We start from the raw sequence: 57,516 nt of genomic DNA on the forward strand, positions 1-57,516 counted from the left end.
CCCCCCAGCTGTAACGGCTGTCCATCTGCGCGAACGAGGCCCAGTGGCGGATGCAGCGGGCCGCCCTGCCGGTCCCTTGCCACTCCCAGAAGAAACTCGCGCCGCCGGCCAGTTGCCGCTGGAGGATGACGTGGGCGTCGTCGTAGTCGTAGCGCTCGCTTTCGCCGGCAGCATTGGTCGCTTCGATCAGCCGCCAACGGGCGTCGTAGCGGTAGGACACCAGCGTCTGTTCGGTGCGCCAGGCTTCGTCCACCGTCAGCGCCGGGCGGAAGCTCTGGTAATCGATGGCAACCAGGTGGCGGTGTTCATAACGCAGGCGCAGGCAGCGGCCGGCACCGTTGTCCAGGCGGCTGATGTCGCCGTAGATGTTGCGCTGAATGCTGAGGCGGTTGTCGTGGCGGTCGCTGAGGGCGGTCAGACGGCCGTCGCGAAAGTGCAGGAAAGGTGCGTTCTCGCCGGGCTGGGCGATGATCAGTTCGTCCGGCTCGCCGCCCAGGTAGATCGCGGCGCGGGCCAGGCTGTTGTGGATTGCCGGGCGTTGGACGCTGGGCAGCGGAAAGGGTGTGCGCCGGTTTTCCTGGTCGATCCAGATGACCTGCCCGTCCTCAAGCTCCAGGCGATGGGCCAGGGCATGGCTCCAACCGCGTCCCAGGCCCACGTCCAGCTCCACTGCGCTGGTGCGGTACAAGCGGGTGAAGACAAACGGCAGCCGACCATCGAGGGTGCCGTCCTCCAGGGTCAGCAGCTCCTCGCCGGTGACCATGGACACCGGGCAGCCGTCGGTGCGGGTCAGGGCCGCGCTGTCGGCACTGTCGCCGTTGGGGTTCTTCGATTGGGCTGTGGCGTCGTCGTGGGGTTCGTCTTTTTTCAAGGTGGTATTGCGTTTGGCGTCCCAGCGCAGTTGCATCCGGCCTTTCTTCACGCCGGCCACGATCCCCCGCGCGGCCACGGTTTTGTAGCGGTCGACGTAGCCCATGAAACCGTTGATCACGGTGAAGATCGAGTCGATGAAGCGCTGCACGGTATTCATCAAACCCGCACCATGCTTGGCCAGCCGCATCGACAGATAAGCGATACCGGCGCCCGCTCCGGCGAAGGTCAGGACCAAACCGATCAGCAGGTCGAGCAACAGCTGCACCACCACCGTCGACAGGGCTTCGGCGGTTTCGCCCGCAAGTTCACTGGGCGGCAGCATCTCCAGCCAGAGGCTGGCGGTGCGCATCAGCAGGCACAGCGCCGCTTCGTCACTGACCAGCAGTTGCAGCCTGGCCATCATTTGCGGCGCATCCCGCGCCAGCTTTACCAACTGGCCGGCACTCTCACCCAATCGATCTGCAAACTCGCCGGGATCCTTGAGGATGTCCGAGAGCAAGCCGATGCTGTCCCACACCCCTTCGATGGCCGCCCAACTGCCGGCCAGCAACCCATTGCCCACCGCGGCCGCCGAAGTCGCCAGGGATTGCTGCGCCCATTGCGGCTTGAACCCCTGCCACTCGCCGCGCAACCACGCCGTCAGCTCACCGGTCAGGCCCTCGTAGGAAGAAAACAGATCCGCGATCTGCTCGGGCGCCACCTCGCCCTGGACATGCACCCGATAGAACCGGCCCGCCTCCCCCTTGAAGGTCCCCAGGCCCTGGGCATCCAGTGTTACAGGCGTGACCTTGCCGTCGTCCACCGCCACCACATCCACCACGATGTAGCCCAACGGGATCTCGTACACCGATTCGAATTTGCTCTCGAGGGTCATCACCCCACCCAGGGGGCATTGGACGACCGTGGAAAGAAAGTCATCATCGCCAGTACTGACGACGGTGGTGCTGTCACCGAAGCGAATCACCCGCTCCATGCCCAGCAGCGAAGGCAGGTCGGCGGCCTGGCTGGCCCGGTCCGCGACCCGGCTGTACCAGTCCTCGAGCTGCTCGCGATAGACGGACAGTGTGTCCTTGAAACTGTCGAGCTCCTGCTCGATGCGGCTTACCTGATCCATCAGGATCTGGCTCGATCAAGGATGCGCAGGAAAAACCGGTCGAACATGGGCAAAGGTCTCGCAACACTCAGGAAGGGCGAGACTTTGCCGGGGGTGGCTGGGGAAGTAAGTCAGGGAAAGAAGCGATGGATGTAGGGCAATTCTTTAAATGGCCCCAGAAGGAGCAAACGAGCAGCCGACCAGGGAAAAAACAGCTTCAATCCGACCTGTGGATAGACCTAGAGGTCATCGCCCTCAAGGCGCTTGAGCTTGTCCTCGGCCAACGGATGCCCGGCTTTTGCCGCCAGGGCCCACCAGCGTGCCGCTTCGACCGGGTCCGGTGCCTTGCCGACGGCCCCGGTCATGCTGAGCACGCCGACTTGATAAGCCGCCTTGCCATCACCCGCCAACGCCGCCAGTCGCAACAGACGAACACCTTCCGCTCGAGCGCCCAGCCCTTGGCCACGAAACGTGAGGATATGGCCATAGAAACTTTGAGCACCGACATCGCCCAGGTTGGCCATGCGGGAGAATTGTCCTTCGAGCCAGGCCCAGCCACGTGGCTGCCGAACGAACCATGGCCAATGAAACAGTCGACGCGCCAGCCAGTAGCCGGCTCGCGCCTTGATCCGCCAGAACATTCAGGCCTCCGCCGACTCGGGGTATTCGTATTCGAACACGCGGACGACTTCGGAAGCATGCCATGAGGCGGCGGCCACACCATCGGAAGGCCCCGAAAAGCGCCCAAGGCGCTCGACACATTCAAAGAAACCGGTGCGCGGCAACCGGCTGGCACCCTGGCTGATCACCAGCGAACTGCGCAGCGGCTGTTCGGCCCGGGCGTCCAGCGCCGCCAGATGCTCAAGTGCCGCGGTCAGTGTCTGCATGGCCGGACTGGGCAACTGCAAGCGCTCCAGCAAGGCACGATACGTCAATAAATGGCGCTGGCGGCGCGCCTGGTCCAGCTCACCCAACAACCCATCCCAATGCTGCCGACTGATACGTACACTCACGATTCATCCCTCCACCCCGGCACCGTCAGTTCCCAGGCCAGACTGCGCCGAATCGCGGCATCGGGCTGTCGCTCGCCGCTTTCGATCAAGGCCAGATAAGACGGGCTGATGCCTACCGTGCGGGCCAACGCCTCGATGGCGATGCCCTTCCCTTCGCGCAAACTGCGTAATTGATCCAGACCAGGAAGAACCTGGCCGGGTGCCGCCGCATGACGGACTGTGGCTTCGTGCGGCGGAGCTTGATGGATGCCTGCGGCTTTCAACAACGACTGGTACTGATCCCACGGTAAAACCGCGTATTCGGGCTCTCCGTCGCGTGTAATTATTTGGATATCCATGACCACCCCGTAGGACAACGACACTTAACTAGCCAGCCTTTTTCCTAGGAAGTGTAATCCTAAATGACGGCTAAGGTCGCGGGGCGATGAATCCCTGAAGGAAACAGGACGGGATCAGGACTTTTTCTGACCTTCGAGCTGGAGCTGTTCCGGCGTGTCGGGCAGCCTTTCGACTCGCACGAGCTTCTCGGGTGATTGTCGGTCACGCCAGGCACGGAAGGCGCTGAGCTCATCGTCGAGGGTCTTCATGATCCAGGCCAGCACGGCGATATCGTCGATCATGCCAAACATTGGCAACAGGTCTGGAATCGCGTCCAGTGGACTGAGGAAATACATCAGCCCCGCCACGATGGAAAGCAGGGATTTTGCGCTGACAGCCCGATAGTCGCCCCGCCAATACGCCAGGCACAGGGCCTGGAGCAAACGCAGGTCTTCCTTGAGCCTGCCCAACCGGCTACCCTCCCGCGCGCCCTTGCTGGCGACGGCAAACAACAGCGTCGGTAGCCGACCTCGGGCCAGCAACCGCCCCGCCAGAGGCAGAAATCGAGCAAAACTCCACGGTGCCTTCATTTCTTCTTCCCACTGAAATGTTATCCACACAAATTGTGGATAACCTTGTGAACAGAGCTGCATTTCACCGCTAGAGCCCCCGTTTCACAAGGCCTCGGCTCAGATCGGGCGTTTTTTACTCACATAAAAAAACCCAATATTTCATTGACTTGACGGGCTGGCTGGGTCTAGAGCAGCGCCCGTATTGCCTATGACTGCCGCCTGCGGCGTGCGTTCGGTTTTTTGCTGTTTTTCAAGGCCCGGATGCGGCAACGCCCCGCATAAGCGAGGCGTTGTCGTCATAGCAGACGCGATTACTTGGCGGCGTCTTCTTTTGCCGGATCCTTGATTGCCAGCAGTTCCAGGTCGAACACCAGGACCGAATTGGCAGGGATGGCAGGGCTCGGGCTCTGGGCGCCGTAGGCCAGGTCGCTCGGGATGTACAACTTGTACTTCTCGCCGACGTGCATCAGTTGCAGGCCTTCAACCCAACCCGGGATTACACCGCTGACCGGCAGGTCGATCGGGCTGCCACGCTCTACGGAGCTGTCGAACACCTTGCCATCGATCAGTTTGCCGGTGTAGTGAACTGTCACCACGTCGGTCGGCTTGGGCTGTGGGCCGTCGGCCTTCTTGACCACTTCATACTGCAGACCGGAAGCGGTGGTGGTGACACCCGACTTCTTGCCGTTTTCTTCGAGGAATTTCTTGCCAGCGGCTGCCGACTCTTCACTCATCTTGGCCATGCGCTCTTCGGCACGCTTCTGCAGCGCGGCGAAGGCTTCGACCAGTTCTTCGTCTTTCAGCTTCTGTTCTTTCTTGCCGACGGCATCTTCGATGCCCTGGGCTACGGCTTTGGAGTCCAGGTCATCCATACCTTCCTGAGCCAGGCTTTTGCCCATGTTCAGGCCGATACCGTAGGAAGCTTTCTGCGCCGGGGTTTTCAGCTCAACGCTGGTCTGCGAGTCGCAACCTGCGAGTACCAGACCAACCAGGGCAACCGCCGCCGCCAACCGATGCTGTTTCATGCTATTTCCTTGTTCATGCGCCTAAAGGGCAATCGAATAAAGCCGCGAGCTTATCAGGCGGCCACGACCAATGGCTACCGGCATGTGAGCCACAAACCCGTGATAAGTTCAGGTCTTAAAACGCAATTTAATCCTGGGCGGATTAAGGCTCTGTTATTCAGGACAGATGAAGACAAATTGCCGCGCCCCGCAATTCCACCATAATGGCCACTTGCCGGCCACGCAGCTCTGAGGCATAAGGGCTTATCAAAAAAACAAGGACGTTACCGTGCGCCTCTTCTCCCGCATTCTATTGTTGATCCTGGTGCTGCTTTTTGTCGCAGTGGCCGTGGTGCTCTACTACGTTGCCAACCCCCGCCTCCCCTTCTACACCCCGGTGGAACAGGTCCACTACCTGGATCAATGGAGCGCCGCCGAGCGCCAGACGTATTACTTCACGCCCCAAGGCACCCAGGTCAAAGGCCTGCGCTACGACTGGTTCACCGCCCTGGAGCTGCCATTTTCGCAGCAGCGCTTCGCCTCGCCCGAATACCTGGCGCGCTTCGGGTTTCTGGTCGACCCGGCGCAAAAGGCCACGCCGCAGAACCCCGGCAACCTGCCGGTGGGCTTCACCCGCCACCAGAACCCCGGCAGCACCGAGCAGTTCCTGGATATCACCTGCGCCGCGTGTCATACCGGTGAATTGCACTTCAAGGGCCAGGCGATACGGATCGACGGCGGCTCGGCCCAGCACGTACTGCCCTCCAGCGTTCCGACATTGCGCGGTGGCAGTTTCGGACAGGCTCTGGTCGCCAGTCTGGCGTCGACCTACTACAACCCCTGGAAATTTGAACGCTTCGCCCGCAAGGTACTGGGTGCGGACTATGACGCCCGCAAAGACGATCTGCGCGAGGCCTTCAAGGACTCCCTGGATACTTTCGTGCGCACGGCATGGAACGACACCCATCGTGGTCTCTACCCCACCGAAGAAGGTCCCGGCCGGACCGACGCCTTCGGCCGTATCGCCAACGCCAGCTTCGGCGATGCCATTTCGGCCAAGAACTACCGGGTCGCGGACGCCCCGGTGGATTACCCGCAACTGTGGGATATATGGACGTTCGACTGGGTCCAGTGGAACGGCTCGGCCCAGCAGCCGATGGCACGCAACGTCGGCGAAGCGCTGGGGGTAGGCGCCACGCTGAATTTCTTCGACGCCCAGGGCAAGCCGTTGCAGGGCGACGCGCGATACCCTTCCAGCGTGCGCGTGCGCGACTTGCACACCATCGAAGAAACCCTGCAACTGCTCAAGCCACCGGTCTGGCCCGAAGCCGTCCTCGGCCCGATCGATAAGCCCCTGGCGGCCAAAGGCCGGGCATTGTTCGCCGAAAACTGCGCCGGTTGCCATGTGCCCAAAGTGGTCCAAGGGCCCGACAGACCGGTCCAGCAACTGCACATGCTACCCGTTAAGGTGATCGGCACCGATCCGGGGACCGCCAACAACATCGCCGACCACCGTTTCGACCTGACCAGCCTGCAATGGGACCCGGCCGAACTGGCGAAACTGGAAGTGCAACTGCACCCGACCCCGACCCAACCCCTGGACATGAGCCAGATCTCGGTCGCCAAAGGCCTGGCTTATGTCACCGCGTTCGTCGAAAACCGAGCGTACCGCGACGCAGGCGTTACGCCCGAGGAACGTCCGGCGCTGGATGGCTTCGGCCTGCCCATCGGTGTGCGCGAGCTGCGCGCCTACAAGGCCCGCCCGCTGGCAGGCGTCTGGGCCACGCCACCGTTCCTGCATAACGGCTCGGTGCCGACGATCTACCAATTGCTCTCGCCTCAGGCCGAGCGGGAAACAACCTTCTATAAAGGCAGCTTCGAATACGATCCACGACACCTGGGTTATCGCACCGAGGCCTTTACCAATGGTTTTGTCTTCGACACCAGGATCACCGGCAACCACAACAGTGGCCATGAATTCCGCTCGGGTGAGCGAGGCAACGGCGTGATTGGCCGTTTGCTGCAACCGCAGGAGCGCTGGGCGTTGCTGGAATACCTCAAGGTGCTCGGCGGGCCGTTGGAGTCGCAACTGTGATGATGAATGTTTCAGGCAAAAGGATCGCCCCATGCTGATCACACTCTGGCTGCGCCTCGGCGCCTTTCTGGGCAAGACGCTCTTGTGGCTGGTGGGCATCGGCCTGCTCGGCTGGGCGCTGGCCACGGCCTGGTTCGCCTGGCAGCACCGTGGTCCGGTCCCGGACAAGGAGCAGATCCCGCCCGGCGAAAGCGCCATGACGCAGGACATCATCCAGACCGCCATTCGCATCGTCGATCAACATCGCGAAGGCACTCGCTATCTGCGCGACGCCCATGCCAAGGCCCACGGCTGCGTAATGGCCGAAGTCCGGGTGCCGACTGACTTGTCGGCGCCCTTGCGCCAGGGCGTCTTCGCCGAACCGGGGAAAGTCTGGCAAGCGACGATGCGCCTGTCCAACGGCAACGCCTACCCTCAGTTCGACAGTCTGCGGGATGCGCGGGGGATGGCCATCAAGCTGTTGAACGTACCGGGTAAACAACTGCTGGCAGAACGGCAGTCTCAGGGCGAACAGGATTTCGTGATGTTCAATCACCCGAACTTCTTCGTCAGTGACGTCGCCGAGTATCGTCAGAACGTCGCCGCCCAGGCCGATGGAAAAAAGGCGATGGCGTTCTTTCCGAGCCTGGATCCGCGCAGCTGGCAGATCCGCCATCTGTTCATCGCACTGGCGACCCTCTCGCCGCCGCCGGCCAGCCCGACCCAGACCACGTATTTTTCCGTATCGCCCTACAAGTTTGGCGAGACCAACGCCAAGTTTCGAGTCGCGCCGGATCCGGACAGTTGCCCCAATTACACCTTGCCGCCGCAGAACCAGGACCTGCCCAACTTTTTGCGCAGCGCGTTGAATCAGCAGTTATCCACAGACCGGGTGCCGGCGTGTTTCGTCTTGCAGGTCCAACGCCAGGACCCAAGCAAATACATGCCGATCGAAGACACCAGTATTGAATGGCAGGAGAGCGACGCACCGTTCGAGACGGTGGCGCGAATCAAAGTGCCAGCCCAGGACTTCGACACCCCCGAGCAGAACCTGGCCTGTGACAACCTGTCCTTCAACCCCTGGTTCGGCATCGAGGCCCACCGCCCCATCGGCGGCATCAACCGCTTGCGCAAAGCGGTGTATGAGGCGGTCAGCGACTACCGTCACAGCCGTAATGCCGAGCAGTAGTGCGCAGGCATTTCCAAACACCAGACAGCAAAAAGCCCGCTCAATGAGCGGGCTTTCCGTAGGTGACCTGGCGTTCAGTGTTCCAGATGACCGAATATGGCGCAGCGGACGGGACTCGAACCCGCGACCCCCGGCGTGACAGGCCGGTATTCTAACCGACTGAACTACCGCTGCGCGAAACATTGAAAGCGTGGTGGGTGATGACGGGATCGAACCGCCGACATTCTGCTTGTAAGGCAGACGCTCTCCCGGCTGAGCTAATCACCCTGCACTTTCGATGCGGGGCGCATTCTCTCACACTTTTTTGTAACGTGCTGATTTAATTAGCAAAATTAGAAAAAAATGTTCGATACACAGCGCAGGAACACCAGACAGCAAAAAGCCCGCGTCAGCGGGCTTTTCGGTAGCTATCTGGCGTTCAGTGTTCCAGATAACTGAATATGGCGCAGCGGACGGGACTCGAACCCGCGACCCCCGGCGTGACAGGCCGGTATTCTAACCGACTGAACTACCGCTGCGCGTAACACTTGGAGCGAAATGGTGGGTGATGACGGGATCGAACCGCCGACATTCTGCTTGTAAGGCAGACGCTCTCCCGGCTGAGCTAATCACCCTTCGCTTTCGGTGTGGCGCGCATTCTACGGAGCGACCTCGAAGCTGGCAAGCACTTTTTAAATTAATTTTCTCAGCCCTTCCAAAGGCTTAGCGGAGGGTTGGCCTACGCCGCCACGAAGAGAATAATGCCCCCCTTTGTATAAAGGAGAGACTCGCCCCATGTGGTTCAAAAACCTGCTTATCTATCGCCTGACCCAAGATCTGCCTTTTGATGCCGAGGCGTTGGAAACTGCACTGGCCAGCAAACTGGCGCGTCCCTGTGCAAGCCAGGAGTTGACCACTTACGGTTTCGTCGCGCCGTTCGGCAAAGGCGAAGACGCACCGCTGGTGCATGTCAGCCAGGACTTCCTGCTGATCGCCGCTCGCAAGGAAGAGCGTATCCTGCCGGGCAGCGTCGTACGCGATGCCTTGAAGGAAAAGGTCGAAGAGATCGAAGCCGAACAAATGCGCAAGGTCTACAAGAAGGAACGGGACCAGCTCAAGGATGAGATCATCCAGGCTTTCCTGCCCCGCGCCTTCATCCGTCGCTCGTCCACCTTCGCCGCCATCGCGCCGAAGCAGGGCCTGATCCTGGTGAACTCCGCCAGCCCGAAACGCGCCGAAGACCTGCTTTCCACCCTGCGTGAAGTCATCGGCTCGCTGCCGGTGCGTCCGCTGACCGTAAAAACGGCGCCGACGGCCATCATGACCGACTGGGTCAAGACCCAGAAAGCCGCGGACGACTTCTTCGTGCTGGACGAATGCGAACTGCGCGACACCCACGAAGATGGCGGCATCGTGCGCTGCAAGCGCCAGGACCTGACCAGCGACGAAATCCAGCTGCACCTGAACACCGGCAAAGTCGTGACCCAACTGTCGCTGGCCTGGCAGGACAAGCTGTCGTTCGTGCTCGACGACAAAATGGTGGTCAAGCGCCTGAAGTTCGAAGACCTGCTGCAGGATCAGGCAGAACAGGACGGCGGCGACGAAGCCCTCGGCCAATTGGATGCCAGCTTCACGCTGATGATGCTGACGTTCGGTGAATTCCTGCCGGCGCTGGTCGAGGCGTTGGGCGGGGAAGAGATTCCGCAGGGGATCTAAAGGCTGATGACTTCCAGTGTGGGAGCGGGCTTGCTCGCGAAAGCGGTGTGTCAGACAGCAATTTCTCAGCTGACACACCGCCTTCGCGAGCAAGCCCGCTCCCACAATGGTTTTGTGTAATCCACTAACAACAAGGATCTGGTCATGCGCGCACTGGCTGCACTGAGCCGCTTCGTCGGCAATACCTTCGCCTACTGGGTGCTGATTTTCGCCATCGTGGCGTTCGTGCAACCCACCTGGTTCATTGGCCTGAAAAGCGCCATCGTGCCGCTGCTTGGCCTGGTGATGTTCGGCATGGGCCTGACCCTCAAACTCGAAGACTTCGCCGAAGTCGCACGCCATCCGTGGCGTGTGGCCCTGGGTGTGGTCGCTCACTTCGTGATCATGCCCGGCGTGGCGTGGTTGCTTTGCCAGGTGTTTCATCTGCCGCCGGAAATAGCCGTGGGCGTCATCCTCGTGGGCTGCTGCCCGAGCGGCACCTCGTCGAATGTCATGACTTGGCTGGCCCGCGGCGACCTGGCGTTGTCGGTGGCAATCGCGGCCGTCACCACCCTCCTCGCTCCGCTGCTGACGCCCGCGTTGATCTGGCTGCTGGCCTCGGCCTGGCTGCCGGTGTCGTTCATGGAGCTGTTCTGGTCGATCCTGCAAGTGGTGCTGTTGCCGATCGTGCTGGGCGTGGTGGCGCAACGGCTACTGGGTGACAAGGTGCGCGTGGCGGTGGATGTGCTGCCGCTGGTGTCGGTGGTGAGCATCGTGATCATCGTCACGGCGGTCGTCGCCGCCAGCCAGGCGAAGATTGCCGAGTCCGGCCTGCTGATCATGGCCGTGGTGATGCTGCACAATGGCTTCGGCTTCTTGCTGGGTTACTTCACCGGGCATTTGTTCAAGCTGCCGCTGGCGCAGCGAAAGTCCCTGGCATTGGAAGTGGGCATGCAGAACTCCGGCCTGGGTGCCGCATTGGCGAGTGCGCACTTTTCACCTTTAGCGGCGGTACCCAGTGCGCTGTTCAGCGTCTGGCACAACATTTCCGGCGCACTGCTATCCACGTACTTCCGCCGCATGAGCGAAAAGCAGGACCGCGAAACCCTGATTCGCCAGCAGGCGACTGACTGAAGCCGACTTGATCGAGTGCCCGATCATGGGCACTCTATTGCCAGTGCGGGGACGACCCCGCAGCTTGGATCGACTGTCAATCCGGGGACGCCCCCATCCATTCATGGAGGTGTGTGATGTCCTGGATCATTCTGTTTTTTGCCGGCCTGTTCGAAGTCGGCTGGGCTGTCGGCCTGAAGTACACCGACGGCTTCAGCCGTCCTCTACCCACGGCCCTGACGATTGCCGCCATGGGCATCAGCCTTGGCCTGCTGGGCCTGGCCATGAAGGAATTGCCCCTGGGTACAGCCTATGCGATCTGGACCGGGGTCGGCGCCGTGGGTACGGTGATCGCCGGGATCATTCTGTTTGGTGAATCGATGGCATTGGTTCGGCTGGTCAGTGTGGCGTTGATCGTCACCGGATTGATCGGGCTCAAGGTCAGCGCCTAGGCCATTATCGCTATCGCGAGCAGGCTCCCACATTGGATTTGCGGTGCGTCGTGGTTCTATGGCCGACATAAAACCTGTGGGAGCGAGCCTGCTCGCGAAAAATCGAAAGGTCTTAGCCGACCTACCTGGCCGCTCCGCGCAACTCCCCCACCAACACTTGCAGCTTGGCCGGCTCCGCCATCTCGACTGCCACCGGCGGCCCGGCGACCAGCGTCACCCGCGACCAGAACCGGCGAAACAGCCCCTTGGCCGGATCGCGACTGAAGAAACTGCCCCACAACCCCTGCAATGCCAGGGGAATCACCGGCACGGGCGTTTCCTGCAAGATCCGCGTCAAACCGCTCTTGAACTCACTGATCTCACCGTCAGCGGTCAACTTTCCTTCAGGAAAGATGCAGACCAGCTCACCGTCGTTCAGGTACTGCGCAATTCGCTTGAAGGCCTTTTCGTAGATGTGAATGTCTTCCTGGCGCCCGGCAATCGGAATCGTCCCGGCGGTACGGAAGATGAAGTTCAGGACCGGCAGGTTGTAGATCTTGTAGTACATCACGAAGCGAATCGGCCGACGGACCGCGCCGCCAATCAGCAAGGCATCGACGAAGGACACATGGTTGCAGACCAACAGCGCTGCACCTTCATCAGGGATCGCATCAAGATTGCGATGCTCCACGCGGTACATGGAATGGCTCAGCAGCCAGATCATGAAACGCATGGTGAACTCGGGGACGATCTTGAAGATGTAGGCGTTGACGCCGATATTCAGCAGCGACACCACAAGAAACAGCTGTGGGATCGACAGTTTCGCCAGGCTCAGCAAGATGATGGAGACAATCGCCGACACCACCATGAACAGCGCGTTGAGAATGTTGTTGGCGGCGATAACCCGCGCCCGTTCATTCTCGACGGTACGCGACTGGATCAGCGCATACAGCGGCACGATGTAGAAACCACCGAAGATGCCAAGGCCGAGGATGTCCATCAGCACCAGCCAGGCGTGGCCGAAACCCAGCACCTGGAGCCAACCGTGGCCGTCGACGCTGTCGGGAATCGAACCGGAATGCCACCACAGCAACAGCCCGAACACCGTCAGGCCGAACGATCCGAACGGCACCAGGCCGATCTCGACTTTACGTCCCGACAGCTTCTCGCAAAGCATCGAGCCCAACGCGATCCCCACCGAGAACACCGTCAGGATCAAGGTCACCACGGTTTCGTCGCCATGCATCCACTCTTTGGCATAGGCGGGAATCTGCGTCAGGTAAATCGCCCCGACGAACCAGAACCAGGAGTTGCCGACAATGGAGCGGGACACCGCCGGGGTTTGTCCCAACCCCAGTTTCAGCGTGGCCCAGGACTGGCTGAAAATGTTCCAGTTCAGGCGCATCTGCGGCGAGGCCGCCGCTGCACGTGGGATACCACGGCTGGCCAGGTAACCCAGCACCGCGATACCGACAATCGCCGTGGACACCACCGGTGCGTAATGAACCGAAGACATCATGATCCCGGCGCCAATGGTGCCGGCGAGGATCGCCAGGAAGGTGCCCATCTCCACCAGGCCGTTGCCACCGACCAGCTCATCTTCGCGCAATGCCTGCGGCAGAATCGAATACTTCACCGGCCCGAACAGGGCCGAGTGGGTGCCCATGGCAAACAGCGCCAGCAGCATCAGCCACAAGTGATCGAACAGAAAACCCAGCGCGCCGACCGCCATGATGACGACCTCGCCGAGCTTGATCAGCCGTATCAACGCATCCTTGGCGAACTTCTCACCGAACTGGCCCGCCAGCGCCGAAAACAGAAAGAACGGCAAGATGAACAACAACGCGCAGAGGTTGACCCAGATCGAACGGTCACCCTCGATGGTGAGGCGGTAAAGAATCGCGAGGATCAACGACTGCTTGAACACGTTATCGTTGAATGCGCCAAGGGACTGCGTAATGAAGAACGGCAAGAACCGCCGCGTGCGAAGCAAGGTGAACTGCGAAGGGTGACTCATCTTCCATGTACCTGAGTGGCTTGGACACTTATTGGAATGAGGTTTTTCGATCCAGGCCACACATTACCTGTCTTTAGCGATTATTTCGCCAGCTCCGCAATGCACGGAGAAACAAACAACTCACCGTGCCAGGCGCCCAGGACAGTACGCCAGCCGACGATCAACCACATCACCACCAACATCGCCACCAACACGCTCCCGGCCACCTGGAAAAAAACCAGGCCCAGCAGGTCGGCCAATTTCAGCGTGGTCAAGGCATACACACCCAGCGGGAAGGTGAAGCCCCACCAACCGAGATTGAACGGAATACCGGCGCGCAGGTAGCGTACGGTGATCAGCAACGCCATCAACATCCACCAGAACCCGAGCCCCCACAGCGTAATGCCAGCCACCAGCCCTAACCCGGAGGCGATTTCGCCCACGCCGGGAATGCCATTGGCAGCGAAGATCGTCGGCGCATCGCCGCCCAACAGCAACATGCCCAGAGCGCCGGTGCCGATGGGCCCAAGGGCCAACCAGCTCGAAGCCGCCATGTTTTCATGGGGCAGTTTGTGCAGCGCCATGCGCAACAACAGAATCGTCAGAATGCTGAACGCCACCGGTAGGGAAAATGCCCAGAGCACGTAGCTGGTGACCAGCATGACCAACTGCGCATGAGCATCGGCCAGATGCGGCGCTAACAGCCCACCGCTGGCGGCCGCGACTTCGGCGGCCACCACGGGCAGCAGCCACACGGCGGTCATCTGATCGATTCGGTGCTCCTGGCGGGTGAACATCAGGAAGGGAATCAGTACGCCGCAGGCCAGCGACATCGCCACATTGATCCACCACAACACCTCGGCCAAGGGAACCACGCCCTCTCCCCAGCGTGGCAGGCCGAACACCAGAAGACCGTTGATGAGCGTCGCCAACCCCATGGGAATGGTGCCGAAGAACATCGAAACCGTGGAGTGCCCGAAAATCCGCCGTGCCTCGTCGAAGAACAACACCCAGCGGGCGGCGTACAGGCCGGTGAACAGCACGAACAGGAAACTATTGAACACCCATACGCCTTCACCCAGCAGACGAAGCCCGGGTACATTGGCCGGCCACTGCGCCAACGCCAGGGCCAGCACGCCGGTGCCCATGGTTACGGCGAACCAGTTAGGAGTGAATTGGCGGATGGCTTCCAATGGCCTGTGCAAGTGGCTCAATGGACGTAAGCGATTTTTTGCAGCGCAGCATGTCATGGCGAACTCCTGTCCCCTGAAGAGATGGGAGTCATGCTAGAGCCAGATCGAATATCGATATAACGGGTAATTTCTCTATGGTTAATCTGTTTTATAGATAAGCTCATGCATTATCCGGAGCGTTGGCCAATCCCCGGGATTTACGCCACAAGCTCCATAGCGCACCAACGGCCAGCGCCATCAGCACAGCGCCATAACCATCGGTGGTAGCCATCAATCCGAACACCCGGGTCAGATTTCCCGCCAACAAGGAGGGCAAACTGAACGCCAGGTAGCTGAGCACATAAAAAGCCGACATCAAGCCGGCCCGTTCATGGGGCAGCGCCAACGGCATAATGCTGCGCAACGCACCCAGGAAGCCGGCGCCAAAACCACTGCCGGTCACCAACGTACCGATAAAGAACAAAGGCAGGCTACCCGAATGTGCAGCGACCAAAACCAGCACAAGGCCCGTGATCAACAAGCTGGCGGCAAGACGCAGCATGTTTTCTGCGTGCTGGTTGCGTAGCGTGTAGATGGACAACGCCCCGGTGAGCGTCAGGGCGGCAACCAATGCGCCACCGATCAGGTTGGAAGTCGAGCCAGTGGCGGCCCGAACCAAGGATGGCGCCAATGACAGATAGAAGCCGCCCACTGCCCAGGCCGCCAGATTCAATGGCAGTACCAGCCACAAGGCTCTCCGCGCCTGGACCGGCACGTGCAAGGTCGGACGCAAGGATTGCCAGGCACCGGGCTTTGGGCTGACGCTTTCCCCCAGGCGCCAGAGATAAATCGCCTGGACCAGGAACAGCCCCAGCAGAAGCCAATACGTCAGTTGCAAAGGCAGCGGCGCGAATTCAGCCAACATGCCGCAGCCCAGCGCTCCACACGCCATGCCCAGCAGCGGCGCAACACTGGTGATCAGCGGCCCTTGCTGGCGATCGAAGTCCAGCAACGCGGCGCCAAGCACACTGGTGGCCATGCCTGTGGCGAATCCCTGGATCAGGCGCGCACCGATCAACCAGCCGATGCTGTCGGCATTGATAAACAGCATCATCGCCAGCATGTTGAGCAACAATGCCACGAAGATCACGGGCCTGCGGCCCAGGTAATCCGACAGCGATCCCACCGTCAACAAGGCTGCCAGCAGACTGAAGGCATATACCCCGAAGATCAGCGTAAGGATCGCCGAAGAAAATTGCATGTGTTCCTGATAGAGGTGATACAACGGCGTCGGCGCACTGGAGGCGGCGAGGAAACCGAGCAAAGTGATCGCCAGAAAAATCAGGCTGGCACGGGTCGAAGCTGGACGGGACATGGGCACGCTCCACAGGCATATTCACAAAAGCTAATTTTTTGCTTTTGCGGAGTGTGCTACCGGCGTGCGCTTAAAGCAAATTCTTTGTGTTAAGGTCTGACACATGGCTATTAAAGAAGGTTTACGCCCCGGCGGCAGAAGCGCCCGGGTCCAGGAATCGATTCACTCAGCGGTCCGCGCCCTGCTGCAAGAGCAGGACCGCGCGACCCTGACCGTGCCGCAAATCGCTGCACGCGCCGGCGTGACCCCGTCCACCATCTATCGACGCTGGGGCGACCTGCCAGCACTGCTGGCCGACGTCGCCATTGCCCGCATGCGCCCCGACAGCGAACCGGCCAACACCGGAAGCCTGCGCGGCGACCTGCTGGCCTGGGCCGAACAGTACCTGGATGAAATGAGCTCCGAGCCCGGTCGCAACATGATGCGCGACATCCAGGCCTGCGCGACGCCGGGGCATTGCGTTGGGATTATCAGCGCTCAGTTGCAGATCATCCTGGATCGCTACCCTGGGGAACCAAACCCTGGCGTCGAGCGACTGATCAATGTGGTGGTGGCGCCGACGGTGTTTCGCATTCTTTTTGCGACCGCACCGCTGGAGGTTGAGGAGTTGCATCGGTTGGTTGATATCGCGCTGGGTCGGTAAGGCCGCTATCGCGAGCAGGCTCGCTCCCACGATGGAGCTGAGGTGGACGCGGGATCTGTGAACACCCGGAAATTTGTGGGAGCGAGCTTGCTCGCGATGAGGCCACCCCAACACCTCAAAGCCATTGCCTGTCGCATCTTGCGACACCCCGCCACGCCCCGACCTTGGTCGACACTGACGAACCCGAGCGGGCATGCGAGACTGTCCTGCCGGGCCCTGGTCCCGGTGTTCTTCGTTCGGGAGTTTCCATGTCGCTGTCCAGCGGGCTGATTGCCGTTGTTGCCCTGGCCTATATGGCCATCATGTTCGCCATCGCCTTCTACGGCGACCGGCGCAGTACGCCGTTGCCTCCCCGGGTACGGGCCTGGGTCTACAGCCTGTCGCTGGCGGTGTATTGCACCAGCTGGACCTTCTTTGGCGCCGTGGGCCAGGCTGCCGAGCAACTCTGGTCGTTCCTGCCGATCTATCTCGGGCCGATTCTGTTGCTGGTGCTGGCGCCCTGGGTCTTGCAGAAGATGGTGATGATCAGCAAGCAGGAAAACATTACCTCCATCGCCGACTTCATCGCCGCCCGCTACGGCAAATCCCAATCCCTGGCCATCGTGATCGCCCTCATCTGCCTGGTGGGCGTGCTGCCCTACATTGCCTTGCAGCTCAAGGGCATCGTGCTGGGGGTGAACCTGTTGATCGGCGCCGGCGCCGACGCCATGGGCACGCGCGCCCAGGACACCGCGTTGATCGTCTCGCTGATCCTGGCGTTGTTCACCATCGTGTTCGGGACCCGCAACCTGGACGCCACCGAGCACCACCGCGGCATGGTGCTGGCGATTGCGTTCGAATCCCTGGTCAAGCTGCTCGCCTTCCTCGCGGTGGGCGCTTTCGTGACGTTTGGCCTTTACGACGGCTTCGACGACCTGTTCAACCAGGCGATGCTCGCACCGCGGCTGGAGGAGTACTGGAAGGAAACCATCAACTGGCCGTCCATGGTGGTGCAAACCGGCGTGGCGATGATGGCGATCATCTGTTTGCCACGGCAATTCCACGTAACCGTGGTCGAGAACATCGAACCCCAGGACCTGCGCCTGGCCAAGTGGGTGTTCCCCGCCTACCTGGCCTTGGCCGCCCTGTTCGTGGTGCCCATCGCCCTCGCCGGGCAAATGATGCTGCCCAGCTCGGTATTGCCGGACTCGTTCGTCATCAGCCTGCCCCTGGCCCAGGCCCATCCGTCGCTGGCCGTGCTGGCGTTCATCGGCGGCGCCTCGGCCGCCACCGGCATGGTGATCGTGGCAAGTGTCGCGCTCTCCACCATGGTGTCCAACGACATGCTGCTGCCCTGGCTGCTACGGCACAACAACGCCGAGCGGCCGTTCGAAGTTTTCCGCCAGTGGATGCTCTCGGTTCGCCGGGTCAGCATCGTGGTGATCCTGTTGCTGGCCTATGTCAGCTACCGGTTGCTGGGCTCGACAGCAAGCCTGGCGACCATCGGCCAGATCGCCTTCGCCGCCGTGACTCAACTGGCGCCCGCCATGCTGGGGGCGTTGTACTGGAAGCAGGCCAACCGCCGCGGGGTGTTCGCCGGCCTCGCCGCTGGGATCTTCCTGTGGTTCTACACGTTGGTGTTACCGATTGCGGCCCATAGCCTGGGCTGGTCGCTGAACAGTTTTCCTGGGCTGGCCTGGCTGCATGGCAATCCTCTGAGCCTGCCCATCAGCCCACTGACCCAAGGTGTTGTGCTGTCCCTGGCGGGCAACTTCAGTCTGTTCGCCTGGGTCTCCGTATTGTCACGCACGCGGGTGTCGGAGCACTGGCAGGCCGGACGCTTCATCGGCCAGGAGATCAGCGCTCGCCCCAACGCCCGTTCGATGCTGGCGGTGCAGATCGAAGACCTCTTGCAACTGGCCGCCCGCTTCGTCGGCGAAGAGCGGGCGCGTCAGAGTTTCATCCGCTTTGCTTATCGCCAGGGCAAGGGATTCAACCCGAACCAGAATGCCGACAGCGAATGGATCGCCCACACTGAACGCCTGCTGGCGGGTGTACTGGGGGCCTCGTCGACTCGGGCCGTGGTGAAGGCCGCGATCGAAGGCCGGGAGATGCAACTGGAAGATGTCGTGCGCATCGCGGACGAAGCGTCGGAGGTGTTGCAGTTCAATCGAGCACTGCTGCAAGGCGCCATCGAGAACATCACCCAGGGCATCAGCGTGGTGGACCAATCCCTGAGGCTGGTGGCCTGGAATCGCCGCTACCTGGAACTGTTCAACTATCCGGACGGCTTGATCAGCGTCGGCCGGCCGATTGCTGACATCATCCGCTATAACGCTGAACGTGGTCTCTGTGGACCGGGCGAGGCAGAGGTCCACGTCGCCCGGCGACTGCACTGGATGCGCCAGGGCCGGGCCCACACATCCGAACGCTTGTTCCCCAACGGTCGGGTGATCGAGCTGATCGGCAACCCGATGCCCGGTGGCGGTTTCGTCATGAGTTTCACTGACATCACCGCCTTCCGCGAAGCCGAGCACGCCCTGACCGCGGCCAACGAAGGACTGGAACAACGGGTGGCCGAACGCACCCGGGAGTTGTCGCAACTGAACCTGGCCCTGACCGAAGCCAAGAGCACGGCCGAAGCGGCCTATCAGTCCAAGACCCGCTTCCTGGCCGCCGTCAGTCATGACCTGATGCAACCCCTCAACGCCGCTCGCCTGTTTTCCGCCGCCCTGTCCCATCAGCACGAAAGCCTGCCGAGCGAAGCCCGGCAACTCGTACAGCACCTCGACAGTTCACTGCGCTCGGCCGAAGACCTGATCACCGACCTGCTGGACATTTCTCGCCTGGAAAACGGCAAGATCAATCCCGACCGCCAGCCGTTCGCACTGAACGAGCTGTTCGATATCCTCGGTGCCGAATTCACGGTATTGGCCCGGGAACAGGGCCTGAAGTTCCGGGTACGCGGCTCTCGACTGCGGGTCGACAGCGATATCAAACTGCTGCGTCGCGTGCTGCAGAACTTCCTGACCAACGCCTTCCGCTATGCCAAGGGACCGGTGCTGCTGGGAGTGCGTCGACGCAACGGTGAATTGTGCCTGGAGGTCTGGGATCGCGGCCCCGGCATCGCCGAAGACAAGCAACAAGTCATCTTCGAAGAATTCAAACGATTGGACAGCCATCAGACCCGGGCCGAAAAAGGCCTCGGCCTGGGCCTGGCGATTGCAGACGGGCTATGCCGGGTACTGGGTCATACCCTGCGCGTGCGCTCATGGCCCGGACGCGGCAGCGTGTTCAGCGTCAGCGTGCCGTTGGCCCGCACGCAGACCGCCGTGCCCAGCACCGTTGTCGAACCCAACGGTCTCTTGGCAAACGGAGCCCAGGTACTGTGTGTCGATAACGAAGACAGCATCCTGATCGGCATGAACAGCCTGCTGACGCGCTGGGGTTGTCAGGTGTGGACAGCGCGCAACCGTGAGGAATGCGAGCGCTGGCTGGCCCAGGGCGGGCGACCACAACTGGCCCTGGTGGATTTCCATCTGGACGATGGCGAGACCGGCACTGAGCTGATGGCCTGGCTGCGTACGCGTATGGGGGAGCCGGTGCCTGGGGTGGTGATCAGCGCCGATGGTCGACCGGAAACCGTGGCTCAGGTGCACGCCGCGGGCCTGGACTACCTGGCCAAACCGGTGAAGCCGGCGGCGCTGCGGGCCTTGTTGAGTCGACATTTGCCGCTGTAGGCGCAGGGGTTTTCCGGCCGGACACCGAGCCCTGTGGAGAGGGGATTTATCCCCGCTGGGTTGTCCTGGGCACCGCGATGCAGCAGACGAACCAGGCAAGCCGGTTTACGACTGCTGCGCAGCCGAGCGGGGATAAATCCCCTCGCCACAGGTTTTGCGCCAAGCCCAAGAGTTTCATCAATCCTGGGCTTTTGCGGTTTCTTCCGACAATTCACGCAATCCATCCCCATCGGTCATCGCCCGTTCAAGCAGTTCCGTGGGCAGACTCTTGCTGGCCCGGGCGCCGAGCAGTTTGAGCTGTTCGCTGCGACTGATCAGGTTGCCGCGCCCTTCCGTCAGTTTATTGCGCGCCGCGCTGTAGGCCTTGTCCAGCTGCTGCAGGCGGCTTCCGATTTCGTCCAGATCCTGGATGAACAGCACGAACTTGTCGTACAGCCACCCTGCCCGCTCGGCGATTTCCCGGGCGTTCTGACTCTGGCGCTCCTGCTTCCAAAGACTGTCGATCACTCGCAACGTCGCCAGCAGCGTAGTGGGACTGACGATCACGATGTTGCGGTCGAATGCCTCCTGGAACAGGTTCGGCTCGGCTTGCAAGGCAGCAGAAAATGCGGCTTCGATCGGCACGAACAGCAGGACGAAATCCAGGCTGTGCAAACCGTCCAGCCGCTTGTAATCCTTGCCGGCCAAGCCCTTGACGTGGGCCCGCAATGACGCGACGTGTTGCTTGAGCGCATGCAGGGCAATGGCATCGTCGTCGGTGCCCACATACTGTTGGTAAGCCGTGAGACTGACCTTGGAGTCGACCACCACCTGCTTGTCGCCGGGCAGATAAATCAGCACATCAGGCTGGAATCGTTCGCCGTCCGGCCCCTTCAGGCTGACCTGCGTCTGGTATTCACGACCCTTCTCCAGACCCGCGTGTTCGAGCACCCGCTCCAGGATCAACTCGCCCCAGTTCCCCTGGGTCTTCTGCCCCTTGAGCGCTCGGGTGAGGTTGGTGGCTTCCTCGCTCAGGCGCAGGTTCAATTGCTGCAGACGCTCCAGCTCCTTGCCCAGGGAAAACCGCTCCCGCGCCTCGGCCTGATAGCTTTCTTCAACGCGTTTCTCGAAGGACTGGATGCGCTCTTTCAGCGGATCGAGCAACTGCCCCAGGCGCTGATGACTGGTTTCGGCGAAGCGCTGCTCACGTTCGTCGAAGATTTTCCCGGCCAGCTCGGCGAATTGCGCGCGCAATTCGTCTCGCGAGCCTTGCAGGTCGTCCAGGCGCTGCTGGTGGCTTTCTTGTTGCTCGCGCAACTCGGCCTGCAGGGACGCCGCCTGGGCGTCAAGACGACGCAATTCCGCTTCCTTGCCGGCACGTTCCAGGTTCCAGGCGTGAGCCGCGTCCCGGGCGTTGTCGCGCTCGATTTGCAGCAACTCGACCTCGCGCCGAGCAGCAGCGAGTTCTGCTTGCCTCACGGCATTGGCCTGGCTCAGGTCGCTGATTTCATCACGGCAGGCGTCGAGCTGGGCGTTCAAGCCATCATGAGCCATATGGGCCGTGGCCAGGCGCTCTTCCAGCAACGCCAATTCCGTTTGCGCGGCACCGGTCTGGCGCTGCAGGTGCCAGGCCAGTGCGAGCAGCGGCACCGCTGCGCCTGCCAGGCCAAACAACAGGCTGGTCAAATCCATAGCCATGACAAATCCTGCCGGTCGAATAAAGCCCGAAGGTTAACCAAGCCGCTGTGGGTTGCCCAGCCGCGTCTACGATTTCACCCTTCTATTTCAGTCAGGGCCTGTTGAGCACGAGCGTCCCCGGCCCGGGCGGCCTGGCGCAACAAATCCTGGCCGATACGCCGGTCCCGAGCGTTACCGCACTCACGACACATCAATTGCCCCAGGCGACTTTGCGCTGCTACCACGCCATCACGGGCCGACTGCTTGAGCAAACGCCCGGCAAAGTGTTTGACGCTGGGGCTTGTGCCAAGCCGTGGACTGTCGAGCAACCACTCGGCGACTCGCATCGATATACGCTTGGGAGAGGTAACACCACAGGGTGTGGAGGTAACAGCAGGTGATACTGAGCGAAACTTCATAAAGCACTGTGGGACAGATCGGAAGGCGCGCCACTCTACTCCTTTTTTCGTGTGGGTAAAGTCGAAAAAAACCGGCACGCCCGTCCTAGAGCAAGTGCTTGGGACAATCCACAGAAGCTGTGGATAACTCAGTGGACAACCCCCCCTTAACGGGTCGTAAGCCCTGTAGGACGGGGCCTGCGCTCAAACTGACGATTTTTTCACCAGTAAAAAAAACCGATGTTTTTCATTGACTTAAATTTTGGATACAGGCAGCCACCCGGGATTGTTTCGACGTGACAGTTACATGACAACTGTCGCCACGAGTGTGCACAAGTAACATCGAAAAGGTTATATCGCTGCTTTTTTTTGGTGCGTTTGCATACGCGCCGCGGTCGCAAAGCGCTCGCCGTTCCATCGTGCGCTCCTGGCGCCTGCGTCCCAAAAAACCGGGTCAAGCGCACCAGGTACCGCTGGTTGGAGATTTTTTGATCAACAGCCTTCCTTTTTGCAGATCGATTCGTTAATATCCGCGCCGTTAGTACCAAGCTGAAATCAATTCCGGGTCAAACGCTTCGCATGACGGTCGCCAGCCCCACGGGCAGCCTACCGATGGAAGAGACCGGACCCCTCGATGGTTTCCAGGTAAGATTCGCAACCGCACGGCCTTTGAACAATGACAAAGGTGTCGCCAGGTTCCTTACTCTGACCGAACCAGCCTGTAAATTGATCAGGATCTTCACCCTGGGCCCAGAACCTCTGCCCTTGATGTGTCGCCTGCCCTCCTAAGTACCTACCTGCCGGCCCAAGCGCGCACCTTTTACAGCGCTCGAACTGGCTGCTTTGTTCCAGTCAGGTTCTTCGTACGACCAATGGTGGTCGACGTTACTGGAACGTTTTAACGCTGCACGGTTCTTAACCGTGTCATTTGTAGGAACACCCATAACATGTCGACTCAAATCCAGACACAGGATGCCATCCGCACCCTCACCAACGCCTTCGCTCCAATGAACTGCCTGATCCTGGCCGCTCGCAAAGGCTGTTTCAGCTTCACGCTGGTCAACGAACACGGCATCGCCCGTCACAGCGAGCGCCTTTATCCTGACCAATACTCCAGCGCAGAACCACTGCAGGCTGTGATCGAGCGTACTCGTCAGGCCTTGGTTGCCTGAGGCGCCAGCGAGCTGAAAGAAAACGCCCCGCCCTGAAAAAGCGGGGCTTTTTATTGCCTGAAAATGGCTCCATCAAGCGAAGCGGCCTAAGCACCAAGGGATATAAGGCTTATAACCCTTCGCCGAAGATGTTTTAAAAACAGTCCTTTACAGCGGGAATATCACACTACACTTCAAGTCAAGCGGCATGATCCGCTTCCGGCGGAGCCTGGACCGATCCACCGCTGCCAAGCCCACACCTTCAGGCTTCGCCCCTTTCACGTTTCGAGGGTTTTATGGGTATCGCTGCCAGCGAACTGTGTCGATATGTGATCCGCCCCACGCTCCTCTACCTGGGGAGCCACAGTACCACGGCGGAATCCCTGCTGCTGGGAATCGCCGCCAGCCAATCCGCCCTGGGTTCAGCCTTGCATGATCGTCGCGGGCATGGCCTGTACCGCATTCCCGAACCTCGCCACCGCGCCCTCTGGGACCATTACCTGGCGCGGGATCCGGAACGCGCCAGCCTGGTGCGCGGTCTCGCCAGCCAGCATGCTTTTCTCAGCGGCCCCCACCTCGAACTGACCGTCAACCTTCGCTACGCCACCGCCATCGCATGGCTATTGGTGGAAGAACAAAACACTCCGCTGCCAGAGGCCGACGATCTGCTGGGTATGGCGCGGATCTGGCGCCAGACCTTTCATCCCCAAGGGCGCCTGAGGGATTTCACGTGCGCCTGGCAAAAATGTGTATCACCCTTGAATGAGGTCGCTTGCTGAACGGGAATTGCAAAGTTCCTGTGTTGGTAGCGATTTTGGTCGGATTGTCCTACAAAACCGCTCTAAATCAAGCAATACAGGCTATAGCGCTTGATCGAAAATGTTGGTAGTTTTTGCCCCGGTGATCACCTGGAGTTCTAACAATGAAAAAAATGATGCTCAAAACCACCCTTGGCCTTGCCGTGACCTTGGCATCCACTCAGCTCTTCGCCAGTGGTTTTGCCTTGAACGAACAAAGCATCAGTGGCATGGGCACTGGCTTCGCAGGTCGTTCCTCTTCTGCCGATGATGCAAGTACCGTGTTCGGCAACCCTGCCGGCATGTCGCGCCTCAAGCGCCAGCAAGTGACTGGCGGTTTTGCCGCTATCGACGCTTCTACCGATATCAACGATGCCAGCGGTACCCAATCGGGCACCAACAAAGGGGACATGGTCCCGCTCACCGGCGTTCCGATGGGTTATTACGTCAAGCCTATCGATGACCAGTGGGCTTTCGGCCTGGGCGTGTACGCGCCGTTCGGCCTGATCACTGACTATGAAAGCAGTTTCCAGGGCCGTAATTTTGGCAGCAAGAGCGAAGTGAAGGTTGTCACCTTCCAGCCGACTGTCAGCTATGCCTTCAATGACAAGGTGTCGATCGGTTTCGGTCCCACCATCAACCGCATTTCGGGGTCCCTGGAATCGGCACTGACCTTGCCGGCACCTTTGCCGGGTACTGATGGCGACGTCAAGATCAAGGGCGATGACATTGGCTACGGCTACAATATCGGCCTGCTGGTCCAGGCGACCGACACCACTCGCCTTGGCCTGACCTATCACTCCAAAGTCAAGTACAAGCTCGAAGGTCATACCGAAGTGAGCCCGGGGGCTGGCGTTCCCGCCGGATTCCTGAGCGGCGCACGCTACGACGCTTCGCTGGACATTACCACGCCAGAGTCGGTGGACTTTTCGGTTACCCAGCAGATCAACGATGCCTGGACCGTCTATGCGGGTAGCACCTGGACTCGCTGGAGCCGCCTGAAAGATATCACCGTGGAAAACAAAGGGACCGAAACGGGCGGCGGCCTGCTGAACCCGGTTCTCGGCACCATCACCGAAGAACAGAACTGGCACGACACCTGGGCCTACGCCATCGGTACTTCCTACCAGTTGAACAAACAGTGGGTGCTGCGTACCGGCCTGACCTTCGACCAGTCGCCTGCCAACAATACCGACCGCTCGCCACGTATCCCTACCGGTGACCGGACCATCTTCAGCCTGGGTGCCGGCTGGAGCCCGACCGAAGACCTGACCATCGACGTGGCTTATTCCTACCTCAAGGAAGAAAAAGTCAGCGTCAACCGTACCAACGCGCTGGGCCAGGCCTATAGCGCCGAGTACGAAAACAGCGCAAACGGTTTTGGTGTTGGCGCAACCTACCGCTTCTGATGATCCACGGCGCGCCTGAACCGCTCGCCGGCTGAAGCGAAAAAGGCCCCGCGCTCTGCAAAGAGGCGGGGCTTTTTCGTGCCCGGACTCAGGGCTTGGATTGCTGAGGCCTGGAGGCGATAGCCGTCTCTACCGCCTTGATGAACTCTGGATCGTCAGGCTTGATCCGACTGGAGAAACTGCCGACCACCTTGCCCTGGCGATCCACGACATATTTATAGAAATTCCATTTCGGCGCCCCGGACTGTTCAGCCAAGTGCTTGAACAACGGGATGGCGTCAACACCGCGCACCGGTTGTGGCTCGGTCATGGTAAAGGTCACTCCGTAGTTGACGTAGCAGACCTTGGCCGTCTCGGCACCGTCCTTGGACTCCTGCTTGAAATCATTGGACGGCACGCCCAACACTTGCAGCCCTTCGCTCTTGTAGCGTTGGTTCAGCGCTTCGAGGCCTTTGAACTGCGGCGCGAACCCGCAAAAGCTGGCGGTGTTGACCACCACCAACGGCTTGCCAGCGAAGCGCTGGCACAAATCGATGGTTTCCTTGGCCCGCAGCTTGGGCAGCGAACCCTCCAGCAACGGCGGGCAATCGGCGGCCCAGACTTGCCCCGTTGCAGCCAGCAACAGGGCGGGAACAGCAAGCCAGCGCATCAGCATGTCGGATGTCCTTGAAGGCAAGTCAGGCCACGACGTTACTCCGCTGCGCCCGGTGCCGTCCATCGTTCAGCAGTTACCCATGCCCAGTTGCATCAAGGCCAGCCCGCCCTGATGCCAGCCCCACCAGGCGAACGCGAGCAGCAGGCCGACGCCCGCGGCAATCAGCCAAGGGCCGACGCGACTCACGCTGCACCCGCCTGTACTTGCAGGCGCGCGACCGGACGCTCGCTCACTGGCCAGTTCAGCGCCGCCGCCATCAGGCTGAGCAGGATCGACACCTGCCAGATCAGGTCGTAGCTGCCGGTGCGGTCATACACCACGCCACCCAGCCAACCGCCCAGGAACGACCCCAACTGGTGGAACAGAAATACGATCCCACCGAGCATGGAAAGATTTCGTACACCAAACAAGGTCGCCACCGTGCCGTTGGTCAACGGCACCGTAGACAGCCACAGCAAGCCCATCGCCATGCCGAACAGGTAGGCCGTGGTGGTGGTCACCGGCAGCCACAAGAACAAACCAATGACCACCGCCCGCAACAGGTACAAGCCGGTCAGCAGCCGTGGCTTGGACATACGACCGCCCAGCCAGCCTGCCGTGTAGGTACCGAAGATGTTGAACAGCCCGACCAGCGCCAGCACGGTGGTCCCGACGCTGGCTGGCAGGTGCTGGTCCACCAGGTACGCGGGCAAATGCACGCCAATGAAGACCACCTGGAAACCGCAGACAAAAAAGCCGATCGCCAGCAGCCAGAACCCGGAATGGCTGCATGCCTCGCGCAATGCTTCAGACAAGGTTTGCTCGTGACCGGCCAGCGGCGCGGGCGAGTCCTTGAGCATGCTCACCAGCGGCACGATCAACGCCACCAGCAAGCCCAGCGCCAACAGCGCGGCGGACCAGCCCAGCCAGCCGATCAACCCCAGCGTTCCCGGCAACATGGCGAACTGGCCGAAAGACCCGGCGGCGCTGGCGATACCCATGCCCATGCTGCGTTTTTCCGGCGGAACGGCACGGCCGACCACCCCCAGGATCACCGAAAACGACGTGCCGGACAGGCCGAGCCCGATTAGCAGCCCCGCGCTCAACGACAACGACCAGGCAGAATCCGACAACCCCATGAACAGCAGACCGAGGGCATAGAGTACGCCGCCGATCAGCACCACCTTGGCCGCGCCGAAGCGGTCAGCCAGGGCTCCGGTGAAGGGTTGAGCCAGGCCCCAGATCAGGTTTTGCAGGGCAATGGCGAAAGCGAACACTTCGCGACCCCAGCCGAACTCGGCGCTCATGGGCGCGAGGAACAGTCCGAAGCCATGCCTCACCCCCAGGGACAGCGCGAGGATCAGTGCGCTGCCCGCCAGGACCCAACCACAGGTTCGCCACATCGATGTCATTTTATTCTCCAATCGCGGGTATATACCCACTTATCATCGAACGAACCGGCATCACGCCAGTTCATCCAGCAAGGCCAGCAAGGTTTGGCGCTTCTCGGCGCCCAGCTTATCGATCAGTTTCTGTTGCGCCGCTTCCCAAGCCGGCTGCGCCGCCTCCAGCCTGGCATGCCCGGCTTCGGTCAATACAACGATGCGGTTGCGCAGGTCTTCGCCCTCGGCGAGGCTGACCAACCCCTCGCCTTCCAGCACCCGCAGATTGCGCCCCAGGGTACTGCGGTCCAGACCCATGGCCTCGGCCAGGGAGGAAATACTCGGCTGGTCCAGGCGCGCCAGGTTGTTCAGTAGCGAATACTGGGCAACATTGATCCCGAAGCCATCGAGGGCGCCGTCGTAGTACCTGCTGACGCCCCGGGCGGCACGACGCAGGTTAATGCACAAACATTGGGAAGGAAGCATGATGCGTGTATATACCCGCGACTCGATGAATGCAAATTTTAATGGATGATTCTGGTCCGGCCAAGCAAGGCTTGCAGTAAGGCTCAGATCAACGCCAACCCCACCAACACTGTCATTTCAAGCAACTCCAGCAAGGCCCCTGCCGTATCGCCGGTGCAGCCGCCCAAGCGACGCAGCATCATTTGCCGCAGGCCGACGAACACCACTGACGCGATAATCAGCGCCGACACCCCGTTCCAACCGCCCATCAGCACGCAGCCCAGCGCACCGACCAGCAACACCTGCCAGCCCGCGTGCCGTGGCAGGTGGTCGGCGAGCGCCTGTCCCAACCCACCGGCACGCACGTAAGGCGTGGTCAGGAACAGACCCAGCAGCGCGCAACGTCCCAACACCGGTACGATGATCAACGCAACGACCTGGCCTTGCTCGATCAACGCCAGCAGCGCCGCGAACTTGAGCAGCAGCACCAACACCAGCGTGATCACGGCGATGGGACCGCTGCGGGGATCTTTCATGATCAGCAGCGTGCGCTCACGATCACCAAAGCCGCCAAGCCAGGCGTCCGCGCTGTCAGCCAATCCATCGAGGTGCAGGCCGCCGCTGAGCAACACCCAGGCCGTCAACAACAGCGCCCCGTGAAGCAACGGCGGCGCGCCCGTCAGCATGGCGTTCAGGGTCCACAGCAAGGCCCCGAACAACAGCCCCACCAACGGATAAAACAGCAGCGAACGGCCAAGCTGCGCCGGCTCAGGCATGCCCGGCAGGCGAACCGGCAGGCTGCTGAGAAATTGCAGGGCGATCCAGAATGCCTGCATTGTCAGCCCACCTCCGCCAGGACCGCACCGGACGACACCCGGAGGGAAAACAACGCGCCGTGGGCGACTTCGACGTTGAGCAATTGCTCCCGAGGCAAACCCCGGGCTCGAGCCAGCAACAAGCGCATCACACCGCCATGGCTGACCAGCAGGACGCGTTGCCCGGCATAAGCCGCGTACAGGCGCTCGATCGCCGCCAGGACCCGCGTCGAAAACGCCAGCACCGGCTCGCCATCGGGCGGCGTGAACTGATAGGGATCGGCCCAGAACCGGCCCAGGGATTCAGCGTCGGTATCCATCAACGCCGCAGCACTGCAACCTTCCCAGGCGCCGAAATGCAGTTCTTGCAGGTCCTTATCCAAATGCACCGGCACACCCGCTTGTGCGCCAAGCTGCTCAGCGAAACGGGCGCATCGCTGCAACGGCGAACTCACCAATCGATCCCAAGGCCCACCCGTTGCCACGGCCGAACGCATCTGCTCCCAGCCCCTGGCGGTCAAGGCATCGTCGAGACTGCCACGCAGCCCGCCGCCCAGTTCGGTCTCGCCGTGGCGCAACAGGTCCAGGTGCAGGGTCATGCCGGACGATCCGCCACGGCCGCCTCGGCAAATGTCGCCATTTGTCCGTGCAGGTCACAGGCCAGACGCAACAGCGGCACCGCCAGCGCCGCCCCACTGCCCTCGCCCAGGCGCAGGCCCAGATCGAGCAACGGTTCGGCGCCAAGGGTTTCCAGTACGTGGCGATGCCCAGGCTCGGCGCCTCGATGGCCGAACAGCAGCCAGGGCCTGCATCCGGGATTGAGTCGCACCGCCACCAAAGCCGCGACGCTACAGATGAAACCATCCACCAATACCGCAACGCCTTGCTGGGCGCAGGCCAGGTAGGCGCCCACCAGCGCGGCGATTTCAAAACCGCCAACGTTGAACAGCGTCTGCAACGGATCATTACGCTGGTCGCCGTGCAGCGCCAGGGCACGTTCGATGACCTGCGCCTTGCGGCCGACACCCGCTGCATCCAGCCCCGTACCCGGCCCGACCAGATGGGCCACCGGACAGTCCAGCAAGGCGCAGGCCAGGGCACTGGCCGCCGTGGTGTTGCCGATGCCCATCTCACCACCGATGAACAACTGCGATCCGGCAGCAACGGCACGGGCAACGCTGTCACGTCCTGCCTGTAAGGCCTGTTCGCCCTGGGCCACGGTCATCGCCGGGCCCTGGGTGAAATTCGCGGTGCCCGGCCCGACACGCACGTGCCGCACATCGGGCAGATCGAGCGACGGCGTCACGGTGCCCAGGTCCACCACTTCCAACGCTGCACCCAGTTGCCGCGCCAGGACGCTGATGGCCGCGCCCCCACTGACGAAATTGAGCAGCATCTGCCCGGTCACTTCCTGGGGAAACGCCGACACACCTTCGGCCACTACGCCATGGTCGCCGGCAAAAATCGCGATCCAGAGTTCATCCAGGCGCGGTTTGAGCTGCCCTTGCAGGCCCGCCAGTTGCACCGCCACCGACTCGAGTCGCCCCAGGGAACCGGCCGGCTTGGTCAGTTGCTGCTGACGGGCCGCAGCCTGTTCCAGGGCCTGGGTGTCGACGGGTTTACAGGGTTCCAGCCACCAGCGGTGATTCATAACGCATTACCTTTGAGTGTCAGGGGCAGGCCGGCAACGGTCAGCACGACACGCTGACAACGCTCGGCCAGGGCTTGATGCAGCCAACCGGCTTCATCAACGTAACGGCGAGTCAACTCGCCCAGCGGCACGACACCCATCCCGGTCTCGTTGCTGACAAAAATGATTTCACCGGGTAGCGAAGCCACGCCGTCCAGCAACGCCTCGCGCTCCGTGTCCAGTTGCTGTGGATCATCGAGCATCAACAGGTTGGTCAGCCAGAGGGTCAGGCAATCCACCAGCAGGCATTGCCCGTGGCTGGCGTTCTCGCGCAGCACCCGCGCCAGGGCCAGCGGCTCTTCCACCAGTGACCAGTGCACCGGCCGCCGCTGGCGATGCCGGGCGACCCGTTCGTTCATCTCGCCATCCAGGGGTTGGCTGGTGGCGATGTAGGTCACCGGCAAGCCAGTGTCCGCCGCGAGTTTTTCCGCCAGGCGACTCTTGCCGGAACGGGCACCGCCGAGGATGAGTTGGAGCATGGGGTTCTGCCTTTAAATAGGTGGTGTGGCGGCTGGCCTCATCGCGAGCAGGCTCGCTCCCACAGGAAATTGTGAACATCGGTCCATCGTGGGAGCGAGCCTGCTCGCGATGAGGCCAGCCCATCCACCTCAAATCCCACAGAGCTCACGCAGCAGCCCGGTATCCAAATGTCGTTCCACCAGGTCCGCCAACCGCTCGATGTCCCGCTCGCGCAGCCCGTGGTAATCCACCGCTTGCACGTCCGCCAACCCGGCCCAACGCAACAAGGCGCTGCTGGCCGCTGGCGATTCGAACAGACCGTGCAGGTAAGTGCCGAAAATCTGTCCATCCAGACTGCGGGCACCGTCGCAGCGGCCGTCATCCAGTTGAACGGCGGGGGTTTCCAGGGCCGGGCCGACGGTGACGCCGGCATGAATTTCGTAGCCGCTGATCTCGGCATCTTCCAGCATCAGCCGCCCGCGCACGTTACGTAGCTGCTTCTCTTGCTCCAGGGTCGTTTCGAACGCCAACAACCCCAGCCCGGCGCTGGAGCCCGCTGCCCCTTCGAGCCCCAGCGGATCGTGGACCTGTTGGCCGAGCATCTGCAATCCGCCGCAAATCCCAAGCACCTTGCCGCCATAACGCAAGTGACGCTCAATAGCCGCTTCCCAGCCGTTGGCGCGTAAATAGGCCAGGTCGCTGCGCACACTTTTCGAGCCGGGCAGAATGATCAGGTCGGCTGGCGGGATGGCCTGGCCGGGACCGATGAATTTCAGGTCCACCTGCGGGTGCAGGCGCAGCGGATCGAAGTCGGTGTGGTTGCTGATGCGCGGCAGCACAGGCACCGCCACCTTGAGTACCTGTTCGGCCTTGTCGGCCTGGCGCTGGTCCAGCCCGTCTTCGGCTTCCAGGTGCAGATCCATCACGTAGGGCAGCACGCCGACCACCGGTTTGCCGGTGCGCGCTTGCAGCCAGTCCAGGCCCGGCTGCAGCAAGGCGATGTCGCCACGAAAGCGATTGATGACGAAACCCTTGACGCGCGCCTGCTCGCTGGGCGACAGCAGCTCCAGGGTGCCCACCAGATGCGCGAACACCCCGCCGCGATTGATATCGGCGATCAACAGCACCGGGCAATCCACCGCTTCGGCAAATCCCATGTTGGCGATGTCGCCGGCCCGCAGATTGATCTCCGCCGGCGATCCGGCGCCCTCTACCATCACCACCGGATAGGACGCGCTCAGTCGTTGGTGGGAGGCCAACACCGCTTGCATCGCGATGGCCTTGTAATCGTGATAAGCGACGGCATTCATGGTGGTGACGGCGCGCCCGTGGATGATGACTTGAGCGCCGGTATCGCTGTTGGGTTTGAGCAGAACCGGGTTCATGTCGGTATGGGGCTCGAGGCCGGCGGCCTGGGCCTGTACCGCCTGGGCGCGTCCGATTTCCCCGCCATCGGCGGTCACCGCACTGTTCAGGGCCATGTTCTGCGGCTTGAACGGCACAACGCTCACGCCCTGGCGACGGATCCAGCGGCACAACGCCGTCACCAGGGTACTTTTGCCGGCATCGGACGTGGTGCCCTGCACCATCAGGGTCGTCATGGAGTGTCCTTGGCGTAAGCCTCGAAAGCCTGTTCGAGGCGCGAAAATTGTGCGTCATCGGCAGGAAGGCCGAAACGCAGGCTGCTGTTGTTGGTAAACAGGCGCAGGAGAATGCCGCGATGGGCCATGAAGTCGTGAAGCGCCTGGGCTTCTCCGGTGATCAGCCACTGAAACAATCCACAACCGCCGTGGGGCTTGAAGCCATGACGCTCCAGCATCAGCGCCAGGCGCAGACTGGTGGCTTCGCAGCGCTGCCGCTGCCGGGTGTGGGCGGCAGTATCCAGCAGACACACCTGGCCCAGAACCCGGGTCGGCCCACTGACCGCCCATGGCCCGACCTGTTCGGCCAGCAACTTAAGCAAGTGTCGCTCGGCCAGGACGAACCCCAGGCGAACCCCGGCCAGACCGAAAAATTTGCCGAACGAGCGCAGCACGATCAGCCCGACCTGATGGGCATGGCCGGCCACGCTCAGTTGCGGCGTGACATCCATGAACGCTTCATCCACCACCAGCCAGCCCCCGCGCTGGGCCAACCGGGCATGCCAGTCGAGCAGACGCTCCGGGGTCAGGCTCAGGCCCGTCGGATTATTGGGGTTGACCACCACCAGCACATCGAGGCTGTCGAGGAAGAAATCCACTTCGGCTTCCAGCACTTCGCGCACGATATAGCCATTGCGGCGCCAGGCTTCGGCGTGCTCGGCGTAACAGGGCGACAGCACGCCGACCTTGCCGGCCCGGCGCAGCCGCGGCAAGAGCTGGATGGCCATCTGCGAACCGGCCACCGGCAGCACATGCTCCGCGCCGTAGTAATCGCGGGCGGCCTGCTCCAGGCCATCATCGGTTTCCGGCAGGCGCGCCCAGGCCCGCAGTGGAATCGCCGGGACCTCGAATGGCCAGGGGGCCAGGCCACTGGACAGATCGAGCCAGTGCGCCTCGGCGATGCCGTATTGCCGGGCCGCATTGCGCAGGCGCCCACCGTGTTCAAGCATAGAACTCAGCCCCCACGCAGAGAATCAGCAGCCACAACCATACCCCGCGCTGGACCAATTGCCAGCCGCGATCGATGGAATCGGCACTCGCCGGCACGCCCTCGCCCAGAGGTGGGCGCTGATGCAGTTCGCCGTGATAAACCGCCGCGCCACCCAGCTCCACCCCCAGCGCCCCCGCACCGGCCGCCATGACGGGACCGGCGTTGGGGCTGTCCCAGGTCGGCCCCTGGCGGCGCCAGCATTGCAGCGCCAGGCGGGTTTTCCCCAGCAGCGCGTAAGTCAATGCCACTAACCGCGCGGGAATGTAATTGAGCCCATCGTCGATCTTGGCCGCTGCCCAGCCGAACCGCTCGAAACGCTCGTTGCGATAGCCCCACATGGCATCGAGGGTGTTGCTCAGCCGATACAACACCACGCCGGGCGCCCCCGCCACGGCGAACCAGAACAGCGCGGCGAACACCGCATCGCTGCCGTTCTCCAGCACCGATTCGGTGGCGGCACGGGCGACGGCGGTCTCGTCCAGCTCACGAGTCTCGCGACTGACCAGATACCCCACCCGCCGACGCGCCTCATCCAGCTCACCACAGCGCAACGCCCGGGCCACCGGCTCGACATGCTCACCCAGGCTGCGCAGGCCAAGGGCGCAGTACAACGCCAGGATGTCCACCAGCCAACCCACCAGTGGCGCCCAGGACAAGGCTGTCGCCAACAACGTCAACGGCACCACGGCGATGATCCACGCCGTCACCCCATGGCTGCGCCAGCCGCGCCCACCGGAATTGAAACGTTGTTCGATACGATCGGCAAACCGACCGAACGCCACCAGCGGATGCCCGCGCCGGGGTTCACCCAGCAGCGCATCCAGCGCCACGGCAGCAGCACTGAGCAATGCCACGCTCATGGGCGAATTCCCCAACGATTTTCATAAAGCAGTTCATGCAGCGGACGCGGCTGTGCCCAGCCCTCCAGGGCGAGCATGGGAGCCGGGTAAAATCCCTCGACCGGACCCAGGCACAGGATCGCCAGCGGCTTCGCGCCGGCAGGCAGACCCAGTAGGTCAGCCAGGGCCAAGGGCTCGAACAGCGAAACCCAGCCCATCCCCAGCCCCTCGGCGCGGGCGGCCAGCCACAGGTTCTGGATGGCGCAGGAGAGCGAGGCCAGATCCATTTCCGGCAAGGTCCGGCGACCGAAGATATGCCGCTCGCGGTCGTCCATCAACGCCGCCACCAGCACTTCGGCACAGTCGTTGATGCCTTCGACCTTGAGCTTCATGAACTCATCGCTGCGCTCGCCCAGGGCCTCGGCCGTCCGGATGCGCTCCTGCTCCACCAGTTGCCCGATATCGCCGCGAAGGGCGCGGTCGCTGATGCGGATGAACCGCCACGGTTGCATCAGGCCTACGCTGGGAGCCTGGTGCGCGGCTTCCAGCAAGCGACGCAGCAAAGCCGGCTCGACCGTGCCACCGATGAAATGACGCATGTCGCGGCGTTCGGCGATGGCGCGGTAGACAGCCTCGCGTTCGGCTGGAGAGAAAGTACTGTCTGTCATGGCCTCTTCGCGAGCAAGCCCGCTCCCACAGGGGTCAGGTGATCAAATGTGGGAGCGGGCTTGCTCGCGAAGGCGGCCTCAAGGTCAGGCGCGAACAACGCGGCAATCGCCCTCGGATTGGACGGAAAGTAAAAATGCACGTAGGAAGCCGTCATCCGCCCCTGCCGGAAAACCGCCTCCGCCCCGCGCCCGCCATTGGGACTATGGCCGCGGGCAATCGGCGCGAGTTCAGTATTGGTCAATGAATGATGATAGGTATGCCCTCGCAGGACGCCTTCCGGCAGTTCCACCGATTGCAGGGCCAGGGCGGCCAGGCGTTTTTGCATCTGCGCATCCCCCGGCAGCAGGCCCAGCAGCTCGGCGCGGGTCCCGTCGACATCGGTCAGCGAATCCAGCAGGTAGAGCATGCCGCCACATTCGGCCAGCAAGGGTTTCCCCGCGTCGTGATGAGCACGGATCGCCGTCAGCATCGGAGTGTTTTGCGCCAAGGCGACGTGGTGCAATTCAGGGTAACCGCCAGGCAGATAAATACTGTCCGCCTCGGGCAGCGCCGTGTCATGAATTGGCGAGAAGAAGCTCAGTTGCGCGCCCATGGCCCGCAGCAGGTCGAGGCTCGCGCCATAGGTGAAAGCGAATGCTTCGTCCCGGGCCACGGCAATGCGCACGCCGTCGAGCCACGGTTGCGCAACGACCACCTCAGGAGCGGCGAACGTTACGGCGGGCGGCAGGGTCACTTCGCAACTGCTTGCCAAAGCCTCGGCGGCGGCGTCGAGGCGCAGGTCCAAATCGTTCAACTCACGGGCCTGGACCAACCCGAGGTGGCGACTGGGTAATTCGATACCGGTTTCCCGGGACAACGCGCCATACCAACGCAGACCTTCGGTCAGGCTGCCTTCGAGCAGTTGTGCATGGCGCAGAGTGCCGACCCGATTCGCCAGGACCCCGGCAAACGGCAAATCCGGCTGATACCGCGCCAGTCCCAGCGCCAACGCACCAAACGTCTGGGCCATCGCCGTCCCATCGATCACCGCCAGTACCGGCACGCCGAAATGCCGCGCCAGATCGGCGCTGGAGGGGGTGCCGTCGAACAAGCCCATCACGCCTTCGATCAGGATCAGGTCCGCTTCGGCGGCGGCTTCCCACAACAACCGCCGACTTTCCTGCTCGCCAACCATCCACATGTCCAGCTGATAGACCGGCGCACCGCTGGCACGCTCAAGGATCATCGGGTCGAGAAAATCCGGGCCGCACTTGAAGACGCGCACCTTGCGCCCCTGGTTGCGATGCAAGCGGGCCAGGGCTGCGGTGACGGTGGTCTTGCCCTGCCCCGAGGCCGGGGCGGCGATCAGGACCGCCGGGCACTGGCGACTGTTCATGCAAGGGTCGATCACAGTTCGACGCCTTTCTGCGCCTTGATACCGGCCTGGAAGGCGTGCTTGATCATGCCCATCTCGGTCACGGTGTCTGCCAGTTCGATCATTTGTGGCTTGGCGCCACGACCGGTCACCACCACGTGTTGCATGGGCGGACGGGCCTGTAAGTCGCTCAGCACCTGATCCAGACCCAGGTAACCGTGCTTGAGGGCGATGTTCAGTTCATCGAGCACCACCAGGCCAACGGACGGATCGCTCAGCAATTGACGCGATACCGCCCAGGCCGCCTCGGCGGCGGCGATGTCGCGTTGGCGATCCTGGGTTTCCCAGGTGAAGCCCTCACCCATGACATGGAAACGCACCTGTTCCGGGAATCGACGGAAGAACAACTCCTCACCGGTGCTGTTGCGGCCCTTGATGAACTGCACCACCCCGCACTGCATACCGTGCCCCATGGCCCTGGCCAACATGCCGAACGCCGAGCTGCTCTTGCCTTTGCCGTTGCCGGTCAGTACCAGCAGCAGGCCGCATTCGTTCGGTGAGTTGGCGATACGCTCGTCGATCACGGCTTTCTTGCGCAGCATGCGCGCCAGATGGCGCTCGTCGCGGTCGGACGCATCGGTGGTGGGGGAACCGGTCATGGGGAAGCCTCCGTTGGGGACAGGATAACGGCGGGCGGGCACGAAAACAGACGGCAACAAGCCTGGCATCGCCCACCGTGATGCCGTTGGATGTATCAGGCCGGTCTCCGGGCTCATGAGCGGCGTGATGCCGGGCTGCGCGCCTTCCCATGTCCGTGGACACAGTGGCCTAGGCGCAGCGTTGACTCATTTACCGTTGCGGGGGCAGCGCCGGGTTCGTCTGCACTCACCGGCTTCCCTGTTTCACTCTGTCGGCGGGGCAGCCACAGAGCACCTGAAACAAAGCGCGAAGGTTAGAGGGTTGGGGTAGGAGCGTCAATTAAAGCTGCCGCAGGCTCAACGCGACTTATTGGCCCGAATCAATAAAGTGACGCCAATCTTGTGCCACGCTACAGCAAGTGATATCAAATGGGCATCACGACCCGATATCAATAACAAGAGGGCAAAAGCATGCAAGGCATGATCATCAGCAATCCGAAACTGGAATTCCTGCGCCCGGTCCTGGAGCGCTGGTTCGACTGCATCGACCGGTATAACGCCGTGCGCGGCGATAACGACACCCCTTACTGGTTCGATGAAAAAGCCAATCTGGGATTGCTCTCGGCGGCCGCCTGGATGGCCGAGATGGTCACGCTGCAGCACACCCCGACCCGAAAGCAGAATGAAGAAGGCGAGCGCAATGTCAGCGCCGACCTGTTCATCGCCAGCACCGATGAGCGCGCCTTCATTCAGGCCACCCAGCGTTGGCCGAAGGTCAAGAGCCTCAACCTGACCCAGCCCCTGAGCGAGGCCGCCAGCGATGCCAAACGCATCAGCTATGCCAGCGACCTGAAGCTGGGTTGTTTGTTCGTGGCCCCGCAAAAAGCCCAGCAAAGCACCACGCCCGAAGAGTTGCAGGATATGGTCGATGAACTGCAGAAGGAAAACACCTGCGCCGTGGCCTGGTACTTCCCCTATGCCTATCGCAAATTGCGCAACGAAGCCGGCCACTACCACCCGGGCATCGCCGTGCTGTTCAAACAGGCCCACGGCTGACTCCACAAGGTCCTGGCATAACCACAGGTTGAACCATCCCCGGTCTACGCTTCTCTATGAATAACCACATGCATTCATAGGGAAGCCAGCATGCTCAAGCCACCTCATCTCCTGACCATCGCCCTCGCCGCAGGGCTTGTCGCTTGTGGCGAGTCTTCCACGCTGCAAGTCTCCGATGGCACCGGCCCAGCGCCAAAACTGCCCGAACCGAACAAGACCCTGATCCCCACCGTCAATATCGCCGAAGCCGTCGGCTGGCCGGAAGGCGCCAAGCCCACGCCGGCCCAGGGTCTGCAAGTGGCAGCATTCGCCGAAGGGCTGGACCATCCACGCTGGCTCTATGTGCTGCCCAACGGCGACGTGCTGGTGGCGGAAACCAACGCCCCACCCAAGCCGGATGATGCCAAGGGCATTCGCGGCTGGGTGATGAAGAAGGTCATGGGCCGCGCGGGCGCGGGCGTGCCGAGCCCCAATCGCATCACGTTATTGCGCGATGCCAATCACGATGGCGTCGCCGAAACCCGCACCGTGTTCCTGGAAAACCTCAATTCACCGTTCGGCATGACCCTGGTAGGCAGCGACTTGTATGTAGCCGACACCGATCGACTGATCCGCTTCCCCTATAAGGAAGGCGATACGCAAATCAAGGCGCAACCCACCAAGGTCGTCGACTTGCCGGGCGGCACCCTCAATCATCACTGGACCAAAAACGTCATCGCCAGCCGAGACGGCAGCAAGCTGTACGTCACCACGGGCTCGAACAGCAACGTCGCGGAGAACGGCATGGAGGCTGAAGAGGGCCGTGCGGCCATTTGGGAGGTGGACCGCGCCAACGGTAGTCACCGCATTTTCGCCTCGGGCCTGCGCAACCCCAACGGCCTGGCTTGGGAACCGCGCAGCGGAGCGTTATGGACGGCGGTAAACGAACGGGATGAGATCGGCAGCGACCTGGTGCCGGACTACATCACCTCGGTCAAGGACGGTGCCTTCTACGGCTGGCCGTACAGCTACTACGGGCAACACGTCGACGCACGGGTAGAGCCTCAAAACCCGGAAATGGTGGCCAAGGCCATCGCGCCGGACTATGCCGTCGGCCCACACACCGCGTCGCTGGGCCTGACCTTCGCCGAGGGCAGCAGCCTGCCCGCACCGTTTACCGAAGGAGCATTCGTCGGACAACACGGCTCATGGAACCGTAAGCCCCACAGTGGCTATAAAGTGATTTTCGTGCCGTTCAACGGTGGCAAGCCGACGGGTCAACCGGTCGATGTGCTGACCGGTTTCCTGGACGCAGACGAAAAAGCCCAGGGCCGCCCGGTGGGCGTGGTCATCGATAAGCAAGGTGGCTTGCTGGTAGCTGATGACGTGGGGAACAAGGTTTGGCGGGTGTCGGGGAAATAGCCCCTTGTGGCGCGGGGAGCAATCTCCCCTCGCCACCACTTATGTGTCAGGGATTACGCGCCAAGTGTTCCGGCTGCAGAACGCGCTTGGCACTGAGGTAGGCTTTTTGCCAATAGGCCTTGGACAAACTGTCGAGCTTGACCGTACCTCCGGTAGCCGGCGCATGGACGAAACGGCCTTCTCCGACATAAATGCCGGCGTGGCTCACCTGGGAGCCGCCGTTGGTGGCAAAGAAAATCAGGTCCCCGCTCTGCAATGCGTCCTTGCCGACGTCCGGGGCTCGCATGCCGATCATTTCACGGGTCGAGCGCGGCAGGGAAATACCGGCTGCGTCGCGGTAGACGTAACCGATCAAGCCACTGCAATCGAATCCCGAATCAGGCGTATTGCCGCCCCAGCGATAGGGTGTACCTACCAGGCCCAGCGCTCTGAAGAGCACATCTTCGGCAACTGGGGATATGGGTTGCGAAGGAGCAAATACGACCGGGGCCCGCATGGGTGCGGGGGCCGGAGCGCGACTTGAACACGCGCCAAGCAGCGTGACGAGGAGCAGGAGAGCGAAGCGGGCCGGCGTCGACATAGGCGAAACAATCCTGATCGGGATTCGGCATTTTCCACCGAAGGCATGAAAACAAGTCCGCCCGCGTAGTACGCAGGCGGATTGCCATCAATCAATGATCAAGGATTCTAGCGGCTATGAGGCAAACTTCAAGTAAGACTTTAAGTTTGCCTTACAAACTGTGCGCTTACTTGCGAGCAGTGACCACTGTCGGAGCCATGGCAAGGGCGCGCTTGGCTTCGATGAAGGTCTTGCTCCAGTAGCTGTCGCCGAGGCTGTCGATACGCACGCCACCGCTGCGACGACTGCTTGAATGGATGAACTGGTTGTCGCCCAGGTAAATGCCAGCATGGCTGACACGTCCACGACGCCCGTTGGTGCTGAAGAACAGCAGGTCACCCGGCTCCAGTTGATTGCGGGCTACCAGCGGGGCGTCGACGTTGATCATTTCACGCGTGGAGCGTGGCAGGTTCATGCCGGCTTCCTCGCGGAACAGATAACCGATGAAACCGCTGCAATCGAAGCCAGCCTCGGAGGTGCCGCCAAAACGGTAGCGCGTACCGATCAGGGACATGCCGCGCTCCAGAATGCTGTCGGCCAGCACGGGAAGCTGATAGGGCTTGTTGCTGGCGAAGGCCGCCAGCTCTTTGTCGGAAGCCACTTCTTCCTGGAACGCAACGGAGGAAGACTGGGCGGTAACGGAATTCTTGACCTGGGGTTGCTGCACTTGCTGGGTCACTGGAGAGTGGGCAGCGCAACCGAACAACAGGGTAACGAGTGCGAGAGGCACGAGGGGTGCGAAGCGATTTAGCATGGGCACGACCGTGGCTGTAGTTGTAAAGATGGCGAGACTATGCCCTCTATCGACATCATTTGCAAATTCAATCGATAAAAATGTGACTTCCAGGTTTTGCCGCCACATCTAAGCGCTTAAGCCCATTTTGAATGACGCGTGGCCTGCAACCCAGCAGCGCCGCGGATTTCGCCCTGCGCAAAGCAGGCCGAGAGCCACTAGTCGGACAGGTTCTACCAGCCCAGGGTTTCTTTCAAAAATGGAATGGTCAGCTTGCGCTGGGCCTGAAGAGAGGCCTGGTCGAGACGTTCGAGCAATTCGAACAATGCACTCATGCTGCGAGTGCCACGAGTGAGGATAAAGTGCCCGACCTCATCGGTCAGGTGCAGCCCGCGCCGGGAAGCGCGCAGTTGCAAGGCGCGGAGTTTGTCTTCGTCGGAAAGCGGCCGCATCTGGAAGATCAGCGCCAGGGTGAGACGGGACTTGAGGTCCGCCAGCTTCACGGGTAGCTCCCGTGGCGACGTCGATGCAGCAATCAGCAAGCGCCGACCGCTATCGCGCAACCGATTGAACAGATGGAACAGCGCTTCTTCCCAGTCAGCCTTGCCGGCCACGGCCTGGAGATCGTCCAGGCAGACCAGCTCGTATTGCTCCAGGTTGTCGAGGATCTCAACACCACGGTCCAGCAACTCGGCCAATGGCAAGTACACCGCCGGCTCACCCAATTGCTCGAACCTCAGGCAAGCGGCCTGCAACAGATGCGTACGCCCTACCCCATCCTTGCCCCAGAGGTAAATCAGACTCTCGGTCCAGCCGGCGTCGGCTTCGCATAGCCGCTCGACATAGCCGAGTGCAGCGGCATTGGCGCCTGGGTAGTAGTTGACGAAGGTGGCGTCATCACGCAGACGCACACCTAGGGGCAGCTGAATCGGTTTCATGCTGGCTGGACAGTTCCTGGGAACCGTTAGTGGCCTCTGTGTAAAGTTCGCAAAGTTTATACTCGTGAAGCGGACCGCACAATGCGTCGGTCCGCGAGCAAAATCAAAGGTTTGCAACAGCAACGAGGCGCAATGATGGTTTCGCTGACGCCGGGGCGAGCGCTCTCGTCGCTCATCCTGCCCTACAGCTCGGGGTCTTCGACGCCACTGTAGAGGTCCGAATCCTTGTACAGGTCACGCGCATGGCGCACCAGCACCATGATGACGGCCGCCACCGGCAGCGCCAGCAAAATCCCGGTAAAACCGAACAACTCGCCACCCGCCAAAATCGCGAAGATCACCGCCACGGGATGCAGGCCAATGCGATCCCCCACCAGCAACGGAGTCAACACCATGCCCTCGAGGGCCTGGCCGACCATGAATACCGCCACGATGCCGATCATGGGATAGAGATCCCCGCCGAACTGGAACAATCCGGCAATCAACGCCGCGCCAATACCGATCACGAACCCCATGTACGGCACGATGGCCGCCAACCCCGCGATCATGCCGATCAACAGGCCCAGCTCCAACCCCACCAACATCAGCCCCGCCGCGTAGATGAACCCCAGCGCCACCATCACCAGCAACTGCCCGCGCACGAACGCCCCCAGCACCTCGTGGCACTCGCCAGTGAGGGTCATGATCTGTTCCTCGCGATGACGCGGCAGCAGGTTGCGGATCTTGGCCATCATCAGATCCCAGTCACGCAGCAGATAAAAGCTCACCACGGGGATCAACACCAGATTCGCCAGCCAGCCGATCAGCGCCAGGCTGGAGGCGGTGGCCTGGCTCAGCACCACGCCGACGATGTCGGTGGTCTGGCCCATATGCTCGCTGATGGCCGCCTTGACCCTGTCGAATTTCCAGAAGCCGTCGGCCAGGCCCAGCTTGGACTGCACCCATGGCACCGCCGTGTGCTGCAGCCAGTCGAGCATCTGCGGCGCCAGTTCGTACAGGCGCAGCAGTTGCTTGGCCAGCATGGGTATCAATACCAGCAACAGCGCGCCAATGATCAGGGTGAACAAGGCAAACACCGCCACCACGCCCCAGGTTCGAGACAGGCCGAGTTTTTCCAGGCGATCCACCACTGGATCGAACAGGTAGGCCAGCAGCAGCGCGACCAGGAACGGCGTCAGGATCGGATGCAACAAATAGATAAACGCGAACAGCAGGGCGACCCCACCCAACCAGAACCAACGCCGCGTATCGCCCATGAACCACTCCTGGCTATATAGAAGAAAGAAATTTACCAGCGAAACCGCAGATTGGCCGTCGGCGCGGGGGCCGGCGTTGCGACCGGGACCGAACCGTCCGCGGCCGGTTGCGGCGCGGGTACAGGCGCTACAGCCTCACCGGCCGGGATTTCCTGGAGTTTTGCCAGGGCCAGTTGCGCCTTCAGTTGCTCTGCGCTGCCGTTGACCCGATAGACGATCCGGTCCCCTTCCACAAACTGCAACCGCCCGCCGAACGGCTCGAGCAAACGCCCGAGCGCAGCATAACGCTCGAAATTCATGCCCTGCACCTCCAGCAACTGTTCAGTGGCCACGCCTGGCTTGGCGACGAAACGCGGAGCCAGACGCTGACTCACCGCCAGCATCACCGCGTCGGCCAACGCAGCGGCATCGGCACCCTGGACGCTGCCCTGTTCGCGCTGTTCTCCCAGCCACAGGCGCCATGTCCCGCGCCATTGGCCGCCCTCCTCCTTGGCATGGACCGCCAGCAAGGCATCGGCGCCATAACGCTCCGACGCATCGCGCAGTGGTGCCGGATCAGTGCCTTCCAGATTCGGTGCAGTGGCAACGATCTGCTCGCTCAAGTCCGCCAACGGCAGCTGCAACGGCAAGCCGCGATGCTGGGCGGCGCGGCGCAGCGGCGTGGCGCTGGCCTGGCCATCACCCACCAGGCTGGACCCTTCCGTCGAATCGTTCAGCCACCAGCCAAGGATCGAAGGACGATTCGCTCCCCACAGCGACAGCCCCGCCGAACGCAAGGCGCGATCGGTACTCGCCGGATCGAAATCCACCTTGAGACTCTCGGGAGGGCCGGCGTCGTAGCCATATTGAAGAATGATCTGCTGCGGATCCTTGCGGATCGCCTCCAAGCCAGGATTCTGCACGGCCTTGGCGTCGCCGGTCAGGCGCAGCACCAGCGTGTCCAGGGCGCGTAGCGTCGCCTGGTTGCGCTCATCGGGCGACTGGCTACTGACAGGCTCGTACACTTGATAGAGGCCATTGAGGGTTTCGGCATGGCTCGCCAGGCTGATCAACGACAGGCAGCCCACAGACAAGAATTTGAACAGACGCATGGAAGATTCCCGAGCATGAACGGCTGGAACAGGCCGAGTGAAGAAAACGAGCATGGATGTGACCACCGCTTGCGGCAAAACACTCACGCACCGACGGAAGTTTTGCACGGTCGTCACAATAGCCGGTTACGACTACACCTTATACAGCCGCGCCGTGCAGCACCCATAGAAGAAATCTCGGTTTTTTCCACGGATATGGCCCTGCCCGTCGGCGCGAGGATGGCCGCTGCCCAACAAGCCTGATAAAATCGCGCGCCTTCGCAGACCGGCAACGGCTGGGCACCCGGAATCATCCGCACAACGGTTGTTCACGGCCCCGGCGACCGGTCGTTACCCAGAAATCCCCCTTTAAAAGGCCTGGATCATGAGCAAGCAACCCTCCCTGAGCTACAAGGACGCCGGTGTAGACATCGACGCCGGTGAAGCATTGGTCGAACGCATCAAGAGCGTCGCCAAGCGCACTGCGCGCCCTGAAGTCATGGGCGGCCTGGGCGGTTTCGGCGCCCTCTGCGAGATCCCGGCCGGCTACAAACAACCCGTGCTGGTTTCGGGTACCGACGGCGTGGGCACCAAGCTGCGCCTGGCCCTGAACCTGAACAAGCACGACAGCATCGGTATCGACCTGGTGGCCATGTGCGTGAACGACCTGGTCGTCTGCGGCGCCGAACCACTGTTCTTCCTCGATTACTATGCCACCGGCAAACTGAACGTCGACACTGCCGCCCAGGTCGTGACCGGCATCGGCGCCGGCTGCGAGCTGTCCGGCTGCTCCCTGGTCGGCGGTGAAACGGCCGAGATGCCAGGCATGTACGAAGGCGAAGACTACGACCTGGCCGGTTTCTGTGTCGGCGTCGTGGAAAAAGCCGAGATCATCGACGGTTCGAAAGTCGCCACTGGCGATGCCCTGCTGGCACTGCCCTCCTCCGGCCCGCACTCCAACGGCTACTCGCTGATCCGCAAGATCATCGAAGTGTCCGGTGCCGACATCGAAAACACCCAGCTCGACGGCAAGCCATTGACCGACCTGCTGATGGCCCCGACCCGCATCTACGTCAAGCCGCTGCTCAAGCTGATCAAGGAAACGGGCGCCGTCAAGGCCATGGCTCACATCACCGGCGGCGGCCTGCTGGACAACATTCCACGCGTGCTGCCAAAAGGCGCCCAGGCGGTAGTCGACGTGGCGAGCTGGACCCGTCCGGCGGTGTTCGACTGGCTGCAGGAGAAGGGCAACGTCAATGAAACCGAAATGCACCGCGTGCTGAACTGCGGCGTGGGCATGGTCATCTGCGTGGCCCAGGAGCATGTCGAGACCGCCTTGAACGTGTTGCGTGAAGCCGGCGAACAACCTTGGGTCATCGGCCAGATCGCTGCTGCGGCCGAAGGCGCTGCCCAGGTCGAGCTGAAAAACCTTAAGGCTCACTGATGCAAGAACGGATGTCTGCAACCTGTGACGTCGTGGTGCTGTTGTCCGGCACCGGCAGTAACTTGCAGGCCCTGATCGACAGCACGCGGACCGGGGACAGCCCGGTCCGTATCCGCGCGGTGATCTCCAACCGCGCCGATGCCTACGGCCTGCAACGTGCCAGGGATGCGGGTATCGACACCCGCGTCCTGGATCACAAGGCGTTCGAGGGCCGCGAGGCCTTTGACGCCGCGTTGATCGAACAGATCGACATCTTCAATCCGCAACTGGTAGTGCTGGCTGGCTTCATGCGCATCCTCAGCGCCGGCTTCGTGCGTCACTACCAGGGCCGCCTGTTCAATATCCATCCCTCGTTGCTGCCCAAATACAAAGGGTTACACACTCATCAGCGAGCGCTGGAGGCCGGCGATACGGAGCACGGCTGCTCCGTGCACTTTGTCACCGAGGAACTCGATGGCGGACCACTGGTCGTACAGGCAGTAATACCGGTAGAGTTGCACGACACGCCGCAAAGCCTGGCACAACGGGTCCACGCCCGGGAACACCAGATCTACCCGATGGCCGTGCGTTGGTTTGCCGAAGGAAGGCTGACCCTCGACGATCGTGGTGCCTCACTGGACGGCCAGTTACTGCCGGCCAGCGGCCATTTGATTCGATACTAGGAGATTTTATGCGTCGCGCCCTGCTCTTCGCCTGCGCCCTGCTTGCCCTGCCTCTGGCACAGGCTGCGGAGCTTCAACCCTTCTCCGCCAGCTACACCGCCGACTGGAAGCAGTTGCCCATGAGCGGCACTGCCGAACGCAGCCTGACCAAGGAGGCCAACGGCACCTGGAAGCTGAGCTTCAAGGCATCGATGATGATTGCCGGCCTGACGGAAGAAAGCACCCTGACCCTGGACAAGGACACCCTGTTGCCACAGTCCTACCACTTCGAGCGCAGCGGCCTGGGCAAGGCCAAGAAGGCCGACCTGGACTTCGACTGGAGCACGAAGATGGTCACTGGCACCGATCGCGGCGACGCGGTGAAGCTGCCGCTGAACCGTGGCATGGTGGATAAATCCACTTACCAGTTGGCCCTCCAGCACGATGTGGCCGCCGGCAAGAAGAGCATGAGTTACCAGGTGGTCGATGATGGCGAAGTCGACACCTATGATTTCCGTGTATTGGGCGCCGAGAAGGTCGAAACCAAGGCAGGCCAGATCGACGCGATCAAAGTCGAGCGCGTACGCGATCCGACCCAAAGCAAACGCATCACCGTGCTCTGGTTCGCCAAGGATTGGGACTACCTGCTGGTGCGCCTGCAGCAGGTCGAAACCGACGGCAAGGAGTACAACATCATGCTTCAGGACGGTACGGTCAACGGCAAGACAGTGAAAGGCAGCTGATCGACACGTAACACCAGGAAGCCCCGCCAATGCGGGGCTTCTTTTTGCCTGTGATTTCATGCCGACATCCACCCCTGTGGGAGCGAGCCTGCTCGCGATTGCGGTGTGTCAGGCAATATCTTGCTGACAGGTCTACCGCTATCGCGAGCAGGCTCGCTCCCACAGGGTTCTGCCTCTACCGGAGGACCGCTGTCACCCATGAAATTTTCTTCATGCAGCAGACCTGCGACCGAATGCCGCGCACCGTCGGGCCTGTAGCGCCGCTGCGCTTTCCATGAAAACTTCTTAACTGAGCGGAGCATTTACTTAGCAGGCTACGCAAACCTATAACGGAGTCCTGCACACGCCTTGCTGCAGATGACAGAGATTGGAGTTTGCAAGATGACTGTGAAAGTAAATGAACGCGATGATGCCCATATGTCCCACGAAGCCCTTGCTGCCGGCATTCGTATCTGGGATGTGATTCAACAGGACCTGCTGGTGGGAATGTTCCATTCCGAGACGGATGCGAACCGCTATAAGGCCGAGCTGGAGAGGCAGGAAAGACAGCGCTCGGGTGAGTCGGTAGAGTCCTGAACACAGAAATACCTGTGGGAGCGAGCCTGCTCACGATTGCAGTGTGTCAGACAACATTTTGCTGACAGATCTACCGCTATCGCGAGCAGGCTCGCTCCCACATCAGATTGCGTGTTTGTTCATTGGCATTACGCCAGGCTTACCACATCAAATCATCAGGAATCTGATACGCCGCGTACGGATCGTCGGCGTCCACTTCTTCGGTCTGGGTATTGAGCTGCACGATACGCTTGGGATCGCGCTCCTGGATCTTCAAGGCCGCTTCACGGGGAATTACTTCGTAACCGCCGGCATGATGAACGATCGCCAGCGAGCCGCTGCTCAGCTTGTTGCGCATCAGGGTGTTCACCGAGATGCGTTTGACCTTCTTGTCGTCGACGAAGTTGTAGTAATCGTCGGTGGTCAACTTCGGCAGCCGCGAGACTTCGATCAGTTGCTTGATCTGGGCCGCACGGGCCTTCTGTTCGGCTTTTTCCTGCTGCTGGCGGTTGAGCTCCTGGTCGCGCTTGACCTTCTCGGCCATGGCTTCCTGGGCGGCGCGTTGCTGGGAGTCGTCCAGCTCGATCTGACCTTTATGGGCCAGACGCTGTTGTTTCTGCTTCTCTTTGCCGACCTGCTTGACCTGCTTTTGGTTGACCAGCCCTGCTTTGAGCAACTGGTCGCGAAGGGAAAGGCTCATGATGCTTACTCACTTAGGCAACGGCCTCAGCCGCAGCTGGGCAAATTCTTTTCCTGACGTTTGGCTTCGCCCCACAAGGCGTCCAACTCTTCGAGGGTGCAATCTTCCATGGGACGGTGGGTGTCGCGCAATGCCTGTTCGATAAATCGGAAGCGTCGCTCGAACTTCCCGTTGGCGCCGCGCAGGGCGGTTTCCGGGTCGACCTTGAGGTGCCTGGCCAGATTGACGACCGAAAACAGCAGATCACCGATTTCTCCGGCCACCGCTGCCTGATCGTTTTCCGACATCGCTTCGAGCACTTCGTCCAGCTCTTCGCGAACCTTGTCAAAGACCGGCAACGGGCCCGGCCAATCGAAACCGACCTGGCCCGCACGCTTTTGCAACTTCGCCGAACGGGACAGCGCTGGCAGGGCCGCCGGCACATCATCAAGCAATGACAACTGCTCAGGGGCCGAAGCCTTCTCGGCCCGTTCCTCGGCCTTTATTTCTTCCCAGCGCTGCTTGACCTGTTCTTCGCTCAGGCGGGGCATATCCAGGGGGGCGTAAAGGTCCCCGGTGGGAAACACATGGGGATGGCGACGGATCAGCTTGCGGGTGATGCTGTCGACCACGCCGGCGAACTCGAAGCGGTTTTCTTCCCGGGCCAGTTGGCTGTAATACACCACCTGGAACAACAGATCGCCCAACTCCCCCTGCAAGTGATCGAGGTCGCCACGCTCGATGGCGTCGGCCACTTCGTAGGCTTCTTCAAGGGTATGGGGGACGATGGTTGCGTAGGTTTGCTTGATGTCCCACGGGCAGCCGTACTGCGGGTCGCGCAGACGGCTCATCAGGTGGAGCAGGTCTTCGAGGCTGTACATTCAATCCGTCTCATCATACAAAAACCCTGTGGGAGCGAGCCTGCTCGCGATGGCGTCGGTTCAGTCACATCAATATTGACTGATCCACCGCCATCGCGAGCAGGCTCGCTCCCACATTGAACCGTGCTTAACCGCGACTCATCAGCCCGGCGTCCGATTACGCCGGGTCTCGATGATGTTGGGCAACTGGGAAATCCGCCCCAGCAACCGCCCCAGCGCATCCAGCCCCGGAATCTCGATGGTCAGGGACATCAACGCGGTGTTGTCTTCCTTGTTCGAACGGGTGTTGACCGCCAGCACGTTGATTCGCTCGTTGAGCAGCACCTGTGACACGTCTCGCAGCAATCCGGAGCGGTCATAGGCACGGATGATAATGTCCACCGGGTAGGTGAGCACCGGCACCGGCCCCCAACTGACCTGGATGATCCGCTCCGGCTCGCGGCCGGCCAGTTGCAGCACCGAGGCACAGTCCTGGCGGTGAATGCTCACGCCACGGCCCTGGGTGATGTAGCCGACGATGGCATCCCCCGGCAATGGCTGGCAGCAACCGGCCATCTGGGTCATGAGGTTGCCGACACCCTGGATCTGGATATCGCCGCGCTTGCCCGGCTTGTAGCCGGCGGCCTTGCGCGGGATCAGTTCCAGTTGCTCGTTGCCGCGCTCCGGCTCCACCAGTTGCTGGGCCAGGTTGACCAGTTGCGCCAGGCGCAGATCGCCGGCTCCAAGGGCGGCGAACATGTCTTCGGCGGTTTTCATGTTGGCCTTTTCGGCCAGCTTGTCGAAATCCACCTGCGGCAGGCCCAGGCGACTCAGCTCGCGCTCGAGCAGGGTTTTGCCGGCGGCGACGTTCTGATCACGCGCCTGCAGCTTGAACCAATGGACAATTTTCGCCCGCGCCCGTGACGTGGTGATATAGCCCAGGTTCGGGTTCAGCCAGTCACGGCTCGGCGTACCGTGCTTGCTGGTAATGATCTCGACCTGTTCACCGGTCTGCAGGCTGTAGTTGAGCGGCACGATCCGCCCGTTGATCTTGGCGCCACGGCAGTTGTGGCCGATCTCGGTATGGACCCGATAGGCGAAGTCCAGCGGCGTCGCGCCCTTGGGCAGGTCGATCGCATGGCCGTCAGGGGTGAAGATGTAGACCCGGTCCGGCTCGATATCCACCCGCAGCTGTTCCGCCAGGCCACCGATATCACCCAGCTCCTCATGCCACTCGAGGACCTGGCGCAGCCAGGAGATTTTTTCTTCGTAGTGGTTGGAGCCGGACTTGACGTCGGTGCCTTTGTATTTCCAGTGCGCGCAGACACCCAGTTCGGCTTCCTCATGCATGGCGTGGGTGCGGATCTGCACTTCCAGCACCTTGCCCTCGGGGCCGATCACCGCGGTGTGCAACGAGCGGTAGCCGTTTTCCTTCGGGTTGGCGATGTAATCGTCGAACTCCTTGGGAATGTGCCGCCACAGGGTGTGGACGATCCCCAGCGCGGTGTAGCAGTCGCGCATTTCCGGGACCAGTACGCGAACGGCCCGCACGTCGTAGATCTGGCTGAACTCCAGGCCCTTGCGCTGCATTTTGCGCCAGATCGAATAGATGTGCTTGGCCCGGCCGCTGATATCGGCTTCCACGCCGGTGGCCTGCAATTCTTCACGCAACTGGGTCATCACGTCGGTGATGAAGCGCTCACGGTCCAGGCGTCGCTCATGCAACAGCTTGGCGATCTGCTTGTACTGGTCGGGCTCCAGGTAGCGGAAGGACAAGTCCTCCAGCTCCCACTTGATGTGACCGATACCGAGACGGTGGGCCAGAGGCGCATAGATGTCGAATACTTCCCGGGCGACGCGATTGCGTTTTTCGTCGTCAGCAGACTTCACCGCACGGATCGCGCAGGTCCGCTCGGCCAACTTGATCAGCGCGACGCGCACATCGTCGACCATGGCCACGAGCATCTTGCGCAGGTTTTCCACCTGGCCCTGAGTGCCCAGAACCATCGAGTGGCGCGGGCTCAGGCTGGCGCTGATGGCGGCCATGCGCAGCACGCCGTCGATCAGCTTGGCGACGACGGCACCGAAGCGCTGGCTGACCACCGGTAGTGGAATCTGGCCCTCGCGCACACCACGGTACAGGACCGCGGCCACGAGCGAATCCTGGTCAAGCTTGAGGTCGGCGAGAATCTCGGCAATCTCCAGGCCCGTATGAAAACTCGAGGTGCCTTCGGACCAGAGGTTCTTCGCCGCGTTGTGCTGCTGTTCCGCCTCGCGAGCGAACTCACAGGCTTGCTTCAAGGCTTCGCGATCAAGCGCCATATCGATACTGACCGCATGATCGAGCCAAGCCTCGAGATTGATACTGCCGTCAGTGTTGATCGGCTGGTGTGCTCTCACCTGTACCATCTTTACTTACCTTCCCTATGACGCAGACTCAATGCGTCAACATCGCTGACCTTCGTTTTCCGCGCTTCCGCCCAGGACTGTAGCGGGTAGGCACGAATGGGTCAGTCGGACAAGCCATCCTGGCTCGCTTCAAATAACGCCATGGCCTCGACATGCGCCGTCTGAGGAAACATATCGAGAATCCCGGCACGTTTTAACCGGTAGCCCTGCTTGATCAATTCGACCGTGTCCCGGGCCAAAGTTGCCGGGTTGCACGATACATATACCAACCGCTCGGCACCCAGGGATGCCAGTTTGCGCACCACCTCGAAAGCACCGTCACGGGGTGGGTCCAAGAGTACCGCAGAAAAGCCCTCGCCGATCCATTCGGCCCCCGCCAGAGGCTGGGATAAATCGGCCTGAAAAAAAGCGGTGTTATGCAAATTGTTACTGAGTGCATTCGCCGCCGCCCGGTCCACCATAGTCTGCACGCCTTCAACGGCGACGACTTGACGCACCTGCCGGGCGAGCGGCAGGGTGAAGTTGCCCAAGCCACAGAACAGATCCAGGACTCGTTCCTCAGGTTGAGGGTCAAGCCATTGCAGGGCCTGGGCAACCATCGCCTCGTTGACCGCCGCATTCACCTGGACGAAATCCCCTGGCCGGTAAGCCAGCTCCAGGTCCCAGGTGTCCAGGCGATAACCCAGGATCTGTTCCGGATCGACCGGCTGTGGCTCTCCATCGCCATGCAACCACAGCTGTGCCCGATGCAACGCGCAGAAATCCTGGAGGATCTTCAAATCGGCGTCCGACAGCGGCGCCATATGCCGCAGCAACACCGCCAGGGACGAGCCGGCGAACAATTCCACATGGCCCAGCGCCTGGGGTTTGCTCAGACGCCTGAGCATGTCCGGCAGACGACTCATGATCGACTGCAAGGGCTGTACCAGCACCGGGCAATCGCCAATGGCGACGATGTCCTGGCTGCCGGCGGCGCGGAAACCCACCTCGAGTTTCTTCGCTTTCTGATCCCAGCGCACGGCCACCCGGGCGCGACGTCGATAAGCGAACTCCGGCCCGCTCAGCGGTGCGGCCCACTCCAGGGGTTCGACGCCGGCCACCCGCGACAACTGCTCGGCGAGCATGCGCTGTTTCAGGGCGAGCTGTTCGTCATGGGGCAGATGCTGGACGCTGCAACCACCGCACTGGCCGGCATGGGCGCAAGGTGCCGGGCGGCGCAGGTCACTGGCCTGGAATACGCGCTCGGTGCGCGCTTCGACCACTTTGCCATGGGCACCGAGCACCCGTGCCTCGACTTCCTCGCCAGCCAGGGCGCCGATAACGAACCAGGTACGGCCATCGACAAAGCCAATGCCCCGGCCATCGTTGGCCAGGCGTTCAATGCTCAAGCGCTGCTTTTTGCCAGTGGGCACCTGTGGGGCCCGGCTTCCGCCGCTGGGCTGGAAGCGCAGGCCTCTTTCATGCCTGGCCATCAGTTGGGCGCGTCGAAAATGCCGGTGGACAGGTAACGGTCGCCCCGGTCGCAGATGATCGCCACGATCACCGCGTTTTCAACTTCCCTGGACAAGCGCAGCATGCCCGCGACGGCACCACCTGAAGACACACCACAGAAAATGCCCTCTTCCCGAGCCAGCCGACGAGTCACGTCTTCGGCTTCACTCTGGGCCATGTCGATAATGCGGTCCACGCGCTCGGCTTGATAAATCTTCGGCAGATACTCTTCGGGCCAGCGGCGGATACCGGGGATGGCCGAGCCTTCCATCGGCTGCAGACCGATGATCTGCACGTCCGGGTTCTGTTCCTTGAGGTAGCGCGAGGTGCCCATGATGGTACCGGTGGTGCCCATCGAACTGACGAAATGGGTAATGGTGCCGCCGGTCTGGCGCCAGATCTCGGGCCCGGTGGTGGTGTAGTGGGCCTCGGGATTGTCGCCGTTGGCGAACTGGTCCAGCACCTTGCCACGCCCTTCGGCCTGCATGCGTTCGGCCAGGTCACGGGCACCTTCCATGCCTTCGTCCTTGGACACCAGAATCAACTCGGCGCCATAGGCCGTCATCGCGGCCTTGCGCTCGGCACTGGAGTTGTCGGGCATGATCAGGATCATCTTGTAGCCCTTGATCGCCGCCGCCATGGCCAACGCGATGCCGGTGTTGCCGGAGGTCGCTTCGATCAACGTATCGCCTGGACGGATATCGCCGCGCAACTCGCTGCGGGTGATCATCGACAGCGCCGGCCGATCCTTGACCGAACCCGCCGGGTTATTCCCTTCGAGCTTGAGCAAAAGCGTATTGCTGGTGGCGCCAGGCAGGCGCTGCAAACGGACCAGCGGGGTGTTGCCGACGCAATCGGCGATGGTGGGGTACTGCAATGTCATGGCGTATTCGCAATCCGGGCTGCGGGGGCGCCTATCATACCGGCAAACGTTGTCAGGCCATATCACGCAAAGTGTGGTGGTTATGGCTTGTGGGAATAAGCGAGCCAAGGTGTGACGGGTGAGCTTGCTTGCGCCTGCGTAGCGGCTCCAAAGCTTGAGCAGGTAAAGGTGCCAAAACCGAGACGTGATTTTTACGAAGATTGCCCGCCCGCAAATCGCTACACTGCGCAGGTATTGCGTGCCGGATGCGTGCAAGCTCAATCAGATCGCTGGATGCAGGAGACAAGTGTGCTCAAGAAACTGGGAATCAAAGGCCGCGTACTGTTGCTGACCCTGCTGCCGACCAGTCTGATGGCGCTGGTCCTGGGGGGCTATTTCACCTGGATGCAGCAATCTGACTTGCACGCCCAGTTGCTGCAACGCGGCGAAATGATCGCAGAACAGCTTGCACCGCTGGTCGCCCCGGCCATGAGCCGCCAGGACACCGACCTGTTGGAGCGCATCGCCACCCAGTCCCTGGAGCAGACGGATGTGCGCGCCGTGACGTTCCTTGCGCCCGATCGTACGCCGTTGGCCCATGCGGGCCCGACCATGCTCAACCGGGCCCCGGAGGGCAACAGCGCCCAGTTGCTGCAACGCACCGGCAACGACGCCACGCGCTATCTGCTGCCGGTCTTCGGCAAGCACCGCAACCTGGCCGGCGAACTGATCCCCGAAGAGGCCGATCGCCTGTTGGGCTGGGTCGAGCTGGAACTGTCCCACAGCGGCATGTTGCTGCGCGGTTACCGCAGCCTGTTCGCCAGTCTGTTGTTGATTGCCGCCGGCCTGGGCCTGACCGCGCTGCTGGCCCTGCGCATGGGCCGCACCATCAATCGGCCGTTGAGCCAGATCAAGCAAGCCGTGACACAACTCAAGGACGGCCACCTGGAAACCCGCCTGCCACCCTTGGGCAGCCAGGAGCTGGATGAGCTGGCGTCGGGCATCAACCGCATGGCCAGTACCCTGCAGAACGCCCAGGAAGAATTGCAACACAGCATCGACCAGGCCACCGAAGACGTGCGCCAGAACCTTGAAACCATCGAAATCCAGAACATCGAGCTGGACCTGGCCCGCAAGGAAGCCCTGGAGGCGAGCCGGATCAAGTCTGAATTCCTGGCGAACATGAGCCATGAGATCCGTACGCCGCTCAACGGCATCCTGGGCTTCACACACCTTTTACAGAAAAGCGAACTGACCCCGCGCCAGCTCGATTATCTGGGCACCATCGAGAAATCCGCCGACAGCCTGCTGGGCATCATCAATGAAATCCTCGACTTCTCGAAGATCGAAGCCGGCAAGCTGGTGCTCGACAGTATTCCGTTCAACCTGCGAGACCTGCTGCAAGACACCTTGACCATCCTCGCGCCTGCCGCCCACGCCAAACAACTCGAGCTGGTGAGCCTGGTCTACCGCGACACCCCGCTGTCGCTGGTGGGAGACCCGCTGCGCCTCAAGCAGATCCTCACCAACCTGGTGAGCAACGCGATCAAGTTCACCCGTGAGGGCACCATCGTCGCCCGCGCCATGCTCGAAGACGAGCTCGAAGACAGCGTGCAACTGCGCATCAGCATCCAGGACACCGGTATCGGCCTGTCGAGCCAGGACGTTCGGGCGCTGTTCCAGGCATTCAGCCAGGCCGACAACTCACTGTCCCGGCAACCGGGCGGCACCGGGTTGGGCCTGGTGATCTCCAAGCGCCTGGTGGAACAGATGGGCGGCGAGATCGGCGTCGACAGCACACCGGGCGAAGGCTCGGAATTCTGGATCAGCCTGCGCTTGCCCAAGACCCGTGATGACGCGGAAGACCTGCCCGGCCCGCCGCTGCTGAACCGCCGCGTGGCCCTGCTGGAAAACCATGAACTGGCCCGCCAGGCCTTGCAGCACCAGTTGGAAGACTGCGGCCTGCAAGTCACGCCGTTCAACACGCTGGAAAGCCTGACCAACGGTGTGACCATCGCTCACCAGACCGACCAGGCCATCGATCTGGCGGTGCTGGGCATCACCAGCAACGACATGCCCCCTGAGCGCCTCAACCAGCATGTCTGGGACCTTGAACACCTGGGCTGCAAGGTCCTGGTACTGTGCCCTACCACCGAACAGACGCTGTATCACCTTTCGGTCCCCAACCCCCACAGCCAACTGCAGGCCAAGCCGGCCTGTACCCGCAAGTTGCGCCGGTCGCTGTCCGACCTGATCAATCCGCGTCCGCCCCGCAACGAACCCAGCGAACCGGTGGCCAGCCGTGCGCCCAAAGTGCTGTGCGTGGATGACAACCCGGCCAACCTGCTGCTGGTGCAAACCCTGCTCGAGGACATGGGTGCCAAGGTGCTCGCGGTGGAAAGCGGCTATGCAGCGGTCAAGGCCGTGCAAAAGGAAACCTTCGATCTGGTCCTGATGGACGTCCAGATGCCCGGCATGGACGGACGCCAGAGCACCGAGGCGATCCGCCAATGGGAAAGCGAGCGGCACTGTACGCCCCTGCCGATCGTCGCCCTCACCGCCCATGCCATGGCCAACGAAAAACGTGCCTTGCTGCAAAGCGGCATGGACGACTACCTGACCAAGCCCATCAGCGAGCGCCAACTGGCTCAGGTGGTGCTCAAGTGGACCGGCCTGGCCCTGCGCAACCAGACGCCGGAGCGAAGCAACGAAGCCCCGGGCAGCGGTGAACTGCTGGTGCTCGATCACGAAGAGGGCCTGCGTCTTGCCGCCGGCAAGGCCGATCTGGCCGCGGACATGCTGGCCATGTTGCTGGCCTCCCTGGAAGCGGATCGCGAAGCGATTCGCCAGGCCAGCGAAGCCAACGACCACAACGCCCTGATCGAGCGTGTCCACCGCCTGCATGGTGCGACACGCTACTGCGGCGTGCCTCAATTGCGTGCCGCCTGCCAGCGCAGCGAAACCCTGCTCAAGCAACAGGATCCAAAAGCCGCTGCCGCCCTGGAAGACCTGGACCATGCCATCGATCGTCTGGCCAGCGAGGCGCGCGTGAGTGCCTGACCCAGGGCAATAATCATCGGCACGATTGCGCTTAAGCTGATGCCATTCCAGCGCCAGGAGGCCGCCATGCGGGTGATTTTTTTCAGCAGCCAGACCTACGACCGCGTCAGCTTCACCAACGCCCCGCTACCGGCGGGCATTGAATTACAGTTCCAGCCGGCGCGCCTGAACCTGGACACCGTGCTCCTGGCCGAACGCCATGAAGTGGTGTGTGCGTTCATCAACGATGACCTCAGCGCCCCGGTCCTGGAACGGCTGGCAGGCGGCGGCACCCGGCTGATCGCCCTGCGCTCGGCCGGCTATAACCATGTCGACCTGCTTGCCGCCAAACGCCTGGGGTTGAGCGTCGTCCGGGTGCCCGCCTACTCGCCCCACGCCGTGGCCGAACATGCGGTGGCCTTGATCCTGACGCTCAATCGCTGCCTGCACCGTGCCTACAACCGCACCCGAGAC

52 protein-coding genes, 4 tRNA genes and 1 riboswitch (1 of these 57 only partly in view) are annotated in these 57,516 nt (G+C 61.7%); of the genes, 18 read left to right on the forward strand and 38 right to left on the reverse strand.

The features are described from left to right. The 6 genes from EGM97_RS15850 to EGM97_RS15875 all read right to left on the reverse strand — a co-directional run. Positions 1-1,987 (reverse strand): DUF6531 domain-containing protein (locus EGM97_RS15850; RefSeq protein WP_477788821.1); only part of this gene is annotated, 1,987 nt, incomplete at its 3' end. Positions 1,988-2,205: 218 nt separating this feature from the next. Next, entirely contained in the window at positions 2,206-2,607 is a 402-nt protein-coding gene (locus tag EGM97_RS15855) for an SEL1-like repeat protein (RefSeq protein WP_238965584.1), read from the reverse strand. Continuing rightward, the gene (locus EGM97_RS15860; protein WP_003179080.1) at positions 2,608-2,979 is read right to left on the reverse strand and encodes a hypothetical protein; all 372 of its coding nucleotides are present in this window, start codon (positions 2,977-2,979) and stop codon (positions 2,608-2,610) included. It abuts the gene before it with no gap. Next, entirely contained in the window at positions 2,976-3,317 is a 342-nt protein-coding gene (locus EGM97_RS15865) for a helix-turn-helix domain-containing protein (protein WP_053147421.1), read from the reverse strand. The genes EGM97_RS15860 and EGM97_RS15865 overlap by 4 nt, the downstream gene beginning before the upstream one ends. Before the next feature lie 114 nt (positions 3,318-3,431). Continuing rightward, positions 3,432-3,887 carry a YkvA family protein gene (locus tag EGM97_RS15870; RefSeq protein ID WP_238965585.1) on the reverse strand — a complete coding sequence of 152 codons (456 nt, stop codon included), beginning with the start codon at positions 3,885-3,887 and terminating at the stop codon, positions 3,432-3,434. A 293-nt stretch (positions 3,888-4,180) separates the two neighbouring features. Beyond that, positions 4,181-4,894 carry an FKBP-type peptidyl-prolyl cis-trans isomerase gene (locus EGM97_RS15875; protein ID WP_072393940.1) on the reverse strand — a complete coding sequence of 238 codons (714 nt, stop codon included), beginning with the start codon at positions 4,892-4,894 and terminating at the stop codon, positions 4,181-4,183. Positions 4,895-5,162: 268 nt separating this feature from the next. Between EGM97_RS15875 and EGM97_RS15880 the strand changes: the two genes are divergently transcribed. After that, entirely contained in the window at positions 5,163-6,968 is a 1,806-nt protein-coding gene (locus tag EGM97_RS15880) for a di-heme-cytochrome C peroxidase (protein ID WP_238965586.1), read from the forward strand. 31 nt (positions 6,969-6,999) lie between these two features. After that, positions 7,000-8,136 (forward strand): catalase family protein, encoded by a 1,137-nt coding sequence (locus EGM97_RS15885; RefSeq protein WP_238965587.1) that lies wholly within the window; start codon positions 7,000-7,002, stop codon positions 8,134-8,136. 97 nt (positions 8,137-8,233) lie between these two features. Here the strand turns inward: EGM97_RS15885 and EGM97_RS15890 are convergent. The 4 genes from EGM97_RS15890 to EGM97_RS15905 form a co-directional block, all read right to left on the reverse strand. Then, positions 8,234-8,310, reverse strand: a tRNA-Asp gene (locus EGM97_RS15890). 17 nt (positions 8,311-8,327) lie between these two features. Further along, positions 8,328-8,403, reverse strand: a tRNA-Val gene (locus tag EGM97_RS15895). 174 nt (positions 8,404-8,577) lie between these two features. Continuing rightward, positions 8,578-8,654: transfer RNA gene (locus EGM97_RS15900), tRNA-Asp, on the reverse strand. A 20-nt stretch (positions 8,655-8,674) separates the two neighbouring features. Continuing rightward, positions 8,675-8,750, reverse strand: a tRNA-Val gene (locus tag EGM97_RS15905). A gap of 160 nt (positions 8,751-8,910) precedes the next feature. On the opposite strand from EGM97_RS15905, the gene rdgC reads away from it, so the two are divergent. From rdgC to sugE, 3 genes are all read left to right on the forward strand, one after another. Continuing rightward, on the forward strand, positions 8,911-9,831 hold the full coding sequence (rdgC, locus tag EGM97_RS15910; protein WP_053147409.1) for a recombination-associated protein RdgC: 921 nt from the start codon (positions 8,911-8,913) through the stop codon (positions 9,829-9,831). A gap of 144 nt (positions 9,832-9,975) precedes the next feature. Continuing rightward, positions 9,976-10,944, forward strand: coding sequence for a bile acid:sodium symporter family protein (locus EGM97_RS15915; RefSeq protein WP_238965692.1), 969 nt, complete (start codon positions 9,976-9,978; stop codon positions 10,942-10,944). A gap of 116 nt (positions 10,945-11,060) precedes the next feature. Further along, a complete protein-coding gene (sugE, locus tag EGM97_RS15920; protein WP_238965691.1) occupies positions 11,061-11,375 on the forward strand; it encodes a quaternary ammonium compound efflux SMR transporter SugE in 315 nt (104 codons plus the stop codon). 121 nt (positions 11,376-11,496) lie between these two features. Here sugE and EGM97_RS15925 read toward each other — a convergent pair whose 3' ends face one another. The 3 genes from EGM97_RS15925 to EGM97_RS15935 all read right to left on the reverse strand — a co-directional run bounded on the left by EGM97_RS15925 (position 11,497) and on the right by EGM97_RS15935 (position 15,897). After that, complete coding sequence (locus EGM97_RS15925) at positions 11,497-13,371, reverse strand: MFS transporter (RefSeq protein WP_238965690.1); 1,875 nt, start codon at positions 13,369-13,371, stop codon at positions 11,497-11,499. Positions 13,372-13,451: 80 nt separating this feature from the next. Beyond that, a complete protein-coding gene (locus EGM97_RS15930) occupies positions 13,452-14,600 on the reverse strand; it encodes a TDT family transporter (RefSeq protein ID WP_238965689.1) in 1,149 nt (382 codons plus the stop codon). Between the two features lie 103 nt (positions 14,601-14,703). Beyond that, positions 14,704-15,897 carry an MFS transporter gene (locus tag EGM97_RS15935; RefSeq protein WP_238965688.1) on the reverse strand — a complete coding sequence of 398 codons (1,194 nt, stop codon included), beginning with the start codon at positions 15,895-15,897 and terminating at the stop codon, positions 14,704-14,706. 103 nt (positions 15,898-16,000) lie between these two features. Between EGM97_RS15935 and EGM97_RS15940 the strand changes: the two genes are divergently transcribed. Both EGM97_RS15940 and EGM97_RS15945 read left to right on the forward strand, forming a co-directional pair. Next, positions 16,001-16,540 (forward strand): TetR/AcrR family transcriptional regulator, encoded by a 540-nt coding sequence (locus EGM97_RS15940; protein ID WP_238965687.1) that lies wholly within the window; start codon positions 16,001-16,003, stop codon positions 16,538-16,540. Between the two features lie 248 nt (positions 16,541-16,788). Further along, positions 16,789-20,259: a hybrid sensor histidine kinase/response regulator gene (locus EGM97_RS15945; protein WP_238965686.1), complete on the forward strand. Its 3,471-nt coding sequence runs from the start codon at positions 16,789-16,791 to the stop codon at positions 20,257-20,259. Positions 20,260-20,436: 177 nt separating this feature from the next. Here the strand turns inward: EGM97_RS15945 and EGM97_RS15950 are convergent, their stop codons facing one another. Then, positions 20,437-21,822: a DNA recombination protein RmuC gene (locus EGM97_RS15950; RefSeq protein ID WP_238965695.1), complete on the reverse strand. Its 1,386-nt coding sequence runs from the start codon at positions 21,820-21,822 to the stop codon at positions 20,437-20,439. Positions 21,823-22,010: 188 nt separating this feature from the next. Further along, the gene (locus tag EGM97_RS15955; protein WP_238965685.1) at positions 22,011-22,334 is read right to left on the reverse strand and encodes an SEL1-like repeat protein; all 324 of its coding nucleotides are present in this window, start codon (positions 22,332-22,334) and stop codon (positions 22,011-22,013) included. Between the two features lie 926 nt (positions 22,335-23,260). Between EGM97_RS15955 and EGM97_RS15960 the strand changes: the two genes are divergently transcribed. The 3 genes from EGM97_RS15960 (at position 23,261) to EGM97_RS15970 (ending at position 25,670) form a co-directional block, all read left to right on the forward strand. Further along, positions 23,261-23,485 carry a hypothetical protein gene (locus EGM97_RS15960; protein ID WP_053147385.1) on the forward strand — a complete coding sequence of 75 codons (225 nt, stop codon included), beginning with the start codon at positions 23,261-23,263 and terminating at the stop codon, positions 23,483-23,485. Between the two features lie 275 nt (positions 23,486-23,760). Beyond that, positions 23,761-24,243: a hypothetical protein gene (locus tag EGM97_RS15965; protein WP_238965684.1), complete on the forward strand. Its 483-nt coding sequence runs from the start codon at positions 23,761-23,763 to the stop codon at positions 24,241-24,243. Between the two features lie 143 nt (positions 24,244-24,386). After that, positions 24,387-25,670: an OmpP1/FadL family transporter gene (locus tag EGM97_RS15970; RefSeq protein ID WP_238965683.1), complete on the forward strand. Its 1,284-nt coding sequence runs from the start codon at positions 24,387-24,389 to the stop codon at positions 25,668-25,670. 88 nt (positions 25,671-25,758) lie between these two features. Here EGM97_RS15970 and EGM97_RS15975 read toward each other — a convergent pair whose 3' ends face one another. From EGM97_RS15975 to cobO, 13 genes are all read right to left on the reverse strand, one after another. Further along, positions 25,759-26,325 carry a glutathione peroxidase gene (locus tag EGM97_RS15975; RefSeq protein ID WP_238965682.1) on the reverse strand — a complete coding sequence of 189 codons (567 nt, stop codon included), beginning with the start codon at positions 26,323-26,325 and terminating at the stop codon, positions 25,759-25,761. A 182-nt stretch (positions 26,326-26,507) separates the two neighbouring features. Further along, entirely contained in the window at positions 26,508-27,716 is a 1,209-nt protein-coding gene (locus EGM97_RS15980; RefSeq protein WP_238965681.1) for an MFS transporter, read from the reverse strand. A 51-nt stretch (positions 27,717-27,767) separates the two neighbouring features. Beyond that, positions 27,768-28,172, reverse strand: a complete 405-nt coding sequence (locus EGM97_RS15985) for a MarR family winged helix-turn-helix transcriptional regulator (protein WP_238965680.1) — start codon at positions 28,170-28,172, stop codon at positions 27,768-27,770. 83 nt (positions 28,173-28,255) lie between these two features. Further along, entirely contained in the window at positions 28,256-28,987 is a 732-nt protein-coding gene (locus tag EGM97_RS15990; RefSeq protein ID WP_238965679.1) for an adenosylcobinamide-GDP ribazoletransferase, read from the reverse strand. Between the two features lie 2 nt (positions 28,988-28,989). After that, positions 28,990-29,565: an alpha-ribazole phosphatase family protein gene (cobC, locus tag EGM97_RS15995; protein WP_238965678.1), complete on the reverse strand. Its 576-nt coding sequence runs from the start codon at positions 29,563-29,565 to the stop codon at positions 28,990-28,992. Beyond that, positions 29,562-30,617 carry a nicotinate-nucleotide--dimethylbenzimidazole phosphoribosyltransferase gene (gene cobT / locus EGM97_RS16000; RefSeq protein ID WP_238965677.1) on the reverse strand — a complete coding sequence of 352 codons (1,056 nt, stop codon included), beginning with the start codon at positions 30,615-30,617 and terminating at the stop codon, positions 29,562-29,564. The genes cobC and cobT overlap by 4 nt, the downstream gene beginning before the upstream one ends. Beyond that, positions 30,614-31,135 carry a bifunctional adenosylcobinamide kinase/adenosylcobinamide-phosphate guanylyltransferase gene (cobU, locus tag EGM97_RS16005; protein ID WP_238965676.1) on the reverse strand — a complete coding sequence of 174 codons (522 nt, stop codon included), beginning with the start codon at positions 31,133-31,135 and terminating at the stop codon, positions 30,614-30,616. The genes cobT and cobU overlap by 4 nt, the downstream gene beginning before the upstream one ends. A 129-nt stretch (positions 31,136-31,264) precedes the next feature. Further along, on the reverse strand, positions 31,265-32,716 hold the full coding sequence (locus EGM97_RS16010) for a cobyric acid synthase (RefSeq protein WP_238965675.1): 1,452 nt from the start codon (positions 32,714-32,716) through the stop codon (positions 31,265-31,267). Next, positions 32,713-33,705, reverse strand: coding sequence for a threonine-phosphate decarboxylase CobD (gene cobD, locus EGM97_RS16015; protein WP_238965674.1), 993 nt, complete (start codon positions 33,703-33,705; stop codon positions 32,713-32,715). The genes EGM97_RS16010 and cobD overlap by 4 nt, the downstream gene beginning before the upstream one ends. Beyond that, positions 33,698-34,606 carry an adenosylcobinamide-phosphate synthase CbiB gene (cbiB, locus tag EGM97_RS16020; RefSeq protein WP_238965673.1) on the reverse strand — a complete coding sequence of 303 codons (909 nt, stop codon included), beginning with the start codon at positions 34,604-34,606 and terminating at the stop codon, positions 33,698-33,700. Before cbiB ends, cobD begins: the two co-directional genes overlap by 8 nt. Next, a complete protein-coding gene (gene bluB, locus EGM97_RS16025; RefSeq protein WP_238965672.1) occupies positions 34,603-35,253 on the reverse strand; it encodes a 5,6-dimethylbenzimidazole synthase in 651 nt (216 codons plus the stop codon). The genes cbiB and bluB overlap by 4 nt, the downstream gene beginning before the upstream one ends. Then, a complete protein-coding gene (locus EGM97_RS16030; protein ID WP_238965671.1) occupies positions 35,250-36,629 on the reverse strand; it encodes a cobyrinic acid a,c-diamide synthase CobB in 1,380 nt (459 codons plus the stop codon). Before EGM97_RS16030 ends, bluB begins: the two co-directional genes overlap by 4 nt. Before the next feature lie 11 nt (positions 36,630-36,640). Then, positions 36,641-37,267, reverse strand: coding sequence for a cob(I)yrinic acid a,c-diamide adenosyltransferase (cobO, locus tag EGM97_RS16035; RefSeq protein WP_238965670.1), 627 nt, complete (start codon positions 37,265-37,267; stop codon positions 36,641-36,643). 81 nt (positions 37,268-37,348) lie between these two features. Then, a riboswitch (cobalamin riboswitch) is annotated at positions 37,349-37,560 on the reverse strand. Between the two features lie 157 nt (positions 37,561-37,717). On the opposite strand from cobO, the gene EGM97_RS16040 reads away from it, so the two are divergent. Beyond that, complete coding sequence (locus EGM97_RS16040; protein WP_053147357.1) at positions 37,718-38,302, forward strand: hypothetical protein; 585 nt, start codon at positions 37,718-37,720, stop codon at positions 38,300-38,302. 90 nt (positions 38,303-38,392) lie between these two features. Further along, on the forward strand, positions 38,393-39,703 hold the full coding sequence (locus EGM97_RS16045) for a PQQ-dependent sugar dehydrogenase (protein ID WP_238965669.1): 1,311 nt from the start codon (positions 38,393-38,395) through the stop codon (positions 39,701-39,703). A gap of 46 nt (positions 39,704-39,749) precedes the next feature. Here the strand turns inward: EGM97_RS16045 and EGM97_RS16050 are convergent, their stop codons facing one another. The 5 genes from EGM97_RS16050 to EGM97_RS16070 all read right to left on the reverse strand — a co-directional run bounded on the left by EGM97_RS16050 (position 39,750) and on the right by EGM97_RS16070 (position 44,340). Then, entirely contained in the window at positions 39,750-40,283 is a 534-nt protein-coding gene (locus EGM97_RS16050) for a C40 family peptidase (protein ID WP_238965668.1), read from the reverse strand. A gap of 166 nt (positions 40,284-40,449) precedes the next feature. Beyond that, positions 40,450-41,076, reverse strand: a complete 627-nt coding sequence (locus EGM97_RS16055) for a C40 family peptidase (protein WP_053147350.1) — start codon at positions 41,074-41,076, stop codon at positions 40,450-40,452. 212 nt (positions 41,077-41,288) lie between these two features. After that, on the reverse strand, positions 41,289-41,993 hold the full coding sequence (hda, locus tag EGM97_RS16060) for a DnaA regulatory inactivator Hda (protein WP_053147348.1): 705 nt from the start codon (positions 41,991-41,993) through the stop codon (positions 41,289-41,291). 182 nt (positions 41,994-42,175) lie between these two features. Further along, positions 42,176-43,249: an AI-2E family transporter gene (locus EGM97_RS16065; protein ID WP_238965667.1), complete on the reverse strand. Its 1,074-nt coding sequence runs from the start codon at positions 43,247-43,249 to the stop codon at positions 42,176-42,178. A 32-nt stretch (positions 43,250-43,281) separates the two neighbouring features. After that, positions 43,282-44,340, reverse strand: a complete 1,059-nt coding sequence (locus tag EGM97_RS16070) for a DUF2066 domain-containing protein (protein ID WP_238965666.1) — start codon at positions 44,338-44,340, stop codon at positions 43,282-43,284. Positions 44,341-44,704: 364 nt separating this feature from the next. Between EGM97_RS16070 and purM the strand changes: the two genes are divergently transcribed. The 4 genes from purM to EGM97_RS16090 all read left to right on the forward strand — a co-directional run bounded on the left by purM (position 44,705) and on the right by EGM97_RS16090 (position 47,723). Further along, complete coding sequence (purM, locus tag EGM97_RS16075) at positions 44,705-45,763, forward strand: phosphoribosylformylglycinamidine cyclo-ligase (RefSeq protein ID WP_053147341.1); 1,059 nt, start codon at positions 44,705-44,707, stop codon at positions 45,761-45,763. Positions 45,764-45,774: 11 nt separating this feature from the next. Beyond that, entirely contained in the window at positions 45,775-46,425 is a 651-nt protein-coding gene (purN, locus tag EGM97_RS16080; RefSeq protein WP_238965665.1) for a phosphoribosylglycinamide formyltransferase, read from the forward strand. Positions 46,426-46,433: 8 nt separating this feature from the next. Then, complete coding sequence (locus EGM97_RS16085; RefSeq protein WP_053147339.1) at positions 46,434-47,147, forward strand: DUF3108 domain-containing protein; 714 nt, start codon at positions 46,434-46,436, stop codon at positions 47,145-47,147. Positions 47,148-47,528: 381 nt separating this feature from the next. After that, positions 47,529-47,723, forward strand: coding sequence for a hypothetical protein (locus tag EGM97_RS16090; protein ID WP_238965664.1), 195 nt, complete (start codon positions 47,529-47,531; stop codon positions 47,721-47,723). Positions 47,724-47,862: 139 nt separating this feature from the next. On the opposite strand, the gene EGM97_RS16095 is transcribed toward EGM97_RS16090, so the two are convergent. The 5 genes from EGM97_RS16095 to cysM form a co-directional block, all read right to left on the reverse strand. After that, complete coding sequence (locus EGM97_RS16095) at positions 47,863-48,402, reverse strand: DUF2058 domain-containing protein (RefSeq protein ID WP_238965663.1); 540 nt, start codon at positions 48,400-48,402, stop codon at positions 47,863-47,865. Between the two features lie 26 nt (positions 48,403-48,428). Next, positions 48,429-49,262: a nucleoside triphosphate pyrophosphohydrolase gene (gene mazG, locus EGM97_RS16100; protein WP_238965662.1), complete on the reverse strand. Its 834-nt coding sequence runs from the start codon at positions 49,260-49,262 to the stop codon at positions 48,429-48,431. Positions 49,263-49,403: 141 nt separating this feature from the next. Then, positions 49,404-51,650 carry a GTP diphosphokinase gene (relA, locus tag EGM97_RS16105; protein ID WP_238965661.1) on the reverse strand — a complete coding sequence of 749 codons (2,247 nt, stop codon included), beginning with the start codon at positions 51,648-51,650 and terminating at the stop codon, positions 49,404-49,406. Positions 51,651-51,751: 101 nt separating this feature from the next. Further along, positions 51,752-53,122, reverse strand: a complete 1,371-nt coding sequence (gene rlmD, locus EGM97_RS16110; protein ID WP_238965660.1) for a 23S rRNA (uracil(1939)-C(5))-methyltransferase RlmD — start codon at positions 53,120-53,122, stop codon at positions 51,752-51,754. Next, positions 53,122-54,024, reverse strand: coding sequence for a cysteine synthase CysM (gene cysM, locus EGM97_RS16115; RefSeq protein WP_238965659.1), 903 nt, complete (start codon positions 54,022-54,024; stop codon positions 53,122-53,124). The genes rlmD and cysM overlap by 1 nt, the downstream gene beginning before the upstream one ends. Before the next feature lie 288 nt (positions 54,025-54,312). On the opposite strand from cysM, the gene EGM97_RS16120 reads away from it, so the two are divergent. Further along, on the forward strand, positions 54,313-57,063 hold the full coding sequence (locus EGM97_RS16120; protein ID WP_053147324.1) for a response regulator: 2,751 nt from the start codon (positions 54,313-54,315) through the stop codon (positions 57,061-57,063). Between the two features lie 66 nt (positions 57,064-57,129). Then, positions 57,130-57,516 carry the beginning of a 2-hydroxyacid dehydrogenase gene (locus tag EGM97_RS16125; protein ID WP_238965658.1) on the forward strand. It continues 603 nt past the right edge of the window, so the window shows 387 of its 990 coding nt (coding positions 1-387); the start codon lies at positions 57,130-57,132; the stop codon falls past the right edge of the window.

The organism is Pseudomonas sp. AF32 (assembly GCF_022342325.2).
Lineage (GTDB): Bacteria > Pseudomonadota > Gammaproteobacteria > Pseudomonadales > Pseudomonadaceae > Aquipseudomonas > Aquipseudomonas uvaldensis.

Coding starts and splice junctions, on each gene's coding strand:
- EGM97_RS15865 (WP_053147421.1), bottom strand. CDS start 3,317: ATGGATATCCAAATAATTACACGCGACGGAGAGCCCGAATACGCGGTT.
- cbiB (WP_238965673.1), bottom strand. CDS start 34,606: ATGAGCGTGGCATTGCTCAGTGCTGCTGCCGTGGCGCTGGATGCGCTG.
- EGM97_RS15915 (WP_238965692.1), top strand. CDS start 9,976: ATGCGCGCACTGGCTGCACTGAGCCGCTTCGTCGGCAATACCTTCGCC.
- EGM97_RS15955 (WP_238965685.1), bottom strand. CDS start 22,334: ATGAAGTTTCGCTCAGTATCACCTGCTGTTACCTCCACACCCTGTGGT.
- EGM97_RS15875 (WP_072393940.1), bottom strand. CDS start 4,894: ATGAAACAGCATCGGTTGGCGGCGGCGGTTGCCCTGGTTGGTCTGGTA.
- cobO (WP_238965670.1), bottom strand. CDS start 37,267: ATGACCGGTTCCCCCACCACCGATGCGTCCGACCGCGACGAGCGCCAT.
- EGM97_RS15945 (WP_238965686.1), top strand. CDS start 16,789: ATGTCGCTGTCCAGCGGGCTGATTGCCGTTGTTGCCCTGGCCTATATG.
- EGM97_RS16055 (WP_053147350.1), bottom strand. CDS start 41,076: ATGCTAAATCGCTTCGCACCCCTCGTGCCTCTCGCACTCGTTACCCTG.
- purM (WP_053147341.1), top strand. CDS start 44,705: ATGAGCAAGCAACCCTCCCTGAGCTACAAGGACGCCGGTGTAGACATC.
- bluB (WP_238965672.1), bottom strand. CDS start 35,253: ATGACAGACAGTACTTTCTCTCCAGCCGAACGCGAGGCTGTCTACCGC.
- cobT (WP_238965677.1), bottom strand. CDS start 30,617: ATGAATCACCGCTGGTGGCTGGAACCCTGTAAACCCGTCGACACCCAG.
- EGM97_RS15975 (WP_238965682.1), bottom strand. CDS start 26,325: ATGCTGATGCGCTGGCTTGCTGTTCCCGCCCTGTTGCTGGCTGCAACG.
- EGM97_RS16040 (WP_053147357.1), top strand. CDS start 37,718: ATGCAAGGCATGATCATCAGCAATCCGAAACTGGAATTCCTGCGCCCG.
- EGM97_RS15925 (WP_238965690.1), bottom strand. CDS start 13,371: ATGAGTCACCCTTCGCAGTTCACCTTGCTTCGCACGCGGCGGTTCTTG.
- rdgC (WP_053147409.1), top strand. CDS start 8,911: ATGTGGTTCAAAAACCTGCTTATCTATCGCCTGACCCAAGATCTGCCT.
- EGM97_RS16045 (WP_238965669.1), top strand. CDS start 38,393: ATGCTCAAGCCACCTCATCTCCTGACCATCGCCCTCGCCGCAGGGCTT.
- purN (WP_238965665.1), top strand. CDS start 45,775: ATGTCTGCAACCTGTGACGTCGTGGTGCTGTTGTCCGGCACCGGCAGT.
- hda (WP_053147348.1), bottom strand. CDS start 41,993: ATGAAACCGATTCAGCTGCCCCTAGGTGTGCGTCTGCGTGATGACGCC.
- EGM97_RS15870 (WP_238965585.1), bottom strand. CDS start 3,887: ATGAAGGCACCGTGGAGTTTTGCTCGATTTCTGCCTCTGGCGGGGCGG.
- sugE (WP_238965691.1), top strand. CDS start 11,061: ATGTCCTGGATCATTCTGTTTTTTGCCGGCCTGTTCGAAGTCGGCTGG.
- EGM97_RS15970 (WP_238965683.1), top strand. CDS start 24,387: ATGAAAAAAATGATGCTCAAAACCACCCTTGGCCTTGCCGTGACCTTG.
- cysM (WP_238965659.1), bottom strand. CDS start 54,024: ATGACATTGCAGTACCCCACCATCGCCGATTGCGTCGGCAACACCCCG.
- rlmD (WP_238965660.1), bottom strand. CDS start 53,122: ATGGCCAGGCATGAAAGAGGCCTGCGCTTCCAGCCCAGCGGCGGAAGC.
- EGM97_RS16070 (WP_238965666.1), bottom strand. CDS start 44,340: ATGCGTCTGTTCAAATTCTTGTCTGTGGGCTGCCTGTCGTTGATCAGC.
- cobU (WP_238965676.1), bottom strand. CDS start 31,135: ATGCTCCAACTCATCCTCGGCGGTGCCCGTTCCGGCAAGAGTCGCCTG.
- EGM97_RS16065 (WP_238965667.1), bottom strand. CDS start 43,249: ATGGGCGATACGCGGCGTTGGTTCTGGTTGGGTGGGGTCGCCCTGCTG.
- EGM97_RS15960 (WP_053147385.1), top strand. CDS start 23,261: ATGTCGACTCAAATCCAGACACAGGATGCCATCCGCACCCTCACCAAC.
- EGM97_RS15985 (WP_238965680.1), bottom strand. CDS start 28,172: ATGCTTCCTTCCCAATGTTTGTGCATTAACCTGCGTCGTGCCGCCCGG.
- EGM97_RS15935 (WP_238965688.1), bottom strand. CDS start 15,897: ATGTCCCGTCCAGCTTCGACCCGTGCCAGCCTGATTTTTCTGGCGATC.
- EGM97_RS16050 (WP_238965668.1), bottom strand. CDS start 40,283: ATGTCGACGCCGGCCCGCTTCGCTCTCCTGCTCCTCGTCACGCTGCTT.
- relA (WP_238965661.1), bottom strand. CDS start 51,650: ATGGTACAGGTGAGAGCACACCAGCCGATCAACACTGACGGCAGTATC.
- EGM97_RS15940 (WP_238965687.1), top strand. CDS start 16,001: ATGGCTATTAAAGAAGGTTTACGCCCCGGCGGCAGAAGCGCCCGGGTC.
- EGM97_RS15990 (WP_238965679.1), bottom strand. CDS start 28,987: ATGCAGGCATTCTGGATCGCCCTGCAATTTCTCAGCAGCCTGCCGGTT.
- EGM97_RS16010 (WP_238965675.1), bottom strand. CDS start 32,716: ATGACGACCCTGATGGTGCAGGGCACCACGTCCGATGCCGGCAAAAGT.
- cobC (WP_238965678.1), bottom strand. CDS start 29,565: ATGACCCTGCACCTGGACCTGTTGCGCCACGGCGAGACCGAACTGGGC.
- EGM97_RS15885 (WP_238965587.1), top strand. CDS start 7,000: ATGCTGATCACACTCTGGCTGCGCCTCGGCGCCTTTCTGGGCAAGACG.
- EGM97_RS16085 (WP_053147339.1), top strand. CDS start 46,434: ATGCGTCGCGCCCTGCTCTTCGCCTGCGCCCTGCTTGCCCTGCCTCTG.
- EGM97_RS15930 (WP_238965689.1), bottom strand. CDS start 14,600: ATGACATGCTGCGCTGCAAAAAATCGCTTACGTCCATTGAGCCACTTG.
- EGM97_RS15980 (WP_238965681.1), bottom strand. CDS start 27,716: ATGACATCGATGTGGCGAACCTGTGGTTGGGTCCTGGCGGGCAGCGCA.
- mazG (WP_238965662.1), bottom strand. CDS start 49,262: ATGTACAGCCTCGAAGACCTGCTCCACCTGATGAGCCGTCTGCGCGAC.
- EGM97_RS15965 (WP_238965684.1), top strand. CDS start 23,761: ATGGGTATCGCTGCCAGCGAACTGTGTCGATATGTGATCCGCCCCACG.
- cobD (WP_238965674.1), bottom strand. CDS start 33,705: ATGCTTGAACACGGTGGGCGCCTGCGCAATGCGGCCCGGCAATACGGC.
- EGM97_RS15855 (WP_238965584.1), bottom strand. CDS start 2,607: ATGTTCTGGCGGATCAAGGCGCGAGCCGGCTACTGGCTGGCGCGTCGA.
- EGM97_RS16095 (WP_238965663.1), bottom strand. CDS start 48,402: ATGAGCCTTTCCCTTCGCGACCAGTTGCTCAAAGCAGGGCTGGTCAAC.
- EGM97_RS16030 (WP_238965671.1), bottom strand. CDS start 36,629: ATGAACAGTCGCCAGTGCCCGGCGGTCCTGATCGCCGCCCCGGCCTCG.
- EGM97_RS16090 (WP_238965664.1), top strand. CDS start 47,529: ATGACTGTGAAAGTAAATGAACGCGATGATGCCCATATGTCCCACGAA.